This window comes from Geomonas paludis (assembly GCF_014193585.1).
GTDB lineage: Bacteria > Desulfobacterota > Desulfuromonadia > Geobacterales > Geobacteraceae > Geomonas > Geomonas paludis.
In genome coordinates this window covers 978,375-1,035,301 of sequence record NZ_BLXY01000001.1, presented here as the reverse complement: position 1 = coordinate 1,035,301, position 56,927 = coordinate 978,375, and the positions used below count along the sequence as shown (strand labels likewise).

52 protein-coding genes, 4 tRNA genes and 1 riboswitch (1 of these 57 only partly in view) are annotated in these 56,927 nt (G+C 62.9%); of the genes, 40 read left to right on the top strand and 16 right to left on the bottom strand.

The genetic code is table 11. From position 1 onward, the window contains the following. The 6 genes from H7687_RS04220 to H7687_RS04195 form a co-directional block, all read left to right on the top strand. Positions 1–296 carry the end of an ATP phosphoribosyltransferase regulatory subunit gene (locus H7687_RS04220; RefSeq protein ID WP_183345423.1) on the top strand. The gene continues 1,027 nt to the left of window position 1, outside the view, so 296 of the gene's 1,323 nt are visible here — the last part of the coding sequence; its start codon lies off the left edge, out of view; its stop codon occupies positions 294–296. Next, entirely contained in the window at positions 289–1,587 is a 1,299-nt protein-coding gene (locus H7687_RS04215; RefSeq protein ID WP_183345421.1) for an adenylosuccinate synthase, read from the top strand. The genes H7687_RS04220 and H7687_RS04215 overlap by 8 nt, the downstream gene beginning before the upstream one ends. Before the next feature lie 72 nt (positions 1,588–1,659). Further along, positions 1,660–1,735, top strand: a tRNA-Lys gene (locus H7687_RS04210). 3 nt (positions 1,736–1,738) lie between these two features. Continuing rightward, a tRNA-Glu gene (locus H7687_RS04205) sits at positions 1,739–1,816 on the top strand. Between the two features lie 52 nt (positions 1,817–1,868). After that, positions 1,869–1,944 (top strand) — tRNA-Lys (locus H7687_RS04200). A gap of 70 nt (positions 1,945–2,014) precedes the next feature. Continuing rightward, positions 2,015–2,089: transfer RNA gene (locus H7687_RS04195), tRNA-Glu, on the top strand. 78 nt (positions 2,090–2,167) lie between these two features. Here the strand turns inward: H7687_RS04195 and H7687_RS04190 are convergent. Next, positions 2,168–2,326, bottom strand: a complete 159-nt coding sequence (locus H7687_RS04190) for a hypothetical protein (RefSeq protein WP_183345419.1) — start codon at positions 2,324–2,326, stop codon at positions 2,168–2,170. A gap of 216 nt (positions 2,327–2,542) precedes the next feature. Between H7687_RS04190 and H7687_RS04185 the strand changes: the two genes are divergently transcribed. Continuing rightward, positions 2,543–3,736: an MFS transporter gene (locus tag H7687_RS04185; protein WP_246404572.1), complete on the top strand. Its 1,194-nt coding sequence runs from the start codon at positions 2,543–2,545 to the stop codon at positions 3,734–3,736. A gap of 7 nt (positions 3,737–3,743) precedes the next feature. Here the strand turns inward: H7687_RS04185 and H7687_RS04180 are convergent, their stop codons facing one another. After that, complete coding sequence (locus H7687_RS04180; RefSeq protein WP_183345415.1) at positions 3,744–3,938, bottom strand: 4Fe-4S binding protein; 195 nt, start codon at positions 3,936–3,938, stop codon at positions 3,744–3,746. A 181-nt stretch (positions 3,939–4,119) separates the two neighbouring features. Between H7687_RS04180 and elbB the strand changes: the two genes are divergently transcribed. Then, complete coding sequence (gene elbB / locus H7687_RS04175) at positions 4,120–4,776, top strand: isoprenoid biosynthesis glyoxalase ElbB (RefSeq protein WP_183345412.1); 657 nt, start codon at positions 4,120–4,122, stop codon at positions 4,774–4,776. Between the two features lie 151 nt (positions 4,777–4,927). Here the strand turns inward: elbB and H7687_RS04170 are convergent, their stop codons facing one another. After that, the gene (locus H7687_RS04170; protein ID WP_183345410.1) at positions 4,928–6,616 is read right to left on the bottom strand and encodes a radical SAM protein; all 1,689 of its coding nucleotides are present in this window, start codon (positions 6,614–6,616) and stop codon (positions 4,928–4,930) included. A gap of 227 nt (positions 6,617–6,843) precedes the next feature. On the opposite strand from H7687_RS04170, the gene H7687_RS04165 reads away from it, so the two are divergent. From H7687_RS04165 to H7687_RS04100, 15 genes are all read left to right on the top strand, one after another. Then, on the top strand, positions 6,844–7,101 hold the full coding sequence (locus H7687_RS04165; RefSeq protein ID WP_183345408.1) for an acyl carrier protein: 258 nt from the start codon (positions 6,844–6,846) through the stop codon (positions 7,099–7,101). Positions 7,102–7,125: 24 nt separating this feature from the next. Next, positions 7,126–7,776: a GNAT family N-acetyltransferase gene (locus H7687_RS04160; protein WP_183345406.1), complete on the top strand. Its 651-nt coding sequence runs from the start codon at positions 7,126–7,128 to the stop codon at positions 7,774–7,776. Positions 7,777–7,797: 21 nt separating this feature from the next. Continuing rightward, positions 7,798–8,784 carry an agmatinase family protein gene (locus H7687_RS04155; RefSeq protein ID WP_183345404.1) on the top strand — a complete coding sequence of 329 codons (987 nt, stop codon included), beginning with the start codon at positions 7,798–7,800 and terminating at the stop codon, positions 8,782–8,784. Positions 8,785–8,802: 18 nt separating this feature from the next. Then, complete coding sequence (locus H7687_RS04150; RefSeq protein WP_183345402.1) at positions 8,803–9,459, top strand: hypothetical protein; 657 nt, start codon at positions 8,803–8,805, stop codon at positions 9,457–9,459. A gap of 20 nt (positions 9,460–9,479) precedes the next feature. After that, positions 9,480–10,628, top strand: coding sequence for an acyl-CoA dehydrogenase family protein (locus tag H7687_RS04145; RefSeq protein ID WP_183345400.1), 1,149 nt, complete (start codon positions 9,480–9,482; stop codon positions 10,626–10,628). A gap of 18 nt (positions 10,629–10,646) precedes the next feature. Further along, a complete protein-coding gene (locus H7687_RS04140) occupies positions 10,647–12,218 on the top strand; it encodes an amino acid adenylation domain-containing protein (RefSeq protein WP_183345398.1) in 1,572 nt (523 codons plus the stop codon). Between the two features lie 138 nt (positions 12,219–12,356). Continuing rightward, the gene (locus H7687_RS04135; RefSeq protein WP_183345396.1) at positions 12,357–12,908 is read left to right on the top strand and encodes a hypoxanthine-guanine phosphoribosyltransferase; all 552 of its coding nucleotides are present in this window, start codon (positions 12,357–12,359) and stop codon (positions 12,906–12,908) included. Between the two features lies 1 nt (position 12,909). Beyond that, the gene (locus H7687_RS04130; protein ID WP_183345394.1) at positions 12,910–14,220 is read left to right on the top strand and encodes an NCS2 family permease; all 1,311 of its coding nucleotides are present in this window, start codon (positions 12,910–12,912) and stop codon (positions 14,218–14,220) included. Positions 14,221–14,600: 380 nt separating this feature from the next. Next, on the top strand, positions 14,601–15,791 hold the full coding sequence (locus H7687_RS21905; protein WP_246404570.1) for a nitrate- and nitrite sensing domain-containing protein: 1,191 nt from the start codon (positions 14,601–14,603) through the stop codon (positions 15,789–15,791). A 6-nt stretch (positions 15,792–15,797) separates the two neighbouring features. Continuing rightward, positions 15,798–16,589 carry a methyl-accepting chemotaxis protein gene (locus tag H7687_RS21900; RefSeq protein WP_246404568.1) on the top strand — a complete coding sequence of 264 codons (792 nt, stop codon included), beginning with the start codon at positions 15,798–15,800 and terminating at the stop codon, positions 16,587–16,589. A gap of 291 nt (positions 16,590–16,880) precedes the next feature. Beyond that, positions 16,881–17,351, top strand: coding sequence for a DUF3015 family protein (locus tag H7687_RS04120; protein WP_183345392.1), 471 nt, complete (start codon positions 16,881–16,883; stop codon positions 17,349–17,351). Positions 17,352–17,489: 138 nt separating this feature from the next. After that, positions 17,490–19,391 (top strand): Lnb N-terminal periplasmic domain-containing protein, encoded by a 1,902-nt coding sequence (locus tag H7687_RS04115; RefSeq protein ID WP_246404565.1) that lies wholly within the window; start codon positions 17,490–17,492, stop codon positions 19,389–19,391. Positions 19,392–19,509: 118 nt separating this feature from the next. Then, a riboswitch (cyclic di-GMP riboswitch) is annotated at positions 19,510–19,586 on the top strand. 278 nt (positions 19,587–19,864) lie between these two features. Further along, a complete protein-coding gene (locus tag H7687_RS04110) occupies positions 19,865–21,463 on the top strand; it encodes a hybrid sensor histidine kinase/response regulator (protein ID WP_183345389.1) in 1,599 nt (532 codons plus the stop codon). Positions 21,464–21,673: 210 nt separating this feature from the next. After that, the gene (locus H7687_RS04105; RefSeq protein WP_183345387.1) at positions 21,674–22,519 is read left to right on the top strand and encodes a ChaN family lipoprotein; all 846 of its coding nucleotides are present in this window, start codon (positions 21,674–21,676) and stop codon (positions 22,517–22,519) included. 338 nt (positions 22,520–22,857) lie between these two features. Next, positions 22,858–23,925, top strand: coding sequence for a hypothetical protein (locus H7687_RS04100; protein ID WP_183345385.1), 1,068 nt, complete (start codon positions 22,858–22,860; stop codon positions 23,923–23,925). 64 nt (positions 23,926–23,989) lie between these two features. Here the strand turns inward: H7687_RS04100 and H7687_RS04095 are convergent, their stop codons facing one another. The 3 genes from H7687_RS04095 to H7687_RS04085 all read right to left on the bottom strand — a co-directional run bounded on the left by H7687_RS04095 (position 23,990) and on the right by H7687_RS04085 (position 27,849). Next, positions 23,990–24,598 carry a DUF922 domain-containing protein gene (locus H7687_RS04095; protein WP_183345383.1) on the bottom strand — a complete coding sequence of 203 codons (609 nt, stop codon included), beginning with the start codon at positions 24,596–24,598 and terminating at the stop codon, positions 23,990–23,992. 80 nt (positions 24,599–24,678) lie between these two features. Then, positions 24,679–25,977, bottom strand: coding sequence for an MFS transporter (locus H7687_RS04090; protein WP_183345381.1), 1,299 nt, complete (start codon positions 25,975–25,977; stop codon positions 24,679–24,681). Between the two features lie 114 nt (positions 25,978–26,091). After that, a complete protein-coding gene (locus H7687_RS04085) occupies positions 26,092–27,849 on the bottom strand; it encodes a flavocytochrome c (protein ID WP_246404562.1) in 1,758 nt (585 codons plus the stop codon). Positions 27,850–28,338: 489 nt separating this feature from the next. Here H7687_RS04085 and H7687_RS04080 point away from each other — a divergent pair, with 489 nt between their 5' ends. Further along, positions 28,339–28,713: a cupin domain-containing protein gene (locus H7687_RS04080; RefSeq protein ID WP_183345378.1), complete on the top strand. Its 375-nt coding sequence runs from the start codon at positions 28,339–28,341 to the stop codon at positions 28,711–28,713. 120 nt (positions 28,714–28,833) lie between these two features. Next, positions 28,834–29,613 carry a 4,5-DOPA-extradiol-dioxygenase gene (gene ygiD / locus H7687_RS04075; RefSeq protein WP_183345376.1) on the top strand — a complete coding sequence of 260 codons (780 nt, stop codon included), beginning with the start codon at positions 28,834–28,836 and terminating at the stop codon, positions 29,611–29,613. A gap of 105 nt (positions 29,614–29,718) precedes the next feature. Here the strand turns inward: ygiD and H7687_RS04070 are convergent, their stop codons facing one another. Continuing rightward, entirely contained in the window at positions 29,719–30,456 is a 738-nt protein-coding gene (locus H7687_RS04070; RefSeq protein ID WP_183345375.1) for a sulfite exporter TauE/SafE family protein, read from the bottom strand. Positions 30,457–30,753: 297 nt separating this feature from the next. On the opposite strand from H7687_RS04070, the gene H7687_RS04065 reads away from it, so the two are divergent. Then, the gene (locus H7687_RS04065; RefSeq protein WP_183345373.1) at positions 30,754–34,359 is read left to right on the top strand and encodes a DUF748 domain-containing protein; all 3,606 of its coding nucleotides are present in this window, start codon (positions 30,754–30,756) and stop codon (positions 34,357–34,359) included. 27 nt (positions 34,360–34,386) lie between these two features. Here H7687_RS04065 and H7687_RS04060 read toward each other — a convergent pair whose 3' ends face one another. Genes H7687_RS04060 through H7687_RS04050 form a run of 3 tightly spaced genes read right to left on the bottom strand, consistent with a single transcriptional unit; the run spans position 34,387 to position 36,108 of the window. Next, the gene (locus H7687_RS04060; protein ID WP_183345371.1) at positions 34,387–34,551 is read right to left on the bottom strand and encodes a hypothetical protein; all 165 of its coding nucleotides are present in this window, start codon (positions 34,549–34,551) and stop codon (positions 34,387–34,389) included. A gap of 57 nt (positions 34,552–34,608) precedes the next feature. Next, positions 34,609–35,028 carry a low affinity iron permease family protein gene (locus H7687_RS04055; protein ID WP_198424606.1) on the bottom strand — a complete coding sequence of 140 codons (420 nt, stop codon included), beginning with the start codon at positions 35,026–35,028 and terminating at the stop codon, positions 34,609–34,611. A 57-nt stretch (positions 35,029–35,085) separates the two neighbouring features. After that, positions 35,086–36,108, bottom strand: a complete 1,023-nt coding sequence (locus H7687_RS04050; protein ID WP_183345369.1) for a hypothetical protein — start codon at positions 36,106–36,108, stop codon at positions 35,086–35,088. Between the two features lie 213 nt (positions 36,109–36,321). Here H7687_RS04050 and H7687_RS04045 point away from each other — a divergent pair, with 213 nt between their 5' ends. From H7687_RS04045 to H7687_RS04025, 6 genes are all read left to right on the top strand, one after another. Continuing rightward, positions 36,322–37,488, top strand: coding sequence for a PQQ-dependent sugar dehydrogenase (locus H7687_RS04045; protein WP_183345367.1), 1,167 nt, complete (start codon positions 36,322–36,324; stop codon positions 37,486–37,488). A 42-nt stretch (positions 37,489–37,530) separates the two neighbouring features. Then, positions 37,531–37,827: a toxin-antitoxin system TumE family protein gene (locus H7687_RS21895; protein ID WP_308469775.1), complete on the top strand. Its 297-nt coding sequence runs from the start codon at positions 37,531–37,533 to the stop codon at positions 37,825–37,827. After that, entirely contained in the window at positions 37,824–38,195 is a 372-nt protein-coding gene (locus H7687_RS04040; RefSeq protein ID WP_183345365.1) for an HVO_A0114 family putative DNA-binding protein, read from the top strand. The genes H7687_RS21895 and H7687_RS04040 overlap by 4 nt, the downstream gene beginning before the upstream one ends. Positions 38,196–38,209: 14 nt before the next feature. Next, a complete protein-coding gene (locus H7687_RS04035; RefSeq protein WP_183345363.1) occupies positions 38,210–39,100 on the top strand; it encodes a LysR family transcriptional regulator in 891 nt (296 codons plus the stop codon). Positions 39,101–39,182: 82 nt separating this feature from the next. Continuing rightward, positions 39,183–40,103, top strand: a complete 921-nt coding sequence (locus tag H7687_RS04030) for an AEC family transporter (protein WP_183345361.1) — start codon at positions 39,183–39,185, stop codon at positions 40,101–40,103. 266 nt (positions 40,104–40,369) lie between these two features. After that, positions 40,370–41,470 carry a response regulator gene (locus H7687_RS04025; RefSeq protein ID WP_183345359.1) on the top strand — a complete coding sequence of 367 codons (1,101 nt, stop codon included), beginning with the start codon at positions 40,370–40,372 and terminating at the stop codon, positions 41,468–41,470. Positions 41,471–41,544: 74 nt separating this feature from the next. On the opposite strand, the gene H7687_RS04020 is transcribed toward H7687_RS04025, so the two are convergent. Beyond that, entirely contained in the window at positions 41,545–44,559 is a 3,015-nt protein-coding gene (locus H7687_RS04020; protein ID WP_183345357.1) for a response regulator, read from the bottom strand. A gap of 212 nt (positions 44,560–44,771) precedes the next feature. Here H7687_RS04020 and H7687_RS04015 point away from each other — a divergent pair, with 212 nt between their 5' ends. Continuing rightward, on the top strand, positions 44,772–45,392 hold the full coding sequence (locus H7687_RS04015) for a class I SAM-dependent methyltransferase (RefSeq protein WP_183345355.1): 621 nt from the start codon (positions 44,772–44,774) through the stop codon (positions 45,390–45,392). 2 nt (positions 45,393–45,394) lie between these two features. Here H7687_RS04015 and H7687_RS04010 read toward each other — a convergent pair whose 3' ends face one another. The 5 genes from H7687_RS04010 to H7687_RS03990 all read right to left on the bottom strand — a co-directional run bounded on the left by H7687_RS04010 (position 45,395) and on the right by H7687_RS03990 (position 51,212). Further along, on the bottom strand, positions 45,395–46,177 hold the full coding sequence (locus H7687_RS04010) for a sugar phosphate isomerase/epimerase family protein (RefSeq protein WP_183345352.1): 783 nt from the start codon (positions 46,175–46,177) through the stop codon (positions 45,395–45,397). Next, positions 46,174–46,875 carry a nucleotidyltransferase gene (locus tag H7687_RS04005; RefSeq protein ID WP_246404558.1) on the bottom strand — a complete coding sequence of 234 codons (702 nt, stop codon included), beginning with the start codon at positions 46,873–46,875 and terminating at the stop codon, positions 46,174–46,176. The genes H7687_RS04010 and H7687_RS04005 overlap by 4 nt, the downstream gene beginning before the upstream one ends. 139 nt (positions 46,876–47,014) lie before the next feature. Next, on the bottom strand, positions 47,015–49,702 hold the full coding sequence (locus H7687_RS22155) for a hybrid sensor histidine kinase/response regulator (protein WP_183345348.1): 2,688 nt from the start codon (positions 49,700–49,702) through the stop codon (positions 47,015–47,017). Between the two features lie 116 nt (positions 49,703–49,818). Beyond that, positions 49,819–50,568, bottom strand: a complete 750-nt coding sequence (locus tag H7687_RS03995; protein ID WP_183345346.1) for a DUF2459 domain-containing protein — start codon at positions 50,566–50,568, stop codon at positions 49,819–49,821. A 404-nt stretch (positions 50,569–50,972) separates the two neighbouring features. Beyond that, positions 50,973–51,212: a hypothetical protein gene (locus tag H7687_RS03990; protein ID WP_183345345.1), complete on the bottom strand. Its 240-nt coding sequence runs from the start codon at positions 51,210–51,212 to the stop codon at positions 50,973–50,975. 307 nt (positions 51,213–51,519) lie between these two features. On the opposite strand from H7687_RS03990, the gene H7687_RS03985 reads away from it, so the two are divergent. From H7687_RS03985 to H7687_RS03955, 7 genes are all read left to right on the top strand, one after another. After that, a complete protein-coding gene (locus H7687_RS03985; protein WP_183345343.1) occupies positions 51,520–52,044 on the top strand; it encodes a TlpA family protein disulfide reductase in 525 nt (174 codons plus the stop codon). Positions 52,045–52,113: 69 nt separating this feature from the next. Then, entirely contained in the window at positions 52,114–52,623 is a 510-nt protein-coding gene (locus H7687_RS03980; RefSeq protein ID WP_183345341.1) for a nitrous oxide reductase accessory protein NosL, read from the top strand. Beyond that, positions 52,620–53,111 carry a nitrous oxide reductase accessory protein NosL gene (locus tag H7687_RS03975; protein ID WP_308469773.1) on the top strand — a complete coding sequence of 164 codons (492 nt, stop codon included), beginning with the start codon at positions 52,620–52,622 and terminating at the stop codon, positions 53,109–53,111. Before H7687_RS03980 ends, H7687_RS03975 begins: the two co-directional genes overlap by 4 nt. 297 nt (positions 53,112–53,408) lie before the next feature. Continuing rightward, complete coding sequence (locus H7687_RS03970; protein ID WP_183345337.1) at positions 53,409–54,542, top strand: ABC transporter permease; 1,134 nt, start codon at positions 53,409–53,411, stop codon at positions 54,540–54,542. Between the two features lie 10 nt (positions 54,543–54,552). Further along, positions 54,553–55,239: an ABC transporter ATP-binding protein gene (locus H7687_RS03965; protein ID WP_183345335.1), complete on the top strand. Its 687-nt coding sequence runs from the start codon at positions 54,553–54,555 to the stop codon at positions 55,237–55,239. After that, positions 55,236–56,234 carry a hypothetical protein gene (locus H7687_RS03960; protein ID WP_183345333.1) on the top strand — a complete coding sequence of 333 codons (999 nt, stop codon included), beginning with the start codon at positions 55,236–55,238 and terminating at the stop codon, positions 56,232–56,234. The genes H7687_RS03965 and H7687_RS03960 overlap by 4 nt, the downstream gene beginning before the upstream one ends. A 97-nt stretch (positions 56,235–56,331) precedes the next feature. After that, a complete protein-coding gene (locus H7687_RS03955; protein ID WP_183345331.1) occupies positions 56,332–56,796 on the top strand; it encodes a MamS/MamX family magnetosome protein in 465 nt (154 codons plus the stop codon). Positions 56,797–56,927 lie beyond the last annotated feature (131 nt).

The window sequence follows — 56,927 nt, the reverse complement described above, 5'->3', positions numbered from 1 at the left end:
TGGTCTTCAACAAGAAAGACGAGCGCCGCGAGGCGCTGGAAGTGGCGCAGAAGCTGAGAAGCCTCGGCTTCACCTGCGCCAGGGATATCATCAAGCGCGACTTCGAGAGCTCGCTTGAGTACGCGAAGAAGATGGACATCCGGATGCTTCTGGTGATCGGTGCCGAAGAGTGTGCGGCCGACCAGCTTTACCTGGTCAGGGTCGCCGACCGTCGCGCCATAGCCGTGAGCAAGCAGGAGTTGTTCGATAAAGGTCTCGATTTGAAATTCGATCTGCAAGGGGAGAATCATGGCTAACGTCGTTGTAATTGGTGCCCAGTGGGGCGATGAGGGCAAAGGCAAGGTCGTCGACATCTATACGGAATACGCCGACGACGTGGTACGTTACCAGGGCGGCAACAACGCAGGCCACACGCTGGTGGTCGGGGACGAGAAGGTGATCCTGCACCTGATCCCGTCCGGCATCCTGCACGAGGGGAAGCGCTGCGTGATCGGCAACGGCGTCGTGCTCGACCCGGAAGTCTTCATCATGGAGATCACCCGTCTCAAGAACAACGGGTACCTGAAGGATGACAGCATGCTGCTGCTCTCCGAGGCGCTGCACATCATCATGCCGTACCACAAGCGCATCGACATCGCCCGCGAGCGCAACTCCGGCGCCAAGAAGATCGGCACCACCGGCCGCGGCATCGGGCCCGCCTACGAGGACAAGATCGGCCGCCGCGGCATCCGCCTCATGGACCTGCTGGACGAGAAGGCCTTCACCCGCAAGGTGAAAGAGGTGCTGGACGAGAAGAACCTGATCCTCACCCAGCTGCTGGGCGATCAGCCCTTCACCTTCGAGGAGATCTACAACGAGTACATGGTTTACGCCGAGACGCTGAGGAAGTACGCGGCGGACACCTCGCTCCTTCTGCACAAGGAGATCAAGGCGGGCAAGAGCCTCCTCTTCGAAGGGGCCCAGGGGACCCTGCTCGACGTCGACCACGGCACCTACCCGTACGTCACCTCCTCCTCCACCTGCTCCGGCGGCGCCTGCACCGGCAGCGGCGTCTCCCCCAGGGAGATCCACGAGGTGATCGGCATCTCCAAGGCTTACGCGACCCGCGTCGGCAGCGGGCCGTTCCCGACCGAGCTTCTGGACGAGACCGGCGAGGCGCTGCGCCAGGCGGGCCGCGAGTTCGGCTCCACCACCGGCCGTCCGCGCCGCTGCGGCTGGTTCGACGCCCTGGTGGCCCGCTACGCCGTACGCGTCAACGGCCTCTCCGGCATCGCCATCACCAAGCTCGACGTCCTCACCGGCCTGGACACCATCAAGGTCTGCACCGGCTACAAGTACAACGACCAGGTACTGGACGAGATCCCGGCCAGCCTCGAGGTGATGGAACAGTGCACCCCGATCTACGAGGAACTCCCCGGCTGGACCGAGGACATCACCGGCGCCAAGAGCATCGCGGAACTCCCGAAGAACGCCCAGGACTACGTGAAGCGCGTCGAGGCCCTCTCCGGCGCCCCGGTGGTGCTGGTTTCCGTCGGCCCGCGCCGCGACGAAACCATCGTGCTCAGGAACCCGTTCGAGCGCGGCTAATTTTTTAATAAAAAGTGTTGACTGCCAGAAATCGATTTGCTATAAGGTTGTTCTTGCTTCGCTGCACTGTTTGAGCCGCTAGCTCAGTTGGTAGAGCACCTGACTTTTAATCAGGTGGTCGTTGGTTCGATCCCAACGCGGCTCACCACCCGTCCCCATCGTCTAGCCCGGCCCAGGACACCGCCCTTTCACGGCGGCGACGCCGGTTCAAATCCGGCTGGGGACGCCACTCAAACAGCACTGAAAGGGACAGGCACCTACGGAGCCAGTCCCTCTTAAGCGAGCCGCTAGCTCAGTTGGTAGAGCACCTGACTTTTAATCAGGTGGTCGTTGGTTCGATCCCAACGCGGCTCACCACCCTTTTTCTGTCACATGACTGGGCCTTGTGACAGTACCCCAACCCTGACGGGACGGGAAGCAACAATTCGGTCCCATCGTCTAGTGGTTAGGACACCGGCCTTTCACGTCGGTAACAGGGGTTCAAGTCCCCTTGGGATCACCATCAACGGAAAAGGCCGCTTCCCTCGGGGAGGCGGCCTTTTCTCATTCCTGCCGGCACATCGTTCTTCAGGTGCCGAACTCAATCATCCTTCTTTCCCGGCCAGACCTTCATGCAGTACGGACACTCCTGCACCTCGTACGGCACCGTGTCACGCAGCTGCTCCTGCTCGTAAGACGCTGTGCACCCCTTGGCAACCGGATAGGTGTGGATGATATTGTGCTTGATGAAGTAAAGCATGACCTTCCCCCTTTGTCTGCAACAGGATTTCCGGTGCATCCGCAACCAATTGAAGAGTAGGGTAAAGAACCCTGTTGTCAACAGCGGTGAAGTCATTTACAACAGTGGTGCTGAACGAGATATTGTCACGCGCCAGGCGCACTGCCACACTGCCAGTAAGAACCGGACCCGCTCGCTATGACATCCACCGTTGAGGCAGGAAATTTCCAGCAATCAGTGCTGAGACACCGACCGTTCCGGCTTTTCTGGCTGGCGCGGGTCTGCTCTTCCATTGCGCTGCAGATGCAGGCAGTCGCCGTGGGGTGGCAGATCTACGCCCTTACCGGCTCCGTCTTTTACCTGGGGCTGGTCGGCCTGGCACAGTTCCTCCCCATGTTCCTGCTGACGCTGGCGGTGGGGCACGTCGCCGACCGCTACGACAGAAGGCGCATCGCCGGCACCTGCCAGGTATTGGAAGGCCTCGCGCTGGCGCTGCTTGCGCTGGGTTCCCACGGAGGCTGGCTCGGCAAGGACGCCATCCTGGTCATCGTTTTCGTCGCCGGGGCGCTGCGCGCCTTCGAGGGTCCGACCATGCTGGCCCTGGTGCCGTGGCTGGTGCCGCAGGAGCTGATTCCCCGTGCCTCGGCCTGGTCCGCCTCGGCCAACCAGACCGCCAGCATCGCGGGCCCGGCTTTGGGGGGACTTCTCTACGCCCTCGGCCCCACCACGGTCTACACCAGCGCCGCCCTGCTCTTCTTCGCCGCGAGCCTGCTCCTGTCACGGATCCGCCTGGACCGCGCACCGGTGCCGCGCGAACCGGCCACGGTGCGCTCCCTCTTCGCGGGGATCGCCTTCATCAGGAGCCGCCAGGAAATCCTGGGCGCCATCTCGCTCGACCTCTTCGCGGTGCTCTTAGGTGGCGCCACCGCCCTCCTGCCTGTCTTCGCCCGGGACATCCTGCATACCGGCCCGTTGGGCCTGGGGCTGTTGCGCGCCGCTCCCGCCATGGGTGCCCTCGGGGTATCCCTGTTCCTCGCCCGCCGCCCGCTGCGGCACCGGGTCGGGCGCACCATGTTCCTGAGCGTGTTCCTATTTGGCGTCGCCACCGTGGTCTTCGGGTTATCCACCTCGTTCCCGCTCTCCATGGCCGCCCTGATGGCGTTGGGTGCGGCGGACATCGTCAGCGTCGTGATCCGCGCATCGCTGGTGCAGATCGAGACGCCGGACGAGATGCGCGGCAGGGTAAGCGCCGTCAACTCGATGTTCATCGGCACCTCCAACCAGTTGGGGGAGTTCGAGTCCGGGGTCACCGCGGCGCTCTTCGGCACCGTGCCGGCGGTGCTGATCGGCGGCGTCGGCACCATGGTGGTCGTGTTGTTGTGGATGAAGCTCTTTCCGAGGCTGCTGCAGGTGGACAAGCTGGGGGAATGAAAAGAATTCAGGAGATGGCGCGTACCGGGCAGGCGGGAAGACAGGCAAGGCAGCCGTCGCACGCTTTCGGCTTGACCAGCAGGGCGTGCTTGCGGTAGCCGGCCACTTCCAGGGTGAGATGCCGGCCGGGGCAGGCGGCGACGCAGCGACCGCAGCCGGTGCAGCGTGGGACGTCTATTTCGGGTTTTCTAGTCTCTGTCATAAGTTGATCGGCTACTGTCACAGACGTGCCGTTGACAGCTCCGCGGTTGGTGAAGGCGGCGAAGCTGTGACATTCTGACGCAATAGTTCTTTCAGCAGCCGCCAGAACCACTTGCACAGTGCCAACATCGCGCATAGAATATCGCAATCGACCACTAAACTACAAGACAGGAGGCATCTGCATGAAGAAGATAGGCGTAATACTTTCCGGCTGTGGCGTGCGTGACGGAAGCGAAATTCACGAGGCGGTGCTGACCCTGCTCGCCATCGACAACAGCGGCGCCAAGGCAGTCTGCTTTGCCCCCGATATCGAGTTGGACGAGGTGAACCACCTTACCATGCAGGACACCGGGGCCAAGAGGAAGGTGCTGGTCGAGGCGGCGCGCATCGCACGCGGCGACATCGCCGACGTGAAAAGCGCCAAGGTGGAAGAGTTGGACGCCATCGTGCTCCCGGGCGGTTTCGGGGCGGCCAAGAACCTGTGCAGCTTCGCCTTCGAGGGCTCCAAGGGGAGCGTGCAGCCGGACGTGCTCAAGCTGATCCGGGACATGGCGGCGGCGAAAAAGCCCATCTGCGCCATCTGCATCGCCCCGGCGGTGGTCGCCCTCGCCCTGGGCAAAGACCTCGCCCCCAAGCTCACCATCGGCAACGACCCGGGCACCGCCCAGGCCATCGACGCCACCGGGAGCAATCACGTCGAATGCCCGGCCACGGAATGCGTGGTGGACCGCGACAACCTGATCGTGTCGACCCCGGCCTACATGCTGGCCGGCGGCATCGCCGAGGCTGGCAAGGGGATCGAAAAGGCCATCAAGGCCACCCTGGAACTGATCAAGTAGCGCAGCACCGTTACCCCCTCCCCCCGGAGGGGGGAGGTCGGGAGGGGGGCACCCAACAGCAGCCCCCTCCCTGTCCCTCCCCCTCCGGGGGCGGGGACGCAAGGTGCTACTTCTCTTGCTATCCTATCTGCCCTTATCTGCCCGACTCGCCTTACTCTCCATTCAACTCAGCCGTCCCGCCCAACGCCTTCCGGTACTCCCGCAGCAGCCTGGCGGTATCCCCGCCGTCGATGAAGTCCCAGGGGAGCATTTCCTCCAGCGCGATCTCCCGGCACACCAACGCCTCGGCGTCGAATCCCTGCTCCCGCAGCGCTTCCTTCCAGTTGCCCAGCCGGTCGGCGGCCACCAGCAGCCCCGCCAGCCTGCGGTCGCCGCGCGACAAAAGCGCCTGCTGGAAGGCCTCGCGCGGGCTCTCCATCTGCAGCTTCAGGTTGGACAACCGCCCCAACTCCTTCTGCAGGAACTTCCATTTCTTCTCCAACGACTTGACCGGTTCCATGGCGCACCACTGGAAGGGCGTGAACGGCTTGGGGATGAAGGGGTTCACCGAAAGCTGGATCTCGCCCAGGCGCCGGTTTTCTTTGGCGGCAGCGACGACCCGCTCCCGGATCTTCTTCACAAGCGCAACCAGTTCCCCCAGGTCCTCGCCCGTCTCGGTGGGAAGCCCGATGATGAAGTACAGCTTCAGGTTCAGGATGTCGTGGCTCACCAGCATGTCACAGGCGGCCAGGATCTGCTCCTCGTTGATCCCCTTCTTGACCAGGTCGCGCAACCGCTGCGAGCCCCCCTCCGGCGCCAGCGCCACCGACTTCTGGCCACTGGCCTTCAAGGCCTCGATCATGCGCCCGTCCAGGTGGTCGATGCGGAAGGAGGAAACCGAGAACTTGCCTCCGGCGGCGACGATGTCGCAGCAGAGCTCGCCGATCCCGGCGTAGTCGGAAACGGCCGCGGCCACCAGCCCGACCTTCCTGCCCTGGGCCACCCCCTTGAGCACCTCCTGGCGCACCAGTTCCGGCGACCGGCTCCGGTAGGGAAGATAGATGAACCCGGCGGCGCAGAAGCGGCAGGCACGCGGGCAGCCGCGGGAGATCTCGACCAGGTGCATCCCGGAGAACTCGGTGGCGTCGGTGTGGATCTCGGTGACGGTCGGGCGGCTGTCGGGATCTGGGTCCCAGACGCGGCGCACTTTTACCGGCGCGCCGGGAGCGGGGTGGAAAGCCACCTGGCGCACCCCGTCATACTGCGGCTGATAGAGCGAGGGAACGTAGATGCCGGGGAGTTGCGCCGCTTCGAGGAGCAGTTCCTCGCGCGACGGCGCCCCCCGCTTCAGCAACTCCAGCAGAGGGGGAAGGGTGGGCTCGGCCTCGCCGATGCAGACCAGGTCCAGAAACGGGGCGACCGGCTCGGGGTTCAGAAAGAGCGCCGCTCCGCCGGCCAGGACCAGCGGCTGCAACGGCGAGCGCTTGGCGGCGTACGGCTCGATGCCTGCCAACCTGAAGATGGCGGGAAGGTTCAGGTAGTCGCTTTCAAAGGAGATGGAAAAGGCAATCAGGTCGAACGAGGAAAGGGGGCGCTGCCCCTCCAGCGACAGCAGCGTGCCCCGGGTCCTTTGCAGTTCTTCCAGTTCGTCCCGGTCCGGCAGATAAGCGCGGTCGCAGCTGATCTCCGCCTGCGCGTTCACCATGGCATGGACCGCCTGGAAGCCGAGGTTGCTCATGGCGGAGTGATAGCGGTTGGGATAGACCAGGCAGCAGGAGAGCCGTCCGCCGCTCTTGCCGCGACCGGGGCCGCTTTCACCCGCCAGCAGGGTCCGTTTTCTTTCGATGATCTTCCACGACATTGCGCCAAGGTAGCATCTTTGGCCGCCCCAGTGGAACAAAAAAGACCACCCTTGACAGCCAAACGGGCAACTGTACACTAAGGTGCGTGCCAAAGATTACAGTTTTGTAATTATAATACGTCAATCACAAGTCACTGCGCCGGAGCCAACCCGGGACAGGGCCGAAGCAGGTGCGCTGCTGCGCCGATAGTGCCCGCGCTCTGCTCCCCATGATTGAGGAGGAAGAGATGACGGATTACACCGATACCATCAGGTCGTTCATAGAAAACGAGATGGCAGGTCCCGGCCCCAAAGTCACCCTATCCCCCTCCGACTCCCTCATAGACAAGGGGATCGTTGATTCTCTCGGGGTGCAGAGACTGATCGCCTACCTGGAAAAGGAATTCGGAGTGCAGATCGCGGACACCGAGATAGTGCCGGAGCATTTCGAGACCATATCGGCCGTGGCCCAGTTCATAAACTGGAAGCTGACGGCCAAGGAGTAGCCGAGCACAGGCGTTGGAGGGGTGATGCTTCAGTACTGCAAGATGCGACTGGTACAAGCCCGCGACATGGTGCTCATCTCCGGATGGCGCAGCCTGCTGGGGGAGATCTTCTACCTGAACCGGGTGGCGGTGCCGGTAGAGATACCGCTCGACGCTCTGCGTCCGGTCACCGACTTCACCCGCCCGGCCGACGAAGCCGTCGTGGAACTGAGCGGGGAACTCCTCGGGGAGCGGCGCATGGAATACCGGTTCCAGAGCAGGTACCTCAAGGCGCTCAGCTATCTGGGCAAGGGTTACCGCGGCTTCGGTCTGGTGAAGGGGAACACGGTGGTGGGAGACGTCTGGTGCGCCGACAAGCGGCAAGGCGCTGACTGCGGCAGCCACCCCGATGAACAATGGCTGGGCATCCAGTGCAGCCCAGGGGAGGCCTACACCTTCGACATGTTCGTGGACCCGGCGCACCGCGGGGGCAATGTCGCGGCCGCGCTGCAAAACGGCATGCTGCACCTGCTGAAAAAGAGGGGGGTAACCAAGGCCTACGGTTTCTTCTGGGCCGACAACGTGCCGGCGCTCTGGGTGCACCGGACCCTGCGCTGGCGTGAGCTGAAGCGGGTCAGGGCGACACGCCTGCTGCTGACGAGGAAGGTGCACGTAACCGGCCAGAGCGCAGGCTAAGGCCGCCGCAAAGGAGCCACCATGAACAGCAAAGAAATCCCCATGGTCCCCAATAGAAAAGCCTCCCTCCCCAAGGTGTACGGGGACACGCCCTCGTTCCTCGGCGTCCCGGTGCTCGATCCGCGCAATCTCCCGGGGGGGTGCGATGTCATCGTGGCGGGGGTCCCCTGGGAGGGGACGGTGACCTGGGGCTCCTTCAGCAGTTGCGAGCTCGCGCCGCGCAGCATCAGACATGCCTCGGCGCGCTACGGCGGGTTCCTCCCGGAATACGAGATCGACCTGTTCGACCACCTGCAGTTGGGGGACATGGGCGACGTCCCGGTCAACCCCAACGACCCCGGCGAGACCATGGCCAACGTGCATAAGGCGATGCTGGCGGTGTACCGCAGCCGCAGCATTCCCTTCGTGTTGGGTGGCGACCATTCCTTCACCCCCGAGATCGTGAAGGCGCTCGGGGAGTCGGGCCAGGGTGAGATCGGCATCATCCACTTCGACGCCCACCTGGACAACGCCAAGTCGTTCGGCGCCGACCTGTTCCCGCGCTGCGGCCCGTTGCACCGGATCGCGCAGCTCCCCAAGGTGCGCAAGGAGAGCATCGTGCACATGGGGATCAGGGGACCGAGAAACTCGCCGGCGCAGTACGAGTACGCCCGCAGCATGGGGGCGCGCATCTTCACCACCAAAGAGATCCGCGAGCGGGGCATGGTGGAGGTGACCCAGGAGGCGATTGCGATCGCCCACGAAAAGACCAGGCACGTCTTCGTCACCATCTGCAGCGACTGCATCGATGCCGGCTACAACCCGGGAGGGCCGGCCGATTTCAACGGGCTTTTGCCCACCGAACTGCTGCCGGCGCTGCAGACCATCGGGCGTTCGGGGATTGACGGACTGGACTTCGTCGAGGTCTACCCGGGGCAGGACCCGCACGGATACTCCTCGCACCTGGCCGCCTGGGCCATGATCTACGCCCTGTCCGGGGTGGCCCAGCGCAAGCGGGACCAGGGCTGAGCGCGACGAGGGGGCGAGATGCACCGGGACCTCCAGGACTTCTGGCATTTCTCCAGACCGTACCGCCTGTTCCAGCGCGTCGCCAGCCTGAGCCACGACCTGCTGGACCTGGACCACAACCTATCGCCGCAGGCCCGCCAGGCGCTGGAGCGGCTGAACCGGGACCGGGTCGCCAGCCATCTCGCCATAGCCGCCTTGGAGTTGCCGTCCTATGCGAGGTGTGACCGATGCCAAGGTGCCTGCTGTCGGGAACCTGCCGACAATTACTTCACCGCCATCGACTATTGGCTGCGTCGCCATACCGATAGCAGGGTCGTCGGGTACGCAGTCCGCCCCCCCGTACCCTTGGCTGGCTACCTGACAATGCGCCTGGGCGCGGCATGGCACCGCTTACAACCAGGGCGCCCCGGGGTGCCGGCGGCAAAGCCATCTGGGGACCGCTGCGTCCACCTCGGGCCGCGCGGTTGCCTGCTGCCCCATGTCGAGCGTCCCCTGAAGTGCCTGATCTACGCCTGCGACGGGCTGAAAAGATCCCTGGACGAGCAGGCCCGCAGCCGCTACGTGGCCGCGATAAAAGAACTGCAAAAGATTTCCATCGGCACATTCGAGGTACTTAAACAGGAAGCGGGGCGGCCTGCCCACTACGGGGTCGCCTCTCTCTTCTTCACCCTATAGAGTGAGCCGGAGAGGCCGACATGGACGCGAGCACCTTCAGCACCGAGCAGGAAAACTTCAAACAGATGGCGATCGACTTCGCCCGGCGCGACCTGAACCAGGGGGTCAAGGAGCGGGAGAAGCACGGGGAGTTCTCCGAAGAGGGTTGGCGCAAGTGCGCCGAGTTCGGCATCCCCGGCATCACCATGCCCGAGGAGTACGGAGGGCTGGGCCTGGACACCATGACCGCCGTCGCCACCATGGAGGGGCTCGGCTACGCCTGCCGCGACAGCGGCCTCATCTTCTCGCTCAACTCCCACATCTGGACCTGCGAATCCCCCATCAACCGCTTCGGCACGCCGGAACAAAGAAAGCGCTACCTCCCCCGCCTCATCTCCGGGGAAGCCAAAGGGGGGCACGCCATGACCGAGCCGGAGGCGGGGTCGGACGCCTTCAGCATGCGCTGCCGGGCCGAAAAGCGCGGCGACCGCTACCTGTTGAACGGCTCCAAGACCTTCATCACCAACGCGCCGATAGCCGACCTCCTGCTGGTCTTCGCCGTCACCGATCCCAGCAAGGGATTTGCCGGCGTCTCCGCCTTCATCGTCGACAAAGGAACCCCTGGGTTCACGGTGGGCCGCCCGCTCGACACCATGGGACTGAGGACCTGTCCTTTGGGTGAGGTCTTCCTGGAGGATTGCGAGGTCCCCGAGGAAAACCGGCTGGGCGCGCAGGGCGCCGGCGCGGCCATCTTCAACTCCGAGATGGAATGGGAGCGAAGCTGCCTGTTCGCCGCGCACCTGGGGGCCATGGACAAGATCCTCGAGGAGTGCGTGGAGTACGCCCGGCAGCGGCGCCAGTTCGGCCAGGCCATCGGCAAGTGCCAGTCGGTGTCGCACAAGATCGCCGACATGAAGCTGCGCATAGAGCTCTCCCGCCTCATGCTGCACCGGGTCGCCGGATTAAAGAGCGCCGGCCGCCGCGCGCCGCTGGAATCGGCCATGGCCAAGCTCTTCATCAGCGAGAGCTACGTGCAAAACGCCACTGACGCCCTGCAGATCCACGGTGCCTACGGCTACTGCACCGAATTCGACTTCGAGCGCAACCTGCGCGACGCCATTGCCGGGAAGATCTACTCCGGCACCTCCGAGATCCAACGCAACATAATCGCAACTTTTCTGGGACTTTAGGAACAGGGGGGGGACGCCATGTACCTGCTGCAGCAGCTTTTGACCCAAAGTGCGGCAAGGTTCCCGGAACGGCAGGCCGTGCTGTTCAAGGAGCGGGCGCTCTCCTACCAGGAACTGGAGCAAACGAGCAACGGGCTGGCGGCCCTTCTGATCAGCCACGGCGTCAGACGGGGCGACCGGGTCGGCATCCTGCTGAACAAGTCGATCGAGTGCGTCGTGGCAGTCTTCGCCATTCTCAAGGCCGGTGCGGTCTACGTGCCGCTCGACCCCGCCTCTCCCGCGCCGCGGCTCTGCTCCATCATCAACCATTGCGGCATACGGCTCGCCATCGCGTCGGTCGAACAGCTGGAGCGGATCATCCCGGAGGGGGGCGAAGGACTGAAGCTGGAGCAGGCGGTGGTGACGGCGCCGGGCGGGGCGATTTCCAAGGTGAAGCTGATCCCCTGGGAAAACCTGGAGCAAGAGTGCTGCCCGCCCCTCTCTCCCCAGGTCTGCGGTGCCTCGCCCGCCTACATCCTGCACACCTCAGGCTCCACCGGTTCACCGAAGGGCGTGGTGATCTCCCATCTCAACGCCCTCACCTTCGTCGACATGGCCACCGACTTCTTCGCCATAGGCGCCGGAGACCGCCTGGCGAACCATGCGCCGCTGCACTTCGACCTTTCCATCTTCGACATCTTTTGCGCCATCAAGGGCGGGGCCACCGTCGTGCTGGTGCCCGAGTCGCTGTCGGCCTTCCCGGTGCGCCTGGCCGAGTTCCTGGAGCGCGAGGAGATCACGGTATGGAACTCGGTGGCGTCGGTGCTGACCAAGCTGGCCGACCAGGGCGCCCTGGAGCGGCTCACGCTGCCGCGGCTGCGCCTGGTTCACTTCTCCGGTGACCTCATGCCGGTCAAGTACCTGAAGGTCCTCAAGCGCTTCATGCCTGCCGCCGCCTTCTACAACATCTACGGCCAGACCGAGGCCAACTCATCGCTCTTTTTCCGGCTGCCTGAGCAACTGCCGCAGGAAGCCTGGAAGATACCGATCGGCACCCCTTTCCCTAATTTCGAAGTCTTCGCCATGGACGAGGACGGAGAGGTGGTCACCGAGCCCGGGAGCGAGGGGGAATTGCACGTTCTGAGCGCGACGGTGGCGCTTGGGTACTGGAACGATCCCGTCCGCACCGCCGCCCACTTCACCCCCGACCCCCGCAACCCCGCCAGCCACGCCAGGGTCTACCGCACCGGCGACATGGTGCGGCTGGACGCCGACGGCAATTTCGTCTTCTCCGGGCGCAAGGACCACATGGTAAAGAGCAAGGGCTTCCGCATCGAACTGGACGAGATCGAGGTGGTCCTGAACAGCCATCCCGAGATCAGGCAGGCGGCGGTGATCGCCATCCCGGACGACCTCACCGGCAGCCGCATCGTAGCCTACGTCTCCCACGTCGAAGGCGCCGTGCTGGAGACTGCGGACCTGATCGGTCTGTGCGGCGCGCACCTTCCCAAGTACATGATTCCCGAACGAATCATCTGCTGCCCGACCCTCCCGGTCACCTCCAACAGCAAGATCGACCGCAAGGCCCTGGAGCGCGAATTCTCCCCTTGACCCCTCCGCAAGCCGGTCCACATCCCCCCCGCACCCGTATACGGGAAACCCCAACTAATGAAAGTTCAATTAGTTGTTTTTACAGCATAAATCTGCTATGGTTCGGCGGCTTTAAACAAAAGTTCCGAAGGAGCGGAAATGGTACTCAAAGACATGGAGGACATTCGCCAGAAGGCGGATTGTCTGAGGTCGGAGCAGGAAGTCGAGGAGGCGCTGTCACGCATGGCGCGGGAAATCGCTGAGCGCCTGGCGGGGACCGACCCGATCGCGTTCTGCATCATGAACGGCGGGCTGTTCGTGACCGGCAAACTGGTGGACAAGCTCCCCTTTGCCCTCGAACTGGATTACCTCCACGCGACGCGTTACGGCGCGGAGATGTTCGGCGGCAACCTGCTTTGGAAGGTGAAGCCGGAACGCTCCCTGAAGGGGCGCACGGTGCTGTTGATCGACGACATCCTCGATGAAGGGGTGACCTTGGCCGAAATCACCAAGTTCTGCCGGGAGGAGGGGGCCGCCGAGGTCTACACCGCCGTCCTGGTGGACAAGATCCATGACCGTAAGGCGCCCGGTGCCAAGGCCGACTTCGTCGGGCTCGAGGTCGAAGACCGCTTCCTGTTCGGCTGCGGCATGGACATAGCAGGATACTGGCGCAATCTGCCCGCACTCTACGCAATGAAGGAGCAAAACTAGCATGACCTCCCGTATAGCCACGTACTTCCAGTTCCAACGCTACGGCACCAGCATGAAGCGCGAGATCATCGCCGGGCTCACCACCTTCCTCACCATGGCGTACATCATCATCGTCAACCCGGCGATCCTTGAGAATGCCGGCATCCCGCGCGGCCCCTCCACCACCGCCACCATCATCGCCGCCGTGTTCGGCACCGTGCTGATGGCCTTCTTCGCCAACCGCCCCTTCGCCATCGCCCCCTACATGAGCGAGAACGCCTTCATTGCGTTCGTCGTGGTAAAGGTGATGGGTTACTCCTGGCAGACCGCGCTGGCAGCCGTCTTCTTCGCCGGGGTCATCTTCACCCTGCTCACCCTGTTCAAGGTCCGCAGCTGGCTCGCCGAGTCCATCCCGCTGTCGCTCAAATGCGCCTTCGCCACCGGCATCGGCCTGTTCCTCACCTTCATCGGCCTCAACGAGACCGGCATCGTCGTGCTGGGCGTCCCCGGCGCGCCGGTGAAGCTGGGCGATCTGTCCCAGCCTTCCGTGCTGCTGGCCGTTTTCGGCCTGCTCTTCACCGTGGTGCTCATCTCCCGCAAGGTGCTGGGCTCCATGATGATCGGCATCGTGGTCACCACCATCGCGTCGATCATCCTCAAGGTGACCCCGCTGCCGCAGTCCTTCGTGAGCATGCCGCCGGACATCACCCCGATCCTGTTCAAGCTCGACTTCGCCGGTGCCTTGAACCCCGGTTTCTTCCCGATCATCCTGACCATCTTCATCATGGCCTTCCTGGACACCGTGGGGACCCTGCTCGGTCTCTCCATGCGCGCCGACCTCTTGGATGACAACGGCAACCTCCCCGAGATCGAGAAGCCGATGCTGGCCGACGCTCTCGCCACCGTGGCCGCACCGCTTTTGGGCACCACCACCACCGGCGCCTACATCGAGTCCGCCGCAGGCATCGAGGAAGGGGGCCGCACCGGCTTCACCGCCCTGGTCACCGCCCTGTTCTTCCTGCTGGCGCTCTTCTTCGCGCCGCTGTTCACCATCGTGCCGGCCCATGCCTACGGCATCGCACTGATCGTGATCGGCTCCTACATGATCAGCCCGCTGGCGAAGATCGACTTCGACGACTTCACCGAACTGGTGCCCGCGTTCCTCACCGTGGTGCTGATGATCTTCACCTACAACATCGGCGTCGGGATGACCGCCGGCTTCATCGCCTATCCGCTCATGAAGGGCGCCACCGGCCGCATCAAGGAAATGAAAGGCGGCATGTGGGTGCTGGCGCTGCTCTCCCTCTCCTACTTCCTGTTCGGCGCGAAGTAACCCTTCGTCCACCTGCCGTTGTTCGGCGAGCCGCTGCCCCCGCAAGGGAGCAGCGGCTTTTTTGTGCCCCAAGCCCCCAGCGCAGCCCCGCAGCCCCGCAGCCCCGCAGCCCCACAGCCCCACAGCCCCACAGCCCACAGTTCAGCTGCCCAGCTGCCCAGCCAAGCCCAGCCGCCAGTCCGTCCTGCCTTTCCCACTCCCATCACTCCCATCGCCATTGCTCCCGCCTGCGGGAATTTCCCCTAAAGTTTGCCGCCCACCGCGCCGATAGCTGAAAGCGAATATCAAAGGCAGCAGGTCATGCTGTCATAAAGCGCCGCCAGTCGCGCCCAGGCGCTGGGTTAAGAGCTGGAGAATCTCGCGCAAAGGAAGGAACGACCATGTTCAGGAATCTGAGAATCCGCACCAAGCTGTCGCTGATGATCGCCGTCCCGGTCTTCGGGATGGTCATCTTCTCCATTTACAACGCAAACAAGGACTACACCGCCCTGCAGGGGCTGGTCCAAACCCAGAAGCTGACCGCCCTCGCGGTACAGGTAGGAGAACTGTCACACCAGATCCAGAAGGAACGTGGCTACACCTCCGGCTACCTCAACGCCAAGGGGACCAAATTCCGTGAGGAATTGGCCGGCCAGAGGGCCAAGGTCGACCGGGAAATTGAAGCGGTTGCCGGTTTCCTGAAGACGAACGAGGCATCGGTACTGTTGGTGAAACCAAGCCTCGACGCTGCGGAGAGCGCCATCGCCAAGCTCAAGGAGACCCGGACCGGAATCGACTCCCTCCAGGTCACCGGCGCCCAGGCCTACACCTTCTACACCGGCTTGATCAACTCCTACATGGACGTCGTGGCCGCAGTCGCAACCACCAGCGGCAAGCGCGAGGTGATGCGCCAGGCGACGGCCTATTACAGCTTCGTAAAGGCCAAGGAGGAGACCGGGAAGGAACGGGCGGCGCTGAACGCGGTGCTGGCGGCGGATGTCCTTGACCAGGAGAGACTGCAGCGAACCATGACCATCCTCGCGGCGCAACAGGACTACCTGGACATGTTCCGCAAGTTCGCTTCCCCGCAGGCGATAGCCGCCTACGAGGAAAAAGCTAAGGCGCCGGTCTTCGGCAAGGTCGAGGAGATCAGGGGCGCGGTGCTGTCGAAGGGACTGTCCGGCCACTTCGGCATCCCCGCGGAGAACTGGTTCCCCGTGATCACTGAGAAGATCGATAGCATGAAGCAGGTCGAGGATGTGCTGACCACGGAAATCCTGGCCACCGCCGGTCGACTGGCGCACGATGCCCGCCTTACCCTTATTCTGAGCCTGGTCCTCGCCGGCGTTGCCAGCCTCGGGACCTGCCTCCTCGGCGTCTTCATCTCCCTGGGCATCACCCGCCCGCTCTCCCGGATGCTCGGCATGCTCAAGGACATCGCCGAGGGGGAGGGGGATCTCACCAGGCGGCTCGAAGTCGGGCGCAAAGACGAACTGGGCGAGGTAAGCACCTGGTTCAACCGGTTCATCGACAACGTGCACGGCATCGTCTCCCAGCTCTCCCGCAACACCGGCCAGCTTTCCGTCTCCTGACAGCAGTTGAGCGCGACCGCGGTACAGATCGCCACCGCCGCCGAGGAGGTAGCCGCACAGTCCGGGACGGTGGCGACCGCCAGCGAGGAAATGAGCGCGACCTCCAACGACATCTCGAGCAACTGCTCCCAGGCCGCCGAATCCTCCAACCGTGCCAGCGAAACCGCCCGCGGCGGCGCCCAGGTGGTACAACAAACCCTGGTCGGCATGCAGAAGATCGCCGAGCGTGTGAAAGAATCGGCCCAGACCGTCCAGAACCTGGGCACCCGCTCAGACGAGATAGGAGCGATCGTCGGGACCATCGAGGACATCGCCGACCAGACCAACCTCCTCGCGCTCAACGCCGCGATTGAGGCGGCCCGGGCCGGCGAGCAGGGGCGTGGCTTCGCCGTGGTGGCGGACGAGGTGCGGGCCTTGGCGGAACGCACGACCCGGGCAACCAAGGAGATCGGCGCCATGATCAAGGCGATCCAGAGCGACACCAGCGGCGCCGTGGCAAGCATGAAGCACGGGGTGCAGGAGGTCGAATCCGGCATGGAAAGCTCGCGCCGCTCCGGTGCTGCGCTGGATGACATCATGAACGCCATCAACGAGCTCACCTCCCAGATCCACCAGATCGCGACTGCAGCGGAACAGCAGACCGCGGTCACCGGCGAGATTACGGCCAACATCGGCACGATAACCGACGTGGTCTCGGAGACGGCGGGCGGCGCCCACGAGACGGCCAAGGCGGCGACGCACATGTCCGGCCTCGCCTCAGAGCTGCAACAGATCGTGGGGCGCTTCAAACTGGCATAGCCAGTCACCACTGAAAGGCGGGAACCATCGTAGCGCACCGCCAGCTTGAGATAGAAAAATCGGGGCACGTTCCTGATCACATCCTGCAGTTAAAAACGACACGCGAGCCTCCTCTGCTAAAGGGGAGGCTCGCATTCGTTTGCGCTGTTTGCCGCCTCTCTCCGGAACTGACTTGTGCCTTTATTTCGCCGGCTTTGAAGTGGCAGCTCCATCTTTTTCAGCGTTTGAGTTGACAGTGACGAAGTGCCCCATATACTTGCGTTACAATTTCCTCACAAAAGGAGAACGACCATGAAAAAGCTGATGATGGCATTCGCACTCACTCTTTTGATCACCGGTTCCGCCTTTGCTGCCGGCCAGGCACACACCAACACCGGGTGCGGCCTCGGCACGATGCTGTGGCAGAACAAGGCCGACGGCTCGATCCTGTTCGAGATCCTGCAATCGACCACCAACGGCACCTCCGGCACCCAGACCTTCGGTATCACCTCCGGTACCTCCGAGTGCGTCAAGCCGGGCAAGATCGTGCAGAACGAGAAGCTGAACGAGTTCGTCCGTGCCAACATGGACAACCTGGCCAAGGAAATCGCCATGGGCAAAGGCGAGACCCTGGACACCTTCGTCGAGATGATGGGTGTTCCCTCCACCCAGAGCGACGCCTATAAGGCGAAGCTGCAGGCCAACTTCAACAAGATATTCACCTCCGACAAGATCGTCATGGCCGAGGTCATCGACAACGTCGTCACCGTAACCAGCAACTGATCCTAAAGGCACATACGCCACCCGGGGTGCACAGCGACAACTGTGCACCCTTTTTAGTCTCTGGAGCATGCCTCCGCTACCGTTACTTGTAAAAGCAGCCTGTCCCCTTTTCTTCTTTTCTTTAAAATGAACACTGGAATGAACATGACCCTGCTGCGCCGCATCCTCCCCATCCTACTGCTGCTCATTTCCGCCCCCCTCCCCGCGATGGCGGGCGACCTCCCCTACCGCGACCAACTCATCAGGGAAGCACGGGCCAAGCGCCTCTGGGAGCAGCGCCCCTGGCAGATCCTGCTGCATTACAAAAAGGCCCTGACCGGCGGCACGGTAAGCCGCATTTCCGACCCCAACTTTTTCCTCGCCCCCACCGGCAGGACCGACCCGGAGGCGGAACTCTCCGCCACACTGGCAGCATTCTTCCAGCCGGAGGCGCCGGACGGAGAACATCCCATCTGCCGCTTCCCCGCGCGCCTGGCGTGGCTCAGCGAGGAACTTACCATCGACCCGGCCCGTCTCCCGGCACCGCTGTGCTCGGAGCAGCAGGAACAGATCAGGACCATCGATGCGCGTTCGGCGGTGCTGGTTTTCCCGGTGGGGCACATCAACAGCCCCGCCTCCATGTTCGGCCACACCCTGATCAGGATCGACAGCTCCAGCAAGAGCAACCTCATCTCGTATGCGGTGAACTACGCGGCCGACGCCACCGACTCCAACGGCTTCCTCTACGCCTTCAAGGGACTCACCGGGCTGTACAAGGGGTACTACTCCCTGATGCCGTACTACCAGAAAGTTAAGGAATACAGCGACCTGGAGCACAGGGACATGTGGGAGTACCGTCTGAAGCTCTCCAGGGAGGAGGTGGAAAAGCTGCTGCTGCACGCCCTGGAACTGCAGCGCATCGCCTCCGATTACTACTTCCTGGACGAGAACTGCTCCTACAACCTGCTCTTTTTGATCGAAGCGGCCCGCCCCACGCTGCACCTCTCCGACCGCACCGGACTGCTGGTCCACCCAACCAACACCATCGAGATCGCACAGCAAAGCGGCATCCTGGAGCCGGCGGTCTATCGCCCCTCCCAGGGGGCGCGCATCGTCCAGGTCGCTTCGCTGCTCGACGACCAGGGACAGCAGGCCGCCCTGGAAGTGGCCCAGGACCGGCGCACCGCCGCGAGCGTCGCTGCAATGGCCATCACCGAGCAGGCAAAACGGGAGGTGCTGGATCTCGCCGCGGAGTTGGTGCAGTTGCGTCTGGCCCGCAAGGAACTGGAGCAGGATCCGTATTCGAAGCTCTACCTGAAGCTATTGGCCCAACGCAGCGCACTCGGTACCGGGAGCGAGGCCGCCTATGCCGTCACGCCCCCCGCCCCCCCCGACGCCGGGCACCACACCTCCAAGCTCGGCCTGGGAGGGGGCGTGCGCCGGGGGGACTGGTATGGCGCGATCCATCTGCAGCCGGAATTCCACAGCCTGCTCGACCCGGACCAGGGCTACCTGAAGGGTGCCCAGATCAAGTTCTTCGACACGCGGGTCGATTACGTGCCGGAAACCGGGCGCCCGCGGCTGCGCACCCTGCACCTCCTTGACATCCTTTCCACCGCTCCCCGGGACCGCTTCTTCAAACCGTTCTCCTGGAAGGTCGCGGCCGGTTGGGACACCGAGGTGATGCAGGACGGCAGGGATTCCCTCATCTTCAGGCTGAACAGCGGCGGGGGCGCCGCCCGCAGGTCCCCCTTGGGCGGCATCATGTACGGCTTCGCGGAGATCGACGTCGATGGTGGCAGGCACCTGCGCGGAACGGTGGCTGCGGCGCCCGGCATCAGCCTTGGTTGGCTGGAACAGGTCACGGAGTCGTGGAAGGTAAATTTGGAAGGATCGGCCTTTTGCTACGTCGTCGGAGATGAGCGCATCTCTGTCAAGGCGACGCTGGCACAGAACTTCCGGTTGGCACAGCAACAGAGCCTGAGCCTTAGCATGACTGTCGGGGATGTCTCAGGGCACACCATTTCTGAACACAACCTGCTGTGGAACTTCTATTTCTGACAAAAGTGATCTTTTAGTGATTGAACTCACCAGGATAGTGATGGTACGTGCTGTCATTCCATTGACTTGACATGAGGCGAAGAGCATAATGGACAAAAATTAAATACATCAACAAGATACACGATAATACTCAACCATCCGCGAGGATGGGGCGGAAAGCCTATTGGGTCTCTCCGAGACAGCCGGGTTGCCGAAATATCATTCGATATTCTGCCCCGGTTTTTTTGCGTCCAGTGCAGAGAATGGAATGCAACCGGGAGGAATAGATAGGCCATGCACCGCTTGCTCCTTGGTTCCGTCACGGCTTCCCCCCCGCTCACTGCAAGGCGCCACATCACGGGAGCCCCCATGAAACCAGAGCTTGGCTGCGGCAGCCTTACTTTTCCCTGGCACCCCGGCATGCACCTGCAGTGCAGCTACCGGGAAGGCCGACCGCTCCCGCAACGTTTCGTTCCCGATTTGGGGGTGACGACATGCCAGTAGACGGCGATCTTACCACGCAGTTTCTTTACGAAGCTCTCAGCCGCGGCAAAAGGGAATGGGAACTCACCTTCGATGCCGTCCCCGACCTCATTTTCATCACCGACACCCAACACACCATCACCCGCGCCAACCGCGCCATGGCCGACCGGCTCGGCATGCGCCCGACCGAGATCCCGGGCCGCAAATGCTACGAACTGTTCCACGAGATCGGTGAGGCTCCCGGCACCTGTCCCTTCTTGAAACTGCTGCAGGACGGCGAGGCCCCCCACGTCGAGATGGAGGAAAGGCACTTGGGCGGCTTCTTCGAGATCTCCGTCTCCCCCTTGTACAACGAGCTGGGCGAAGTCGCTGCCTGCGTGCACGTCGCCCGGGACGTGACCGAACGGAAGAAGGCCGAAGAATACCGGCTGGCCCTGGAGCAGCAACTGCAACAGACCCAGAGACTGGAAAGCCTCGGTGTCCTCTCCGGCGGCATCGCCCATGACTTCAACAACATCCTGACCATCATCCTCGGTCATTGCGCCATGGCCCGCACCGCCACCCCCAAAGAGATACAGAAGCACCTGGAGCAGATCGAACAAGCCGGGAACCGTGCGGCCGACCTGTGCCGCCAGATGCTCAACTACGCGGGCAAAAGCCCCCTGGTGCAGACCGAGATCGACCTCAGCGTCCAGGTGCGCGAAGTGGTGAGCATGCTCCAGCCTGCCTTCAAGAAGAAGGTCGCCTTCAAGTACCTGATCGAGCCGAGCCTCCCCCTGATCAAGGGGGACCAGGCACAGGTGCAGCAGATCATCATGAACCTCGTGGTCAACGCGGTGGAAGCGATCGGGGACCGGAGGGGGACCGTCGGCATCTCCCTCGCCGAGCACACTATTGCGCCCGACGAAGGGAGCTGCGACGCCTTCGGCAACACCATCGCCCCGGGATCCTACCTCTGTCTCGAGGTCAGCGACGACGGTTGCGGCATGAGCGAGGAAACGCGGCAGCGTGTCTTCGACCCTTTCTTCAGCACCAAGTTCACCGGGCGCGGCCTCGGGATGTCGGCCACGATCGGAATCATCAGAAGCCACAACGGGGCTCTGCAGCTTTCCAGCACGCTCGGGGAGGGTTCCAGCTTCAGGATCTTCTTCCCGACGTGCCCCGCCCCGTCCCCCCGCCGGGACGCAGGCCCTGCCGTGGAACCACCACGGCAATCACAGGAACGACTGAAAGGGACCGTCCTGCTGGTTGACGACGAACCGGAACTGCGCCAGGTCGGCACGGTGCTCTTGAACGGGCTGGGCCTGAGCGTCATCACGGCCTGCAACGGTCGCGAGGCATTGGACATCTACCGCGAACGCTCCCGGGACATCGACCTGGTGTTGATGGACCTGACCATGCCCGAGATGGACGGGGTGGAGGCCTACCAGGAACTGCGCCGGGAGGCCCCTGCACTTCCCATCCTCTTCTGCAGCGGCTACGGTAAGAAAGAGGTGTCACCCTTCATCGACAGCGATCCCAACGCGGCATTCCTCGCCAAGCCTTACAACAGGGAACAGATGCGTTACATGCTCAGAAAGCTGCGCGACTGCGCAGTCAGCGGATCGTAGCCCCTTCCCGCCGCGGCCGGCCTGCCAATCCACGGCCTGCGCCCAAAAACACTCCTGCCTGCTTGTCGCCAGCCTTCCACCCGATACAATTAGCCACTGTTAATCCGACAACACCTTCCCTCCCCCATAGGGGTCCGTTCCTGTCCCGCCACGGCGGGCGCGGCCTGTGCCGCCGGTATGAATGCGGCAGAGCTGCGCAAGGAGGCGATCATGTCCGGGTGCTTCAGGGCGCTTCTCATCGCGGTGCTGATCTCGGTTTGCTGCTCCCAGGCGCAAGGCCACACCGTAGTCACCCGCCTCAGCGACGGCCAGACCATCTCCTTGCCCCAACTGGCCGCCGCGGCTGGCGCAAGCCAGGTCACCCTGATCGGGGAATCGCACGAGGAGTCCTACCATCACGAGCTGCAACTCGACCTGCTGCGTTTGCTGGATGCCGGGAAGCGACCGCTCGCCATCGGGCTGGAGATGATGCAGAGCGACTCGCAGCAGGCACTGGACGACTGGGTGGCGGGTAACCTCGGGGAGCCGGAGATGCAGCAGGTCTTCGAGAGGAACTGGACCGACTGGCAGATGTACCGTGACATCTTCCTGTTCGCCAGGGACAAACACATCCCCATGGTGGCCCTCAACGTGCCTCTCGCTATCGTACGCAAGGTCTCCCGGGACGGGTTCGCCGCCCTGACTCCGGAGGAGAGAAAGGGGCTGCCGGCGGGGACCAGCTGCGACCTGGCCAATCCGCAGGTCGCGTTCCTGAAGAAGACCTTCCGAATGGCGCCGCACCACCAGCAAAACGGCAGGAAGTTCGACTTCTTCTGCGAGGCGCAGACGGTACGCAACAGCGGCATGGCCCTTAATATCATCCGCTATCGCGAGAAGGAGCCCGGACGCACCCTGGTGGTGCTGACCGGCGTCTGGCATGCCGTCAAGTACGCCATTCCCGACCAGTTGCAGCGTCTGGGCAGCGGAGTGGCCTCGGTCGTCATCCTACCTCAGACTCCCTACCTGAACAGCAGCAACTCCACCACCAGCGAGGCCGATTACCTCGTCGAACTCTAATCCCGATCCCATCCTCGGTGCGTGCCGGCACATCCTGCCGGCCGCGCGTCGTCTCATGAGTCCCTACGTCCCGTCCGCCTCTTTTTTATGCACCCCCCGCCGACTGCCATTTAGGCACAGCTTCACCATCCGCCATAAAAACCCAAACAAAATAGGCACTTACAGCAAAAACGCCCAGGCGGCAACATTGGCTTTTTTTAATCGGATATGGTAAGTTGAGATCAGCAGCAGAGGTTTGTATACAACCCAGAGGTGGCACCGCGAGGACCATCAAGGCCCATATGCAAATGAGGCAGGCGGTGCCTACCGGTCCGTGGACCGGTAACGGAGGTTCAATTATGAGAACAGTGAGAAGGTTGCTATTCACCACCATCGCCGTGGTGGGCATGATGGGCATGACCACAGGCACAAGCTATGCTGCCGGCACAGGATCCCAGTGCAACAAGAAGATGACTCACAAATCCGGGACTACGCATAAAGCCGGCATGACCCACAAAAAAACCTCCCACAGGAGCGGGACGGTCTCCGGCTCCTCCGGCGGAGGCATTGTACAGGGCTACAGCAGTACCACCCTCCCCAGCGGAACAGGAGCAAGGACCACGGTTCGGCAGGACTTCACCGTCGAGCGACTGGGACCTGAATCCGGTAGCAGCATGGGGACCGGTGCAGGCGGAACGGTAGGCGGCAGCACCGGAGGTAGCTACGACCAGAGAGGCACCGGCGGCACTTATAACCAGGGCGGTTCCTATAACCAGGGTGGTAGCGGCAGCTACTACGGCACCGGCACTGGCAGCGGCATGGGTGGCACCATGGACCGCGGCACCTATAACCAGGGTACCAGAGGCACAGGCGGAGGTGGGACACTGAACCCGGGCGCCGGCAGCAGCTACTTCGAACAGGGTACAGGGAGCAGCACGGGCCACACCCTTGACCGTGGTCCGAGTGGGATCATGAACCAGGGTACCGGCGGATCCATGAACCAGGGCACCGGCGGCAGTTACTATGACCAGGGGACCAGGGGCACCAGCGGCACGGGCGCGGGCGGCACCCTGAACCAGGGGACCGGCGGCAGCTACTATGACCAGGGAACCAGGGGCAGCGGCGGCACCATGGACCGCGGCACCGGCGGAACGATGAACCAGGGCACCGGCGGCAGCTACTACAACCAGGGGACCGGTGGCACAACCGGTACAGGTTCCATGGGAACCGGTAACATGGGCACCGGCACCACCGGTACGGGCACCATGGGTACCGGCGGCATGGGTACGGGCGGCACCGGCACCATGGGTACTGGCGGTATGGGTACTGGTACGGGTGGCACCACCGGCACCGGCACCGGCGGAACGGGTACCGGCACCGGCACCGGCATGGGTACCGGCACCGGGACCGGCGGTAGTGGCAGGTAACACGGAGGAAGAATAAGGCGGGTAAGGTAGGACAGGGGTTACGGGCGGTGCCTGTAGCCCCTTTTTAGTGTGAGCCGGCCAGCAGGACGGCACCCTGGGTTTCACCGTGCCGGGTGTCGTGGTCGTACTCTATCTGGATCTCTTTCAACCTCTTGAACTTCTCCTCGGTACGCCTGGTAATCTCGGCAGCCAACTCCTCCTCACTGCCGAAACTGGGGAGGGTGCCGAACATCTCGTTGACCTCCGAGGCGGCCTTCACCGCCAAGTCCTTGTGACCGAATTCGTGTCCCTGCAGATGGGTCAGGTACTCGTTCCAGGTCCCGACCAGTTCCGGGGCACAGGTGGCGAGATTCAGACGGGGCATGTTGTACAGGATGTCCACGCGGGTGGCGGCGGACTTGACCGAATAACGGCCATTCTGGCAGCTGACTTCGTACTTGTAGTGGATGTCCCAGTTGGTCATGGCGGAGTACACTTTACCGTCGTTCCACTTGGTTCCATTGAGCCTGATGTCACGGATGAGATCGTCCAGCGTTTTGCCACTTATGTCATAAAAGCGGTAGCCTTCTCTCACCTTCAGTTCACAGGAAGCCGTATCGGAAGCAAACAAGGGGGCGGAACAGGCCAGAAAGAGCAGGGCAATCCCTGCGCCGGCAATGAGGCGGTGCATCATCTAGATACGGACTCCTGAATATGGGATGGCAAAGGTGAAGTAACCATACCCTATCAGGCACTAGCCACGGGTGACCCAGGTCACAAAGTGTGATGAATCGGGCCTTTACCTGCATCATCCCCTTCATTGCCGGACAGCGTTCCGCTCCAGAGTGTATCGCAGGTGACAAAGACAGCTGCCCTGCGGCGGGACCTGAGCTGCAGCAAGGAAAGACCGGCAACGCAGAGCGCAGAGGTGAGGGTGAGTGCGGAGCAAGCGCCGAGCCTGGCGGCGATGCCGCCCATGAGGGCGTTGCCCACCGGCGCCATCCCCAGCAGAAAGAGGGTGTAGACGCCCATCACCCTGCCGCGCAGCCGATCCGGGCAGGCCCGCTGCAGGGAGCGGTTGGCACGGGCCAGGAAGACCACCAAAGCCGCGCCGGCAACAGCCAGGGCGGCCAGGGCCAAGGGGTAATCGGTCGAACGGGAGAAGAGCAGCAGCGCCAAGGCGAAGAGCACCCCCCAACCGGCGCCGTCGGAGTCCGGGTGGGGCAGGTGGTCGAGGCAGGCAAGTGCAAGGGCGGCCAGTAGCGAACCGCTGCCAAGACAGGCGGACATGAAGCCCAGGCCACGCGGACCACTCTGGAACAGCTCCGCGAAGACCGGCAGCAGCGGAACGAAGGGAATGGCGAAGATGCTCACTAGCAGCACCGACAGGAGCAGTTGACGGACGTCCTTTTTGCCCAGCACAAAGCAAAGCCCCTCGCGCAACTCGCTCGCCGGGAGCACCTGCGAGCGCAGGGGATGATCCGCCTCACGGCCGAGGCGCACCAGGATCAGGGAGGCCATGCCGACCAGGTAACTTGCGGCGTTGAGGAAAAAGCAGGGGGCGACGCCGAAGGCGGCGATGATGCAGCCGGCGGCGGCAGGCCCGAAGAGACGGGTGGCGTTAAAGGAAACGGCGTTGACGGCCACCGCCTGCCCCAGGCGGTCCCGGGGCACCAGTTCGGCCAGCAGCGCCTGGCGCGCCGGGAGTTCGAAGGCGTTCAGCACCCCCTGGCATGAGGCGAGGAACATGATGGCCGGCGTGGTGGCCTCGCCGCGCAGGGCAAGGATGCCCAGGAACAGGGGTGGGATCATTGAGCCTCCCTGGGTGATCACCAGGAGGGCGCGCTTGTCGAAGCGGTCGGCGGCAACCCCGCCCGGCACGCTGAACAAAAGCACCGGGAGAGAAACCATGATGGCGGCAAGGGCCAGTTGCGTCGGTGACTTGGTCAGCGACCAGACCAGCCACCCCTGGGCCACCGACTGCATCACGCTCCCCAGCCAGGAAATCCCCTGCCCGGCCGAAAAGATACGGTAATTGTGGTCACGCATCAGCGTAAAGCTGGAGTTGAACATCCCCGCCTCGTGTCTGTCCCCGATAGCTCTCGCAGAACCCGGGCCCGAAGAATGGGGAGGCGCCGGTGAGGGCGCCTCCCCCGGTTGATCCGGCCGTGGTACGGCAGCTGGTGCCTAGGGACGGGTGTTCTTGACCAGCCTGGCCGCGTTTTCCCCGGCAATCCGGCCGAAGGTGATGGTCTGCGAAATGGAGTTGCCACCGAGCCGGTTCTTGCCGTGCACGCCGCCGGTCCCCTCGCCCGCCGCGAAGAGGCCGGCGATGGTCCTGCCGTCCTTGGCGACCACTTCGCTGCCGGTGGTGATCTTCAGCCCGCCCATGGTGTAGTGCACGCCCGGCTTCACCTCGATGGCATAGTACTTGGCGGTACGCAGGGGGCGCGGCAGGTCGGGTCGCTTGAACTCGGCGTCGTTCTTGTCGTCGACCCCCTTGTTGTAGGAGGCGACGGTCGCTTCCAGGGTCTCGGCCGGGACCTTGATGGCAGCGGCGAGATCCTTAAGGGTCGCCCCTTGCTGCACCAGGTTCAGGTGGAAGTAGCCGTCGATCTGCTTCAGGCTCTTGCGCACGCCGTCGTCAAAGACCAGGTACGCCGTCTGCCCCTTCTGGGCCAGGATGGCGGCGGAGGCCTTGTCGCGGGTGGTCAACTCGTTCACGAAGCGCTTCCCATCATGGTTCACCAGGATGGCGCCGTTGCCCCGCACCGCCTCGGTGATCAGGGTACGGCTACCGGCAGCGACGGTCGGGTGGATCTGGATCTCCTTCATGTCTTTCACGTCGCCCCCCACGGCGGTGCCCAGGTCGATGCCGTCACCGGTGGCGCCGGGCTGGTTGGAGGTGGTCATCCCCTTGTACTCGGGGCGGTAGTAGGCGACCCGCTCCGGGTTGGCCGAGAAGCCACCGGCCGCGATGATGACCGCCTTGGCGTTGATGGTGTACTCGCCGCTGTGCTTGCCTGCCACACGCACCCCGGTCACCCGCCCCTTCTTGTCCTCGAGGATCTTGACGACCTTGCTGTTGACGCGGATGTCGATGTTGCGCTGGGCCGCGTTTTTGCGCAGCACCTCGGTGATGTGGGCACCCACGGCGGCGCCCCCCTTGGGACGGTGGGTCCTGTTGACGCTGGCTCCCCCCATGCGGCCCACGTCGCTCAGGTCGGCGCCCAGGCCGGTAAGCCAGGCGACCGAGCCGGCGGAATTTTTGGCCAGCACCATGGCCAGGGCCGGGTCGTTCAGGTTGCCGCCGCCGGTCATGGTGTCCTTGTACATGAGGTCGACCGAGTCGGCGATCCCCTTCTCCTTCTGGAAGGTGGTCTCGGCCGCGTTCATGCCGCCGGCCGCGAGCATGCTGTTGCCCCCGGTGATGGGCTGTTTCTCGATGATAACCACCTTGGCGCCGGCGTCATGGGCGGTAATGGCGGCGGTGAAGCCGGCAGCACCGGCACCGATCACCACGACGTCCACCTTCTCGGCGCGTTTCTTGGCCTTGGCCACGGGAGCGGCCATGGTCGGGGTGGCGCCTCCGCCGGCGATCTTCATGTCGAACGGATGGCAGCTCAGGCAGTAGGCCCAGGATGCGGTGTGGCCGTGGTGGCAGGCGGTACAGTTGATGTCACCCAGGTGCGACTTGTGCGGGTTCACCTCCTCCTGGGATTTCTTCCCCATCTCCGCCAGGGTGCCGTGGCAGCCGACGCAGTTCTTGTTGACGCCCTTCTCGCTGTCGTCGACGCTGATCTTCTTGCTGCTGCCGTGGCAGTCGGCGCAGGTCGCCTTCCCCTCGTGCAGTTTCGCCAGCGGCTCCGAGCCGCCTGCCCACAGGACCGTGGCGGACACCAGCACCAGCAATGCCGCCAGCACAATGCCTATCCTCGAACTCATCATCTTTCTCCTTTCTTGTTGTCACGGGTGGTTACCCGCGTTTTTTACTCTGCGAAGGGCCGCAGGGGGCTGCCCGGCGACCTGCTTCGTTGAGCACGAGTGATGCCAATACCGGTGCAACAGGCCAAGGTGTGGAATTAATGATAACTTTAGCCGCCGGGTGTCAGATAACAAGCAAACCGAACGATAACCTGGGGTTATGGAGGCACCCTCGCTCATTAACAAAGAGGCTGTTATTCCGGCAGGTTAGCCGCACCATAACCTCTGGTTATCGGTATAACCTGGGCTATACCCCTTGTTGTCACAGCGGGTTAGGTGAACATCTGAGCTCTTTGGAAGGAAGAGATTCGAAAAGCATTACGGGAGTTGTATCGACAGGATGAACTCCGGCCCGGGCGGGGACCACAACGATGCCGGCAAGAATTGACCGCGGGACAGTGGCGGCATTACAATGAGTTATGAGCAACAGCGCGTTCAGAGGAGTCAGCTATGAGAGTCATATCGGGTGACAAAGCAGAGGTAAGAAACTTCGCGACTCCCTACGAAGTGAGGGAGTTTCCCAATGGCAGGGTAGAACTTATCATGATTGGCGGGGCTATGGTGGGTAAAGCGACCTTCCTTCCCGGCTGGCGCTGGTCGACGTCGGTGCAGCCGTTGGTGCACACCAAAAGCTGTGAAGCACCGCACTTCCAGTACCACGTCTCGGGAAGGCTGCACGTGGTGATGGATGACGGCAGCGAGTTCGATTGCGGCCCGGGGGACGTCTCCCTTTTACCGATGGGACACGATGCCTGGGTAGTCGGAGATGAACCGGCCGTGGTAGTGGATTTCCAGGGGATGATCGATTACGCCAAGGCGGCCTGAGCGGCGCCGACGAAGGTAGATGGGGCGCCGCCGACAGGCGCCCCATTTCTGTGCGGCGGTTGCACCCGGGGCGCGGGGGCGGTATAACTGTCGGATATCTCACAAGGAAAGGAGCCTGACATGCCGTCAAGAATGCCCGCCCTCTTTTTGGGACACGGCAACCCGATGAATGCGTTGGCCAGCAACGACTACACCCAAGGGTGGCGCAGCCTGGGGCGCAACATGCCGCGCCCGGAGGCCATCGTCTGCGTTTCCGCCCACTGGTACCGCCCCGGCACCGCGGTCACCGTCAACGAGAGCCCCCGCACCATTCACGACTTCGGCGGGTTCCCGCCGGAGCTCTACCGGATGCAGTATCCCGCCCCCGGCGCCCCGGAGCTCGCCCGGCAACTGCAGCGCATGCTCACGCCCCTGGCGGTGCAGGGAGACGACAGCTGGGGGCTCGACCACGGCACCTGGGCCGTGTTGTGCCACCTCTATCCGGACGCCGACATTCCGGTGCTGCAGTTGGGCATCGACGAGACGCAGCCGGCGCAGTTCCACTACGACCTGGGCGAAAAGCTCGCCCCGCTGCGCGAGGAGGGGATCCTCATCGTGGGGAGCGGCAACCTGGTGCACAACCTGCACACCTATGCCTGGGGGAAGCACCTCCCGGAGCCTTACGACTGGGCGGTGCGTTTCGAGGCGAGGGCGAGGGAGTTGATGCTGGCAGGGGACCACGCGCCACTGGTGGCGTACGAGACGCTGGGGGAGGACGCCAGGCTCTCCATCCCCACGCCGGACCATTACCTGCCGCTCCTGTACGTACTGGCGACCAGGCAGGTGGGGGAGCAGGTCACCTTCCCGGTGCAGGGCGTCGACGGCGGCTCCATCTCCATGCTGGCGGTACAGGTGGGCTAGCCCCACCGACTCCCCACCGACTCCCCACCGACTCCCCACCGACTCCCCACCGACTCCCCACCGACTCCCCACCGACTCCCCACCGACCGCCCACCGACCGCCCACTTACAGCCCAAGCACCAGCTTGAGCCCAAGGACACCGCCGAGCAGCACGAAGAGTCCGCGCACCCAGTCGTGCCCCTTGTGCCGCCCGATGCGGGACCCCAGATATGCGCCTGCCACCGAGCCGAGCGTCGACGGGAGCATCAGGCGGGCGTCGGCCAATCCGGCCGAACTGTAGATGGCAACGGCGAAACAGTTCCAAAAGAAAGCGATCTGGTAATAGCAGCCCAGGGAGACGACCAGGGTCTGGCCGCGTCCCTTGGCAAGGAGCAGCGAGGTGAAGAGCCCGTTGCCGGAGCCGAAGAAGGATTCGTAGACGCCCAGCGGAAAGGCGAGCAGCGCGGTGACGGCACGGGACAGCGCAGGCTCGCTCTCCTCACGCCCCAAGGAAGGATTCAGCGCCACCACGACCACCAGTGACAGGATGATGGCGCCGATGACGCGCTGAAGCAGGCGGGGGTCGACGCCCCGCACGATCAACGTTCCGGCGTAGGCGCCGGCCAGGCCGCATACGATCATGGCACGGACGAGGGTCCAGTCGACCCGGCGCCCCTTGAGGTAGTTGCGGGCGGCCAGCAGCGTCCAGGCCGCCCCGTTCAACTGGTTGGAAGCGATCGCCACCGGCAGCGGAAACCCGAGTCCCAGCCATACCGGCGTGGTGAGCATGGCGGACCCCGCGCCGCTCATGGCACTGAGCAGCGAGGCAAGAAAAGCAACCGGCAGTACTATCAGGAACTCCATGCTGCCCCCCACGTCTCTCGCCCCTTACCCAAAACTTCCGCCCCCCTGGCCTTTGACACTCTCAGCACAGCACACGAATGTGAGATCTTAACCGGCACGATGCAGATTGCCCAGCCTTTTATTTGTCTCCAGTTAGTTTGAAAAGACCTCTTCTGGCAAGCGTTTTTACTTATGCCTGCTTCGCTTCGTGCGCAACCTTGAGTTGCGGCTGTACAGTGTGCCACGGCCGCGTGCGCTTTGTCACAAACGTGTTAACTTATAGTAAATGGAAATCCAAGGCAGTAAACGAGGTTCCCCTTGCCAAAGCTCAACAAATATTGCCTCATAACTGTGGCAGTACTTGCCGCGCTCATTGTTTTTATTGCAGCGGTTCTGCCAATCATCATAAAAAACAAGGCTGTTGCTGCCATCGAAGATGCCACGGGACGCACGACACGCATCGGCTCAGTCAGCCTCAACCCCTTCACCCTGCACGTTGCCGTGAGGGACTTCGCCGTTGCCGAAAAAACCGGGCCGCCGCTGGTCGCCTTCCGCGCGCTAGATGCCTCACTCTCGCCGGCATCCATCTTCAAGAGGGCGCTGATCGTCTCCGAGATCACCCTCGACACCCCGACCATCAACCTGGTGCGCACCGCCCCCAACCGCTTCAACTTCAGCGACATCGTCGAGCGGCAACCCAAGGAGAAGGAGAGCGAGAAAAAGGCCCCGCTGCGCTTCTCCCTGAACAACATCCGCCTGAAGAGCGGATCCATCGACTTCGACGACCGTATCGTCGGCGGCGGGAGGAAACACAGCGTCCGCAGCCTCGACATCGCGCTGCCGTTCATCAGCAACAGCCCCTACCTGGCGGAGAAATACATCGACCCGCGTATCTCCGCCGTGGTCAACGGCGCCCCCTTCAGCTTTGCCGGAAAGCTGAAGCCCCTCAGCAAGTCGCTGGAAACCTCGGTGCACATCGGGCTGCAACAACTGAGCCTGCCCCACTACGTGGCCTACTACCCGGTCAAGCCCCCTGCCGATCTCACCTCCGGCACGTTGACCGCGAACCTCGATCTCGCCTACCGCATCTCCGCCGACCGGAAGCCGGAGTTGACCCTGAAAGGATTGACCAGGCTGGATGCGGTCGCGGTCGATCTCCCCGGCGGGAAACCGTTGCTCCGCCTCCCCTCGCTGCAGGTGAAGGCGGCCCGACTTGAGGCTCTGGCTGGAAACTTCCAGTTTCAGTCCATCACCGCCGACGGCCTGGAGCTTTTCGTCGAGCGCAACCAGCGGGGGGAGTGGATGTACTCCCGGCTCATCACCCCGGCGAAGAACGCGGAGGAGGCGAAGAAGACGAACGAGGCGGACCAGAAGACCGCCCTCCAGGTTTCCTCCTTCTCCTGCAGCAAAGCGACCGTCCACTTCCGCGACGATCTCCCCAAAGGGGGCTTCACGACCACCATCGCGGACATCGAGCTCTTGGCCAGCAACGTCAGCACCGCGCCGGGAGCTGCGGCGAGCTACCAGCTCTCGCTAAAACCGGACCAGGGGGCGACGCTGAAGACGGAAGGGAAATTCTCCTCCACTCCGCTTACCGTCACCTCGACCATACAGCTCGCGGGGCTGAAGCTCCAGCGCGCCTGGCCGTACCTGGACCGGTACCTGACCGCACCGGTGCAAGGCACCCTGGGCCTCGCCACCGAAATCGGCTACAGCGAGCCCGCCGGCCTTACGGTGCAGAAAGGGAGCCTTTCCGTCGCAGGTCTTGGCGCCCGCTACGGCAACAAGGAAGGATTCGACCTCGCCTCCTTCCAGGTAAAGGACGCCGCCTTCCGCCAAAGCGACAACCGCCTGGAAATCGGAGACATCCGCCTGTCCCGAGGGAACATGTCGCTGTCCAAGGAGGCCGACGGCAAGTTGTCGCTCCTTTCGCTGTTCGCCGGCCAATCGGCTGCCCAGGCACCCGCAGCAGCCCGCCCGCCGCGCGGCAGGGCCTCGCCCTCGACGGCAGGCGCACCGCGCAAGGAGATGTCGTACCTGCTGAGGCAGATCCAGCTGGAAAAGCTCAACTTCGCCTTCACCGACAAGACCTTCGAAGAGCCGCCGCGTTACACCCTGCGCAACACGAACCTGACCCTCTCCAACCTGCAGGGTCCGAAGTTCGCCCCGGCGCCCCTGCGCTTCGCCGCCACCTACGGCAAGGGTGCTACCCTCAAGCTGAACGGCACGGTCACCCCCGCTCCCTTCCGCTACCGGGGGAGCGTCGGCATCGCGCGGCTCCCCATCGCCGATTTCGAGCCCTACTTCCCCGACACCTTCAACTTCTCGGTGCTCGCAGGCTCGCTGGACACGACCGTGAGCCTCGACCTCGCCCTGAAGGACGGCAAGGCCAAGGGGAGTTTCCGGGGCAACGCCGGGGTGCGCGACTTCCACAGCATCGACGCCGTCGGTGACCAGGACCTCCTGAAATGGGAGAGCCTGCAGTTCGACGAGTTCCAAGGCAACTTCGACCCCTTCGCGCTCAGCGTCCGCGAAGTGGCACTGAACGACGTCTACTCCCGCATCATCATCAGAAGGGACGGGACGCTGAACCTCCAGGACCTGGTGAAGAAGGAGCCAGTCCCCCTTCCGGCAACCGTCCAGGCCTCCGCCCCGGCCGTGGCGAAACCTGCGCCCGCCGCCGCAACGGTTGCCGCAGCGCAGGCGCCGGCTCCCCAGCGCCAGGTCTCCGTCGGCAGCGTCACCATCCAGAACGGGACCCTCGCCTTCACGGACAACCACCTGCCCCAGACCTTCAACAGCACCTTCTACAACCTGGGCGGACGGGTCAGCGGGCTGACCTCCGAAGAATCGAAGTTCGCGGACGTCGACCTGCGCGGCAACCTGGAAAACCACTCGCCGATGCAGATCACCGGAAGGCTCAACCCGCTGCGGGACGACCTCTTCGTCGACCTCAAGGTGTCCTTCCGCGATATCGAGCTCTCCCCGGTGACGCCGTATTCCGGCACCTACCTCGGCTACGCCATCGACAAGGGGAAGCTGTTCCTCGATCTCAAGTACCTCATCGAGAGAAAGCAGCTCACCTCCGAGAACAAGGTGTTCATCGACCAGTTCACCTTCGGCAAGAAAGTGGAGAGCAGCCAGGCGACCAGCCTCCCGGTCCGACTCGCCGTCGCCCTCCTCAAAGACCGCAAGGGGGAGATCCATCTCGACCTCCCGGTGACCGGCCGCACCGACGACCCGCAGTTCAGCATCTGGGGCCTGATCGGCCAGGTGCTGAAGAACCTGCTGGTCAAGGCGGCCACCTCCCCCTTCGCCCTGCTCTCGTCGCTTGGCGGCAGCGGACAGGATTTCAGCGTCATCACTTTCCCCCCCGGCTCCAGCGACTTGCCGGCAGACGAGGAAAAGAAGCTGACCCAACTGGCCAAGGTGCTGGCGGACCGCCCGGGGCTCAAGGTGGAGATCAAGGGATTCGTGGATAAAGGAAAAGATCCGGAGGGGTATCGGCAGGAGCTGCTGACGCGCAAGGTTAAGAACGAGAAGTTCCTGCACCTGGTCAAGGAGCAGCAGACCAAGGAAGGCGACAGCGGCGCGAACGTCCAGCTCTCTGCGGAAGAATATTCGAAGTTTCTGAAGGCGGTCTACAAGAAGGAGAAGTTTCCCAAGCCGCGCAACGCCCTGGGGATGGTGAAGGACCTCCCCGACAACGAGATGAAGAAACTGATCGTCGCCAACACCGTGGTCGGGGAGAACGAGCTGCAATCGCTGGCGCGGGAGCGTAGCGCCAACGTGATCAACTACCTGGTCACCAAGGGGGGGCTGCCGCCGGAAAAGCTGTTCCAGGCCAGTGACAACATCTACCAGGCGCCGGAAAAAGAATCCGCTACCCGCAGCCGCGTCGAGTTCAACGCCATCGCGAGATAAGCAGAGGCTGCATCACCGCCCAGGTAGCTACCGTTTCTTTTTCTTCTTCCGGGTAACCCTCTTGCCGTGGTCACCATGATCGTGCTGCGGCTCGACGGTCGGCTGCTGGCCGCTTTTCATGAACATGAACGGAATGATGACCACGGCGAAGAACGCCAGGATCGCCGCCAGGGCAATTAGTGGTGTCGACATAGTGTCCCTCCTTCAAAACATGTAAATGCTCCATCCGCCGCCGGTGAGTCGTATCCCTTACACGGCGGGGGGGCTGGCCTGCCTTTGTTTTCTTCCCTTGCGCAAGTTGGCGCGCGCTTCCTCAGCCAGTTTCAGATAGCTCTCCCGGATCGACTCGAGATCTTTCTCGTCCAGTTCCTCCATGTTGAGCAGTGCGTTGTTCGCCCCCTCCAGCGACCGGATGATCTCGTCCAACTTGAGCTGAGTGGCCGCGGAATCGCGGTTCTGGGTGTTCTGAATCACGAAGACCATCAAAAAGGTGATGATGGTGGTGCTGGTATTGATGACCAGCTGCCAGGTATCGCTGAACTTGAACAAGGGCCCGGTGACGGCCCATACCGCGATGATGGCGAGGGCGAAGATGAAGGAGGACGGGTGTCCCGAGCTATGGGAGGCCCAGGTGGCGAAGCGGCTGAAACGGGACATGTGTTGTTCCATGACTCCTCCTGTCCATCGGTCTGCCGGGGACCGGCAAGCCTCTCTCCCGGCGCCCGGTTATTTGCCCTTTGCCTTGCCTGCCGGCAGTGGTTTGGCCGGAGCGCCGCTCTCCCTGGCGGCCTCGCCGCTCCTGAAATTGCCGCTCGCCTCCTGGTCGCGGCGGACGATGGCCGCCACCTCTGCATCGCTCAGTTCCGGGTCCCTGCGGGCGTCGACAACCACCCACAACCCGTCGCGCTGCTCGCAGGTGATCAGGAAGGCCCAGTGCCGGGACTGGTCATCGGAAAGGATGATGTGCTGGACGGGGAGCCCGTCACTGACATTGGGGTCGAGGGAAAGATCCTTTTGGTGCACCCGGAAAAACTGGGAGGCGGCGCCCCCCTTGCCGAACAGCTGGTCCCGAAGCGCCATTGCGCGCTCCCTGCTGTAACGGATGCGGGTGGTGCGGTACAGGTCGGTCAAAGGGCCGCCGTTGGCCAGCGCCAGGATGTACTGGTTGGCGGCGCTCCCCGGGCCGTAAGCGGACCCGATCCGGCTCTGGGGGAGTTCGGCAACGAAGGAGATCCGGTGCGCGACCGGCGTGGTGCTCTCGGTGCTGATCCGGATCAACCCGCGCCGGGCCTTACGGATGCGGGCGAGGTCGGTTATGGAGATCATCGACGTCTCAATCAGTTGCGCCCCATGTTGCGGTGCGACGCTTTTGCGGGACCAGGGCCCCACTGCGGCGGCGTCCTTTCCGGGGAGCTCGACGGCATCCTCGATCAGCAGCGGACCGGTCGAACCGATGCGGATGTAGCCGGGGCCATCTTCGGCCGCCACAACGTACCAGTTCTTGGTCCCCGCCACGATGACACCATCCACCGGCGCGCCCCCGACCTTCAAGGCCCGGGCGGTCCCGAGCGAGTTGTTGGCGCTGGTGACGGCAAGCGGCTGCCCGGTCGCAGCGGCAGGAGTTACCGCTTCGTCCGCCTCAACCGTTATCCCCGGCTCCAGCCACCATGCTGTCACCGCACCTGCGGCTGGAGTCAGGAAGAGCGAGAACATGACCGACATGACAACGTTGACCATCCACCTTTTCATAATCCCCCCTGTCATCACACGCTTGTCACACCGCCTTCGGCAGGCGCAGCATATCACGCACCGTTAATTACTATCAATGTAAATATGTTGCCCCTTCTCCTGCCATTCCCGCCCTCATCCCGGCAGCTGCTGGCTGCGTGGACATCGCCCCCACGCCCGATATACTTGGCGCGTCCCGCTGCCGCATGTTCACACCCTGCCCGGGAGGTATCCATGACCAGCAGAAGAGTTTCGCTGCCACTGTCTGCCGCACTCTGTGCCATTGCCGCTTGCATCGGCTTTTTTAGCAGTGCCGGCAAGGCTCATGCCGCGCCCGCGGAAAGCGCCGGCTTTCCTGACAAGCTGACGCTGACGCCGGTAGTCAAGGGGCTCAAGCAGCCCACCGCAATCGTCAGCGCAAGAGACGGCAGCAAACGGCTTTTCGTGCTCGAGCAGGCAGGCAGGATCAGGATCATTCGCAACGGCGTACTCGATCCGGCCCCGTTCCTCGACATCACCGCGCTGGTGAAGTCCGGGGGTGAGCGGGGACTGCTCGGCCTCGCCTTCCCCCCCGACTTCGCCTCCCGCAAAACCTTCTACGTCGACTACACCAACAGGACCGACATCGGCAACACGGTCATCGCCAGCTTCAAGGTGGGTGAGCACCCGGACCGCGCCGATCCGGCCAGCCGCAAGGAACTGCTCACCATCGTCCAGCCCTACGCCAACCACAACGGCGGCCAGCTCGCCTTCGGACCGGACGGAATGCTCTACATCGGCATGGGTGACGGCGGCAGCGGCGGCGACCCGCACGGCAACGGGCAGCGTCTCGACACCCTGCTCGGCAAGATCCTGCGCATCGACGTGACCTCGGACGCGTCTTCCTACCGGCTGCCCAAAAACCCATTCGGCAACGAGATCTGGGCCTATGGCCTGCGCAACCCCTGGCGCTTTTCCTTCGATCGCGGCACCGGCGACCTCTACATCGCCGACGTCGGCCAGGACGAGGTGGAAGAGATCGACTTCCAGCCCGCCGGTTCCGGGGCCGGCGCCAACTACGGCTGGAACATCATGGAAGGGGACCGCTGCTTCAAAAAGCCCGACTGCAAGAAATCCGGTCTCACCCTCCCCGCCGCGGCCTACCGCCACGACAAAGGCGACTGCTCGGTCACCGGCGGTTACGTCTACCGGGGCAAGGCAGAGGCGTTGCGCGGCACCTACCTGTACGGGGATTTCTGCAGCGGCCGCATCCGGGGGTTGCGCAGGGTCGGCGGCAAGTGGCAGACCAAGCTCCTGATCGATACTCCCTATGCCATCTCCACCTTCGGCGAGGACGACGACGGCGAACTCTACCTCGCCGACTACGGCAGCGGCACCATCTACCGGATTTCCTTACCATGATCGCATACGAATATATTGCGCATCAGCAATACACCATATAGAATGCCTATGGGTGCGACGCTGGTCTACGCCAAAAAGGAGGTCTACAATTCGGGGTTGGTCGTGGAAGCGGTGATTTGGCAGCTCCCACAGCCGACGGCGGAGCGACCACACGGCTTAAAGTACCGTTTGTACTGCGGCCACAGCGGCAAATGCATCGTCCGTTACGACAATGAGACTGGCAAAGGCGACCACGTGCACTACGGGAGACATGAGAAGGGTTATTGCTTCTCCTCGCTCCAGCGCCTAATTCAGGACTTTTATAACGACGTAGAAAGGCTGGCAGGAGACCTTTTATGACCAAAGCAATCATCGGCATAGCGAATTTCAAAGATACACACAACGAATTGCTGGATATTGCCGCACGCCTCGACAGCGGGGAACGACTTCCCGACGCGGATTACCAGCTCAACTTCGCAACGGCGTCGCAACTCTTCAGTGAAATAACTCCGAAGAGGCTGGAACTTCTTGACGCTCTGAAGCGAACCGGCCCTCAATCGGTCTACCGTCTGGCCAAGACGCTGCGACGGAACTACAGCAATGTCCACAGTTCAGTGGTTGGCCTGCTGGGACTCGGGTTGATCGCTAAAGATGCCAACGACAAGGTTTATGTCCCTTGGGATGATGTGGAGATACACGTATCTCTCTCAAGATCGATTGCAGCATAGTTCCGGAGCCCCTGATGTCCCTACGCAGCCTGCGCATCCTGACCGCCATCGCCAGCAAAGGAAGTTTTGCCGCGGCGGCGGAACAGCTCTGCCTGACCCAATCCGCCATCAGCCTGCAGATGAAGAACCTGGAAGAAGAACTGGGCGTGCCGCTCTTCGAACGCACCGGCCGGGGCACCAAGCTGAACCTGAACGGGAAGCTGGTGGTGGAACGGGCCCGCGAGATCTTGGAGCTCTACGACGGCATCAAGACCGAGCTGTCGCCATCAGCGGCGATCCGGGGGGTGCTGACGCTGGGCGCAGTCCCCACGGTGATCACCGGGCCGCTCCCCCCCGTCCTGGGACGCCTGCGCAAGGACCACCAGGAGATGCAGGTGCGGCTGGTCTCCAGCCTGTCGGCGGAACTGGTGCGGCAGGTTCAGGAGGGGGACCTCGACGCGGCCCTCACCACCGAGCCTCCCTTTGCCGTCCCGGCGCAGTACCAGTGGCGCCCCTACGACGAGGAACCCTTCTTCGTGGTAGCGCCCAAGGGGAGTGGAACCGCCACCGTTGCCGATCTCTTCCAGGCCTACCCCTTCGTGCGCTTCGACAAGACTGCCTGGGCGGGAGCGTTGGTGGACGGGCAGCTGCTGGCGCAGGGGATCCGCCCGCGCGAGGTGATGGAGTTCGATTCGCTGGAGGCTGCGCTGAGCCTGGTGGAAGAGGGACTGGGCATCGCGGTCATGCCGCTGAACCGGCGCCGGCTCCAGGAGGCGCAAAGGCATTTCACGCTGACGCCGTTTGGCTCTCCCCAGTTGGTCAGGAGGGTCGGCATGTACCAGAAGCGCCGTCATCCGCGTCTCGCGCTGACGCAGCTGGTGCTGGACGAACTCTGCCGCGAGTGCGGCTACTTAAAAAATACTTGAGTGTGGCGCAAGTATTATGAACTTTTTGCTAAAGTGACACCGTGCTACCCTGCTTCCACTGCCACAGAGAAGGAGAGTAGCCTTGAGTACCATAGTAAACGCCCTCACCCCCGTGCTGTCGCTGATCCTGGCGGGCTTCCTGATCAGGCGCAGCGAGTTCCTGTCCCCTTCCTTCTGGCCCTCGGCCGAGCGTCTCACCTACTTCCTGCTCATGCCCGCGGCCCTCATCCACAGCCTGGCGGGAAAGAAAATCGGCTCGCTCCCCTGGTTCGGCATCCTCGTCACCGTCGAATGGGTCGTCGCCGCCAGTGCGCTCCTGGTCATCCTGTGGGGCGCGGCCAACCGACGCATGGGAGGCGGCGTCTTCACCTCGCTGTTCCAGGGGGGGGTCCGCTTCAACACCTTCGTGGCGCTGGCGCTGGCCGAAAGCCTGTTCGGCAAGGAGGGGCTGTTCCTGGCGGCCCTGGGGGCGGGTTTCATGATCGTCCTCATCAACGTGCTCTGCGTCTCCGCCTTCTCCTTGACCGTCGGCAGCGGCGGCGGGCTCGACCTCAGGCGCCTGGGCGCCGACCTCGCGCGCAACCCGCTCATCATCGGCTGTCTGCTGGGGATCGGCATCAACGCTTCGGGGTGGCAGCTCCCCGCCGCCATCGACGGCACGCTCGCCCTGGCCGGCAAAGCCGCTTTCCCGGTGGGGCTCATGGCGGTGGGGGCGGCCTACCGGGCCGGCGACCTGGCCCGCCACTGGCAACCTACGCTGGTCAGTTGCGGCATCCAGTTTCTCTGCAAACCGGTGCTGGCGTGGTGGGTCGCCGCGGCAACCGGCCTGTCCGGCGCCGCGGCCGGGGTGGTGCTGCTCCTGTTCAGCGTCCCTACTGCGCCCACAGCCTACATCCTCTCCCGCCAGATGGGCGGCGACCACGACAGCATGGCCTCCATCATCACCGCGCAAACCTGTCTTTCCTTCTTCACCCTCCCGGTCACCCTATGGGTGCTACTCTGAACAGGTAACAAGCGCCCGCCAAGGACCGAGGTCGTCCGCTCCGGGAACCGCTGCCAGCTCCCTCCTTGCCACCTTTTCACTTAATGATGCGTCGCAAAGGCGGTGCCGAGGCATCATTTCGACGCTCTGGCCCTGGCTTGATGAGCCTTGCCGTTATCAGGCGCCGCCCCTTACTTAAGTCGAATGGAAATGATCCGATACGGTGGGTGGGTGGAAAAATTGCTTCATTATCCGGCGCACAGCATCCTGAACGGTAGGAGAAGCAGATGTTCGAAAATGTGAAGGTGATCCTGGCCGACGACGACCCCCTCAACCTCGACATGCTCGAAACGATGCTGCAGCAGTTCGAGTGTACCCTCATCAAGGCAGGCAACGGCCAGGAGGTGATCGATGCCATCTCCGCCCACCCCCAGGTGGACCTGGTGGTCATGGACCTCAACATGCCGGTGTTGCATGGCTACGACGTGTTGCGTCGGATCAAGCAGGACGTGCATTGGCACGACATACCGGTGGTCGTGGTAACCGCGGACAGCAAGGAGGTGGCCAACGTGCTGGAGCTGGGGGCCAACGACTTCCTGGGCAAGCCGTTCAACCTGTGCGAGACGCGCCACCGGGTCATGAACCAGATCCGCAACAAGAGGCTGGCCGATTTCGCCAAGGATACCAACGCGGTGCTGGAGGTGGAAGTGGCCAAAAGGACCGCCGCCCTGCAGCAGGCGCTGGCCAAGGCGATACAGACGGAGTACGAGATTTCACTGCGCCTGGGGCGGGCGGCCGAGTTCAGGGACCAGGAGACGGGATCGCACCTGAAGTGCATCAGCCAGCTTTCCAAGCGGCTGGGGCAGTTGGCAGGCATCCCCGGCGACCAGTGCGACATCCTCTACTTCGCTTCGCTGCTGCACGACGTGGGTAAGATCGGCATCCCCGACTCGATACTGCTCAAGCCGGGCAAACTGGCGCCGGAAGAGTTCGCGACCATGAAGGAGCATACCGTGATCGGCGGAAAGATCATGTCCGGGGCCCGGGACTACCCGGTGATCGAGGCGGGGCGGGTCATCGCGCTGCAACACCACGAAAAATGGGACGGCACCGGCTACCCGTACGGGCTCAAGGGTGACGAGATCCACATCTTCGCCCGGGTGGTCTCCATCGTGGACGTCTTCGATGCCCTGCTCACCGAGAGGGTCTACAAGAGGGCCTTCAGCATCGAGGAAAGCATGGGGATCATGATGGACGAGACCGGCAAGGCCTTCGATCCGCAGCTGCTCGAACTGTTCTTCAAGCACGTTGAAGAGTTTCACGCACTCCAGCAGACCATCCACGCCGATACGCTCCCCATCACCAGCATCACGGAAATGATCCGTTAGCCTGCGCCGTGCGCGACGGGCCGGCCCCGGGGCGGGTGCGCCGCTGCCGTCCCGCGCCGGCGCAGAGGCGCCGCTTACCGTCGCCGCGTCGTGGTCCGGACGCGCTGCAGCTTCTGCCCCAGGTCCGCGAGGCGGTAGGGTTTCTGGATGAACCCGGCCAAGCCCCTGCCGGTGAACCTCTCGGTGATCTCCTGCTCGCTGTAGCCGCTGGAGAGGATCACCTGCACCTGGGGGTCCAGCGCGCGCAACAGCTGCAGGGCCTGCTCGCCGTCCATGTGCGGCATGGTCAGGTCGAGGATCACGCAGTCCACCTCGTCCCCGCGCTGCTGGAAAATCTCGACGGCGGCCGAACCATCTTCGGCGGTCAGCACGCTGTAGCCAAGGCTCTCCAGCATCTCCCGCCCCAGGCTGCGGATCGCCTCCTCGTCGTCGACCAGCAGCACGGTACCCGAGCCGCACGCGGCGACGCCGGTGTGCTGCTGTCGCGCGGGGGGGCGAAGCTCCGTCGCCTGGTACGCCGGGAGGTATACCCTGAAGACCGACCCCTGCCCCGGTTCGCTGTGCACCTCGATGGTACCCCGGTGCCCCCGGACGATCCCCAAAACGGCGGCCATGCCCAGGCCCCGTCCGGTGAACTTGGTGGTGAAGAAGGGATCGAAGATCTTGTCCAGGGTATCCCGGTCCATGCCGCAGCCGTCGTCCGCCACCTCGACGTAGACGTAGAGTCCCTCCTGGAGCCGGTCCGTGAGCCACAGCCGGGACAGCGCCGCTGCGTCCAGTGTGCTGGTCCCGGTCCGGACCAAGATCACCCCGCTGCGGTCGCCGATCGCCTCGGAGGCGTTGATGACCAGGTTCATGATCACCTGGCGGATCTGCGTCGCGTCCACCTCCAGCAGGGGGAGGTCGCCGGCGAGCTCCAGGCGCATCTCCGCCTTCTTGGAAATGGAGACCTCCAGCATGTGGCTCATCTCCGTGATGATGGCGTTGACGTCCAGCACCTCGATGACGAAGCTCCCCTTGCCGGAGTAGGCGAGCATCTGCTGGGCCAGGTCCGCCGCGCGCTGCGAGGACTTCTCTATGTTGTGCAGGTTGGTGCGCACCGGCGATTCCTGCGGCAGCCTGAGCAGCGCCAGTTCGGCGTTGCCCATGATCGCCATCAGGATGTTGTTGAAGTCGTGGGCGATCCCCCCCGCCAGCACGCCCAGGCTCTCCAGCTTCTGGACGTGCAGGATCTGGGCTTCCATCTGCGTTTTCTCCTGCGCCAGGCGCCGTTCATCGGTGACGTCGCGCCCCACCACCAGCAGGTGCTTCTTGTCCTTCATGAGCAGTCGGGACAGGCTGTAGGACATGGCGACCTGCCTGCCGAAGCTGGTCGTGAGATCGACATCGCGCACCCGGGCCACGCCGTCCTCCAGCACCTTTTCGGCGACCACCAGCAGGCCGCTTTCCTGCCATGAGCGCAGGGTGCGGAAATTCTGTTCCTGCATCGCCTCCACCTGTCCCCCGGCGATCTCCGCCGTGGCCTGGTTCAGCAGGATGCACTGCCCCGAATCACCGTCGAAGATGCGGATCCCCATGGGGGAGTAGCGCATCAGCGATTCGAACAGCAGCAGGTTCTCGCGCCGCTCCTCCTCGCTCTTTCTGTGCTCGGTGATGTCCCTGGTAATCCCCAGCAGCGATACGATTTCGCCGTGATCGTTGCGGAAGGGCACCGCATGGGTGTCCAGCCAGATCCGCCTCCCCTTGAGCCCGGTCGCCTCGAAAACGAGGTTGCCGACCGCGCCGCGGAAGACGTTGCGGGTCAGCTCGATGAAGGCGTCGCGGTATTCAGGGGTGACCAGGGCATACATGCACTCCCCCTGCACCTGGGCCAGCGAATCCGCCTCGATCATGGCAAGGCCGGCATGGTTCATCATCTCCAGGCGCCCCTCCCGGTCGAGCAGTTTCACGCACTCCGGCTCGGTCTGGATGATGGTGTTCAAAAAGGCCTCGCTGCGGGCCAGGGCGTCCTCCCTGGCGCGCAACTGCTCCGCCATGGCGTCGAAAGTCCGCGCCAGGCTTCCCAGCTCCCCCCCCACCACCAGGGCGGAGACCCTGACCTGGGCATCCCCTCCGGCCAGCCGTTCCGAGGCATCCTCCAGAGCCCTGATGCGGTCTCCGATGCAGCGCTTCCCGATCAGGATGGCGCAGCCGCAGGCCAGGAGCAGGACCGAGGAAAGCAGCAGCATGCTGCGGGTCAGCGCCCGGTTGGCGTCCCGGGTGGCGACCTCTATCGGGATCCCGGCGGTGACGTACATGTAGGGGGTGGCTTCCCCCGGCAGCCGCAGCTTGCGGTAGGAGATGATCCTGCGGTCCCCCTGGAGCCCGGCGCGGATCTCGGTGCCGATTTCAGGTCCCTGCTGAATTCTGTGAAACGCCTCTGCAGGGTAGGACTTGCCGACGTAGCGCGCGTGGTCGATGCCCCGGGCCAGGATGATCCCCTCGTGGTCCAGGATCACGAAGCTGAACCCGCTGGGGAGGCTCATCTGCTGCAGCAGGTGCTGGTAGTTGCCGATGTTGATGCTGACCCCGATCACCCCGACGCTCCGCCCGTCCTGGTCCTTGAGCGGGTAGCCGAGGTTGAAGATGGGCTTGGTGATGATCCGGCTCACGATGTACTCGCCCGAGGAGAGCCTGCCGCTGGTCATCGCGCTCTTGAAAAAGCGCCTGGTGCTGAGGTTGAGGGGCTGGCTGACCGGTACCGCGCTTGCCCACATCATCCCCCGGCGGTCCGAGATGGTGATGTTGGCGTACATCGGGTTCAGCTTGAGCAACTCCCTCAGGATTTGTTCCACCCTGGCCTTGTCCCGCTCCTTCACCTCGGGAAGCTGTGCCAGCGAGGCCACCAGCTGCTCGGCTGCCACCACCAGGTTGCGCTGCTCGGTGGCGATCCTCTCGCTCAGCTGCAGGGTCTCCTGCCGCGCCTGGTCGAGCATGGTGTTGCGGAACTCGATGCCGGAATACAAAATGACGCCGGCCGCGGGCAAGGCGACCACGAAGATGATGAGCAGCAGCAGAAACCGGATCGATAACAAGGACGGGCGGAACATCATACCTCGCTTGGTTCAATGAAACGCGACATTGACAAAATGCTCCCAAAGGTTCTATGTATCTTAGCAGAAATTAAAGTCACTCTAAATGTGACAATGCGAAAAACAGGGTGCCATATGTCATTACTTCTCTGCTCTGGTACAGTCCACGGCATCGTACTGCCGCTAACGCCGACATGCAGTGTCATGTTGACATCGTGCGAGGTAGCGTCGTGAACGTCTACCGCGAGTGGTGTCTGCCTCATCTCACCAACTGCGTCTGCGGGCTGAGGGCGCTGGCGCGGCAACGGGCGCTGATCGTGCCGCTGGCGCGAGGGCGGGTGCTGGAGGTGGGAATGGGGACGGCCCTGAACCTCCCCTTTTACGACAGGGAGAAGGTGAGCTGCATCTGGGGGTTGGAGCCGTCACCGGGGATGCGCAAGGCGGCGGAGAAAAACGTGCGCCGCAGCGGTCTGCAGGTGCGCTGGCTCGACCTGCCGGCCGCGACCATCCCGCTGGCCGACGAAAGCGTGGACACCGTGCTGTTGACCTTCACCGTGTGCAGCATAAACGACTGGAGTGGGGCGTTGGCGGAGATGCGGCGCGTGCTGGCGCCGCAGGGAAGGCTGTTGTTCTGCGAGCACGGCGCCGCGCCCGATGCCGGCGTGCTCCGCTGGCAGGAGCGGATCACGCCGTGGTGGAAACACGTAGCGGGGGGATGTCACCTCGACCGCCCCATCCCGCGGCTGATCGCATCGTCAGGGTTCAGGGTGGCGGCGCTCGATGCGGGATACGCGGCGGGGGTGCCCAGGCTGGCCGGATATACCTATCGCGGCTGCGCGGAAAAGGGGTGAGGTCACGGGCGCGCCTCGTCCCACATGGCGCGCAGCCGGTCGGCGCTGTACTTGAGGAAAGCCGGGTCGGGGGTGAAGACTTCCAGCGTGATGGTGCCGTCATAGCCGGCACGCTTCAGGGTGGCGAGATGCCTGGCTACGTCGATGGTCCCCGCGCCGAGCGGGAGGTGGAGGTCGGCGTCCCCCCCCTTGTTGTCGTGCAGGTGGACGTGCAGCAGGCGGGAGCCGAAACGCTCGATGATCTCGTCGGCGCTGCTCGTTTTCAGCATCAGTTCGGTATGGCCGATGTCCAGGTGCAGCCCCAGTTCCGGCAGCGGGTCGAGCAGTTCCGCCAGTTGCGCCGCGGTGTTGAAGTTGCGCGGCAGGTTCTCGACCATGACCCGCACCCCGGTCCCCTGCGCCGCCGCCATCACGTCGGCCAGGCTCTTCAGGTTCTGCCCGATGACGAAGTCCCGGTCGTGCATCGGCGCATGGGCGTCCGGGTGTATGTTCATGACGCAGGCCCCCAGCTGGGAGAACACCCGGACCGAGTGCGTCAGCGCCTCGACCGCCGCACGCCGCACATCCTCGAAGGGGTGGGCGATGGGGAGATAGTAGGCGGTATGCCCTACGATCCCCATGCCGGTCTCGGTGAGTGCGCGGGCCACCTCCTGCACGTCGCACTGCCACCATCCCGCCTCGGGGGGCTCCAGGGTCAAGTCGATGAAGTCCAGCCCCATCTCGGCAAAGCGGCGGATTTCCTGGGCGGGATTCTGGCGCGGGTGGTTCATGGCTCCGATCTTCATGGCAGTCCTCCCGGAAAAAGGTGCTCACCCTTCATCAGGGCCACCCGGTCGCGGTCTATCTCCGGTGCGTCGGACCAGGGGGGTACCAGCCCCAGGGGGGCCCAGATCGACTCGGGGAACCTGCAGACGTGGCCGGGGCAGAGCCAGCGCAGCACCCCCACCACGCCCCCCAGGAGCAGCCGGTCCTCGTCCAGATCGGCCAGCAGACGGTCCCACTCCATTTCGGCACCGCGGGCGTAGAGCAGGCTGATGATGTCCGGCCAGTCGGCGCGGTCGTTCCTGAGGATGTACAGCTTGGACCAGATCAGTTCTTCCACGGGGAGCAGACGGAAGGAGCTCCCCCGGACCTTCAGCTCCCACCCCCGGGTCACCCACGTCTCGTCCACGGAGGTCCTTCCGTTCAGCATCTTCCAGAGGAAATCGAGGATGTAGCCGTCACGGAAACTGCGATAGCTCCAGGTGGGGTCATAGGGGACGGCGGTGTACTCGGTGAAGCGGAGCTCCCGGCTGATGGCCATCACCTCCGCGCTGTGCTGCTCCATGATGTAGATGTCCATGTCCTTGGTGTTGCGGACACAGTCCGAGTAGGCGGAAACAGCGAGCCCGCCGCCGACGGCGAAGGGGATGCCGCGCCTGGTGGTCTCCGCGATGAACTCGGCATAGACCGCCCATTGTGCCGGCGGCACCAGGGCTGTCATGATTTCGGAAGCCTTTTCCGGACCCGCTGGTGCTCGCACCCTCCCCCCCCGGCTACATTGGCGCGTTATAATCGACCAGGGATTTATACCATCCTTCGCGCGTTAATGCACCTCCCGTCGTTGCGTTACCGGCCTCCCCTCACTCGGCTTTGGCAAGGCAACTCCGCAACACCTCCCGCAGGGCCGACAGTTTGTACGGTTTCTGAATGAAGCCGGCCACTCCCTTACCCGCAAATTTCCGGGTGACTTCGTACTCGCTGAAGCCGCTGGACATGATCACCCGCGCTTGCGGATCGATGCGGCGCAGCTCCCGGAAACACTGCTCCCCGTCCATCTGCGGCATGGTGAGGTCGAGAACGACCACCGCCAGATCCTGCCTGGCCGCGTAGATCTGCACCGCCTCGCAGCCGTCCGCCGCGGTCAGCACCTCGAATCCCAGTTCGCGCAGCATGTCGGCGCCGATGCGGCGCACCGTCTCTTCGTCGTCCACCAGCAGTGCCGTGCCGCTGCCGTGCCAGGCCTCCCCCTGCTCCCTGCGGGACTCCTGGTCGTCGGCCTCTTCGATGGGCAGTCCGCTCGCCGGCAGCAGCACCTTGAAATTGCTCCCCCGTCCCGGCTCGCTGTAGACCTTGATGGCGCCCTGGTGGCCGCGGATGATCCCCAGCACCGCCGCCATGCCCAGGCCGCGGCCGGTGAACTTGGTGGTGAAAAAGGGATCGAAGATGCGCGCGATGGTCTCGCCGTCCATACCGCAGCCGGTGTCCGAGACCTCCAGGAAGACGTAGAGCCCCTCCGGCGCGGGGTCGGTGAGCCAGGTGTCGAGCAGGTACTCCCTGCTGCACTCCATGGTCCCGGTGCGAACCGAGATCTCCCCGGTGGCGTCGCCGATCGCCTCGGAGGCGTTGATGACCAGGTTCATGACGATCTGGCGTACCTGGGTGGCGTCCACCTCCACCAGCGGCAGCGGCCGGCACAGGTCGTAGTGCAGGGTGACCTTTTTGGAGATGGAGACCTCCAGCATGTGCCCCATCTCTTCCACCAGGCGGTTCAGATCGGTCGGCTCGACGACGAAGGTCCCCTTGCCGGAGTAGGCGAGCATCTGCCGGGCCAGGTCCGCCGCCCTGAGCGCCGCCTGCTCGATCCTTTTCACGTTCTCCAGGGCGGCCGCCTCGCGGGGGATGCGCATCAGGGCCAGCTCGGCGTTGCCGATGATGGCGGTGAGGATGTTGTTGAAATCGTGGGCGATGCCGCCGGCAAGTACTCCCAGGCTCTCCAGTTTCTGGGCATGCAGCAGCTGCTGCTCCATCTTTTGCCGCTCCGCCTCCGCCTGCTTGGCGCCGGTGATGTCCTCCACCACCTCGATGAAGCCGGAAGGAATCCCGGCGAGGCCGACCAACGGCACCGCGTGGATGCGCACCGAGATGCGGCTTCCGTCGGCTCGGATCCCTTCCGTCTCGACGACGGCGACAGTACCGGTCTCCATGGCGATGACGCCGGGACAGTGAGGACACCTCTCCTCCCGCCCCTCGAACTCCCGATAGCAGTGGCGCCCCTGGTACCATTCCGGCGGACGCCCCAGCAACTCGGCCTGGGAGCGGTTGATGGTCCTGATCCGGTTTTCGTTGTCGATGAGCGATATCCCCAGCGGGACGTTTTCCACCAGGGTCTTGTACAGGTTCTCGCTGGCGAGCTGCCTCGACTCCGCCCTGCGGCGACCGATGATGGCGTTGGCCAGCAGCACTGAGATGGTCGCGAACAAAAGCAGCAAGCCCAGTATCATCCAGAAGGCCTGCTTGTTGATGGAGTAGGCGTTCTGGGGCCGGTTGATCACCGTGCTCCCTTTGGGGAGGGTTTTAGTGCTGATGGAGAACCGCTCCAACTGCTGGTAGTCGAAGATCAGCTTGTTGGCCTGGTGGGTCTGCACCGCGATCGCCCCCGGCCTTTCCCCGTTGAGCACCCGCAACGCCAGTTCGGCCCCCAGTTCTCCCTGGGCCCTGTTGCTGACCAGTTCGCCGCCGACGATCCCCTTGCCGATAAAGAAGGACCAGAAGGAATAGATCGGCCCCGATGTCGCTGCCCGGATGCGCTTGATGCTGTCATCGGGAAGCAGTGCGAAGCCGCTTTTGTCTTTCACAAAGCTGTAGATGAAGACCAGGCGGCCGGGAGGCAGCGCCCGCAGCTTGACCGTCAACTCCTCGATGGGGATGTCGTCCCAGAAAGTGAAACGGGCCCGGGCCTGGTACGCCGGTTCGAGCCCCTTCAGTTCCCTGCGCACGCTCTTGCCGGTCTCGTTTTGGGGACTGCCGACAAAGACGATCTCCTGCGCCGCTGGATGGAATAAGAGCGCGATGTCGATGGTCTTGCCGAAGGAAGGGTGTTCGGTGACGCCGGTGATGTTGCTGTCGCCGGCAATCATGTCGGGGGTGAAGTCGTTGATGCCGCAGAAAACCACGGGGAGGCCGGCGAATAAATCGCGCCGGTGCCGCTCAACGAAAGTGAGGGCATCGTTGTCGACGGCCAGTACCAGGTCAAAGCGCTTTCCGGCTAGCTTGTGGGCGAAAACGGCGTCGAGAACGTCGGTGAGGTAAACGGGGTCGGAGTACTGCTTGGCATCGAGGTATTCGAACTGCAGTTGGACCTGGTCCGAGTATTTTTTGAATACCGCCAGCATCCCCTCGGTCTCTTCGGCGGTGACCCTGAAGTGCGGGTCGTACGAATGCAGTACCAGGACTTTTTTGGCAACCGAGGCATCGGCTGGGAGTGACAGGAACAAATGGGATAACAGGCAAAGGCACAAGGTGAGGCACGACAGGATACGTTTCGCCATTATGTGCTCCGGTGCCAGAAGGAGAAAAGGAAGGCTTTCTTATATTTAGACACTGTAATACTACCAGATATGACAGACGGTCACGGATGCGGAAAATCGTAATTCCTTGTGCCAGACTACCTAGTGTCTGCCGGCTCTGCCCGTCTGGGTGTAGGCTGCCCCCCGGGAGCCTCGCCGTTTTCCTTCCCATACGGTCGCAGCCTCAGATACTCCTTGCGCGCTTTTTTTGCCTGCCGCATCACGCCCGCTGAGCGCAGCGTGAAGACCGTGTCCATGGGCACGCCCCCGCTTGCCAGCACCTTGGCCGTCCAGGTGTTGCAGGTATGGGTGATGAGGTAGTCCCCCTCCGCCTTGAAGAAACGGTACTCACCGTGGGCGCCACCCTTCAACGGGTAGGGGCGCTGCGCCGGGTCGAGCTTGAAACTGGCGCGCAGGCTGTCCTTCAGGTGCTTCAGCCCCGTTTCTGACAACTTGAGCTCCACCAGGTCGGTGCCGCGGAACTCTTCAGCCGGGGTAGCCGGCATGGAGAAGACGTGCATGACGCTGGGATTTCTCCAGAACACCGCCTTCAGAAAGATCGGCACGGTCACCTTGTCCGCCTGGTAGAAATCGGCCTCTCCCCAGCCGAATTCGTAGTACCGCCCCGGGCGCAGGAACTCCTTGACGAAGCCCAACTCCTCGCCGAGCTCTTCCACCGGCAGCGCGATCCCCGCGTGCCAACCGTGGGCTATGACATAGATCGATCGCTCCTCCGCTTTGGTTGCCGGCAGGTACTTCCATTTGTCCCCGGCCGCGCAACCGCTCAGCGGCAACACCAGCAGCACCAGCCATATTATCGCCCCCCATCGACACGCTGGCTTCATCATGTGAACCTCCCTGATGCCGAGAGGTTCATCTTACCAAGGTGTTTCAAAGCGTCAACAGGGCCGGTTGCCATTGTCATTCTTCCCGCACCAGGGGCGTCACTATGAGGACGTGTTACTAAAATATATTTGACATTCAACCCTTTGAATGTATATTGGGCCACCTGGAGAACAGACAGAGGCGGCCCTGAATCACCCTCTTGTTGTGGAACAGATATGCCGACAATATGCCGAAAAGAGAGAACGTCTCCTTGATCGCAACGGCTGTGAGACATAACGCCAAGCCCTATGTGCGGCGATTGATAGCAGCAGCCCTGTCAGTGATCTACCTGCTCATCGCCTGTGGCCCGCTCGCGACTGCCGTCGTGCACGCCAATAAAGCGGTGTTTGCCTTTGCCCGTGAGTGTTCAGGCGACTGTTCCATCTGCGGATGCTCCCCCGAGAGCAGAGCGGCGCACACCTGCTGCTGCAGTCAAAAGCGGCAGCAACAGGCGCAAGAAGAAGCCACCCCGGACTGCTGCAAAAAAAAGCCGGTCAGCAAAAGAACATTCATAGCTTCCTGTGGCTGCCCCTGCGGTGATGTCGATGCGGTCGCCCTGTCGGACCTTTCCTGCTATGACGTCCTCCCCTATTACTTCACCGGTCATTCGGCCATTTTCCAGGCGGAACTCCGCCTTACGAACCACCCCGCACATCTTTACTCACGATTTACCGACCCGCCCGAGCCCCCTCCGCGACAAGCATAAGCCCGCTTACGCCTGAAACCTCGACAATGCCACCAAGTCTGCCCCAGCCTCTCTGCCGAAAATGCGGACAGCTGCGCCACGGGCACCGGTGCGCCATTCTCTACACGCGCCCGAGATAAGATCCTGGATGTACCGGCTCGCTCCGCGACTCCTCCGGGACCCGGTCCAGATGCCGGCGTCAGAGTCATAATTCCGCAGGAGGCCCCTGATGAGAATCTTGATTTTAGTGGCGGCGTGCCTCGCCTTTTTTACCGGATGCGAGAGTAACGTCGACACCAAAATAGGAGCACGTGCGCCAGCCATTGCCGGCGTCGACATCAATGCCGAGCCGGTGAATCTCCACCGGCTCAAGGGCAAGGTCGTTGTCGTCTATTTCTGGACGAATTCCTGCTGCGGCGAGAACGTGAAGCAACTGGAGCCCCTTTACCGACGGTACTCCCACGACAAGTTCGCCATGGTCGCTATCGGCGAGCTCTGTTCAAAAGAAGACGTTGCCGCGTACGCCAGGAAAAACGCCATCACCTTCACAATGCTGGCAGACGAAGGAGCCGGCATGTTGAAGCAGTACCAGGTACTCGGCTTCCCGACAGTTTTCATCCTGGACGGGAACGGGATCATCAGGGAGAAAGTTCTGGGAGCAATCCAGGCAGATACGCTGCAAAAACTCATCGACCGGCAGTTCAACATGCCAAATGCTGTCCCCGCCGGTCCTGAAAAGGACGATCCGCGGTGATGCGGATACTGCTTACCGGCCTTGCGGCCGGCAACTTCAATCAACCTGCGAACTACATGGAGGATAGTCATGAAAACGCTGTGTTTCGTTTTAATCCTGGTGCTGAATTTCATCGCTGCAGCTTTTGCGGCGGGGGGCGACATAGAGAGGCATCCGTCCTGTACCTACTGTGGCATGGATAGGGGCAAATTCGCCCACAGCAGGGTACTGATCGAATACGACGACGGCACCTCGTTCGGCGCTTGCAGCCTCCACTGTGCAGCGCTGGACCTGGCTAACAAGATCGACAAGGCACCAAAGACGATAACAGTCGGGGACTATCAGACCAAGGCACTGATCGATGCGGAAAAAGCGGTGTGGGTCCTTGGCGGGAAGAAAGCGGGTGTCATGACCGGTAACGCCAAGTGGGCGTTCGCTGGAAAAGGGGCTGCGGAGGGGTTCACCAAGGAAAACGGCGGCGCCATGGCTACCTTCGATGAGGCAATGAAAGCGGCCTACGAAGACATGTACCGCGACACCAAGCAAATCCGCGAAAGGCGCAAGATGAGAAGGTCGCAGATGCCTAAAGGTGGGCAATGATGGCCGGCCAACTTCGGTCAGGGCTGGCTTTGCTTATCGCCCTCATCATTGTCGGAGCTGCGCTTGCTTCAGCCGGCAGTCTTCAGCCCCACACAGTCGGCCCCAAAGACAAATGCCCCGTCTGCGGCATGTTCGTTGCCAAATTTCCCGGCTTCGCCGCAGAGATCCGGTTTGGAGACGGGAGCTCCGTCCATTTCGATGGAGCCAAGGACATGTTCAAGTACTATCTCTACCTGTCCCGCTACGCACCCGGCCGTAAAACGGCCGACATCGGAGCAGTCTTTGTCACCGACTACTATGACCTCACCAAGGTCAACGGCCTCTCTGCCTATTACGTCATGGGCAGCGATGTCTACGGCCCCATGGGACGAGAGTTGATTCCCTTCGGCAGTGAGTCCAAGGCGCGTGACTTCCGCAACGACCACCGGGGAACGAGGATAATCCGCCTCCGCGACGTCACACCGACGCTGCTGAACCAGCTCGACTGATGGCACCGCGACGCTCCACCATGTTCCTGGGAACGCTTGCCGCCCTGTTGCTGGGACTGGCTGGGATGCTCCTGCACGCCCGGGCCGAGGAACAGGTAGCACGGCAAGCGCTTGCCCGCAATGCGGCCCGGGTGAGGCAACTCCGGCTCACCGATCTCTGTCTTTGCACCGAAGCCAGCTACACCCGTCATCCGACCCTGACGGATTTCGCAACGCCCTTCCAGGACGCGCCCATGTCATGGGAGCATTTCCCTACCGGCGCGGTGATCCAACCTCCTCCCCACCTGGTGACACGACATGGCACACATGATTGAACGACACCGGCATATCATCGATTTCACCCTGGCCACGCTCTTGCGCCGTAAAGGGAAAAACGGGGGACTACTGCTGGTTTACACCCTGATCATCTTCGTCCTCGCCTCGGTTTTGTTCTTCACCGAGGCGATCAGGCGCGAGGCGATGCTGGTGCTTCAGGAGTCTCCCGAGATAATCGTTCAGCGCACCCAGGCCGGGCGCTACCAGACCGTTCCCATGTCCTGGTGCGCGGGAATCGGCAGCATCAACGGAGTAGGTTCGGCGCAGCCACGTTTATGGGGCTACCACTACGACCGAACGCGGCTTGCCAACTACACCTTCATGGTGCCGGCACAGGACCCTCCGGGGGCCGGCCACGTCGACCTCGGCGGTGCAGTGGCCCGCATGCTGGGCGCCGCGACCGGGGACACCGTAGCCTTTCAGGGACACGATGGCGCGCCCCGGGCCTTCACGGTCAGGAAGGTCCTGGAACAGGAGTCGCAACTGTTGACGGCAGATTTGGTACTGATTTCGGAACAGGATTACCGCCTTTTCTCGGGGGTCCCTGCAGACCAGGCCACCGACCTCGTCCTGCAGGTGCGCAACCCTCGGGAGTACGCGACCATCGTGGAGAAGATCACGAGGATGCATCACGACGCCCGTCCGATCCTGCGCAGCGAGATCCTGCGGACCTATGATGCCGTCTTTAGCTGGCGTTCCGGCCTGATGCTCGTCATCTTCAGCGCCGCGACACTGGCGTTTCTGATCTTTGCCTGGGACAAGGCGACCGGGCTTTCGGCCGAAGAACGCGCAGAGATCGGCATCCTGAAGGCGGTGGGCTGGGACACGTCCGATATCCTCCTGCTGAAATTCTGGGAGGGGACCGCCATCTCGCTTACCGCCTTCCTGGCTGGCACCATCCTCGCTTACCTGCACGTCTTCCACACCTCTGCGTCCCTTTTTGCACCGGTCCTCAAGGGATGGTCCACCCTGTACCCTTCCTTCCGCCTGCCCCCCTTGCTCGATTTTCAGCAGGTGGTCACGCTGTTCATCCTAACCGTCGTTCCCTACACCATCACTACCATCGTCCCCTCCTGGAGGGCGGCAACCATCGATCCCGACGCGGTCATGCGCTAAGGAGGCCCGTGTGATTTCGATACACAACATCAGCAAGGTCTTCAACGCCGGACGCCCCAATGAGGTCACCGCTGTAGGCGGTGTTTCGCTTGATGTGCGCATGGAGCAGACCACCATCCTCAAGGGACCAAGCGGCTCCGGGAAAACTACCCTGCTCGGACTGATCGGATGCATGGCCCGACCAAGTGCAGGCCGGATATTCCTCAAGCAGCGGGAGATCACCAGCCTGCCGGAGCGCTTCCTGACCGACATCCGCCGAACCACCTTCGGCTTCATCTTCCAGCAGTGCAACCTTATCAAGGGAATTACGGCCCTGGAAAACGTCATGCTCCCGGCCTATCCCACCGGAGAGAAATTTTCCACGCTGCGGGGCAGGGCACAGGCAACATTGGCCATGCTCGGCGTCGAAAAACGTGCGGAGGCAAAGATCGAATGGCTATCGGGCGGGGAAGCCCAGCGGGTGGCGGTTGCCCGCGCCCTCATCAACAATCCGGCGGTCATCATCGCCGATGAACCGACCGCGCACTTGGACACCAAGCTGTCGCTTGAGTTCATCGGCATCATGAGGGAACTCAAGTCCCGGGGGACCACTATCATCATTGCCAGCCACGATCCCATCATCTGCGAATCATGGCTTGCCGAGCAGGTGGTGGAATTGCGCGACGGCCGTATCGTTGCCGGGGCAACGATGTCATGATTCTCCACCCGGGCATCCTGGCGCTACTCGTCTCCTCGCTGCTGATGGGGCTGATAACCCTCTATGCGTGCGGATACGGCATCCTCATCCTGCGCCGATGGGACATCACCAGCGGCAGCGAGTTGCAGCTTGCCTTGGAACGCCGCACCTACCTGATCTCGACCGTGGTCCGCTACCTCCTGGCCTTCCAGTTGGTATCCCTGTTCCTCTATTTGCGCGTGGCGGACAGCATCTATCACCTGTTCACGGGGGCCATGTGCGCGGCCGGCACCCTGTCCGCCCATTGGTTGGGCTACCCCACCCTCCTGTTGAAACTGACGACATTCTTCCTGGCGGGAATCTGGCTGATCCTTAACCACGCTGACGAGCAGGGGTACGACTACCCGCTGATCAGGCCCAAGTACTTCCTGCTGTTGCTGATGGCACCACTGACCACAGCCGAAACAGTGGCCCAAGCGGTTTTTTTCACGGTACTGCGACCCGATGTCATCACTTCGTGCTGCGGCAGCCTCTTCAACAACAATGCGTCCGGCATTGGCCCCGGGATGGCCTCGCCCCCTCCGCTTCCGATGCTGGCGCTGTTCTATACCAGTAGCATCGTCACCGTTATGACGGGTCTTCGGTTTTATCGGAGAAAAAAGGGGGCATATCTCTTTGCGGGCTTGAGCGCACTCCACTTTGCAATTACCCTTGTTGCTGTCGTCTCAGTCATCTCTCTCTACATCTACGAACTGCCAGCGCACCACTGCCCGTTCTGCCTGCTGCAAGGGGAATATGACTATGCCGGCTATCCGCTTTATCTTGTCATCCTGGCAGCAGCGGTCTCCGGTGTTGGCGTAGGCGTTTTACATCCCTTCCGTCACCGGGGCAGCCTGGGTGAGACCCTGCCCGCCCTGCAAAATAAACTTGCGGCAACTGCGCTGGCTGCGCTGCTCATATTCAGCGGTGCAGCGACCTGCAAGATCCTTTACTCCAGCCTAAGTCTGCGAGGTTGAAAGAGAGTGCAACCGCTATGATCACGATATTAGTCCTCACCTCGCAGCCGTTGCCGGCTCCGGGGCATCCGTAAAACCTTAACAATGGAGGCAGGTCATGCAGAGAGTACAAAGAGCGGCAGTTCTTGTGGCACTGGTCATGGCGGTTGGCTCGACAGCGGCTCTGGCTGCACCGCGTGGGTGCGGCGGTGCCGGGTGCGGTAGTGCGGGCTGGGGTATGAAAGGTGAGTACCAGAGGATGTATAATCCCGCAACAGTCGAGTCGTTGCGCGGCGAGGTCCAGTCGATCGGCCGGATGACACCGCGCAAAGGGATGGGAGCAGGAATACATCTGCAACTCAAAACAGAGCAAGAAACTGTATCGGTTCACCTGGGACCGGCCTGGTATCTAGACCGGCAGGATACCAGGATCGAGAAGGGTGACGTGCTGGAGATAAAGGGGTCCAAGATTACCATGTCAGGAAAGCCCGTCATCATAGCCCAGGAGGTTAAGAAAGGAGACGCCGTCCTGAGACTGCGCGATGACAATGGCGTCCCTGTCTGGGCTGGATGGCGGAGGTAGCCCGTTTGTCATGGTGTGTTTTCCGATTTTAGGATGACGTTTTCTGATTTTGCCATCGCGTTTTCTGATTTCCGAAGACGTTTCATGATTTCTTCATGGTGTTTTCACATTTCAGGAGTGCGTTTTGCGAT

Excerpts from the sequence above, each read along its gene's own strand:
- H7687_RS04140 (WP_183345398.1), top strand. The coding sequence starts at position 10,647 with ATGTACCTGCTGCAGCAGCTTTTGACCCAAAGTGCGGCAAGGTTCCCG.
- H7687_RS04105 (WP_183345387.1), top strand. The coding sequence starts at position 21,674 with ATGTCCGGGTGCTTCAGGGCGCTTCTCATCGCGGTGCTGATCTCGGTT.
- H7687_RS04100 (WP_183345385.1), top strand. The coding sequence starts at position 22,858 with ATGAGAACAGTGAGAAGGTTGCTATTCACCACCATCGCCGTGGTGGGC.
- H7687_RS04040 (WP_183345365.1), top strand. The coding sequence starts at position 37,824 with ATGACCAAAGCAATCATCGGCATAGCGAATTTCAAAGATACACACAAC.
- ygiD (WP_183345376.1), top strand. The coding sequence starts at position 28,834 with ATGCCGTCAAGAATGCCCGCCCTCTTTTTGGGACACGGCAACCCGATG.
- H7687_RS04165 (WP_183345408.1), top strand. The coding sequence starts at position 6,844 with ATGACGGATTACACCGATACCATCAGGTCGTTCATAGAAAACGAGATG.
- H7687_RS21895 (WP_308469775.1), top strand. The coding sequence starts at position 37,531 with ATGCCTATGGGTGCGACGCTGGTCTACGCCAAAAAGGAGGTCTACAAT.
- H7687_RS04145 (WP_183345400.1), top strand. The coding sequence starts at position 9,480 with ATGGACGCGAGCACCTTCAGCACCGAGCAGGAAAACTTCAAACAGATG.
- H7687_RS04025 (WP_183345359.1), top strand. The coding sequence starts at position 40,370 with ATGTTCGAAAATGTGAAGGTGATCCTGGCCGACGACGACCCCCTCAAC.
- H7687_RS04045 (WP_183345367.1), top strand. The coding sequence starts at position 36,322 with ATGACCAGCAGAAGAGTTTCGCTGCCACTGTCTGCCGCACTCTGTGCC.
- H7687_RS21905 (WP_246404570.1), top strand. The coding sequence starts at position 14,601 with ATGTTCAGGAATCTGAGAATCCGCACCAAGCTGTCGCTGATGATCGCC.
- H7687_RS03955 (WP_183345331.1), top strand. The coding sequence starts at position 56,332 with ATGCAGAGAGTACAAAGAGCGGCAGTTCTTGTGGCACTGGTCATGGCG.
- H7687_RS03975 (WP_308469773.1), top strand. The coding sequence starts at position 52,620 with ATGATGGCCGGCCAACTTCGGTCAGGGCTGGCTTTGCTTATCGCCCTC.
- H7687_RS04055 (WP_198424606.1), bottom strand. The coding sequence starts at position 35,028 with ATGGAACAACACATGTCCCGTTTCAGCCGCTTCGCCACCTGGGCCTCC.
- H7687_RS04135 (WP_183345396.1), top strand. The coding sequence starts at position 12,357 with ATGGTACTCAAAGACATGGAGGACATTCGCCAGAAGGCGGATTGTCTG.
- H7687_RS22155 (WP_183345348.1), bottom strand. The coding sequence starts at position 49,702 with ATGGCGAAACGTATCCTGTCGTGCCTCACCTTGTGCCTTTGCCTGTTA.
- H7687_RS04170 (WP_183345410.1), bottom strand. The coding sequence starts at position 6,616 with ATGTCGTGGAAGATCATCGAAAGAAAACGGACCCTGCTGGCGGGTGAA.
- H7687_RS04095 (WP_183345383.1), bottom strand. The coding sequence starts at position 24,598 with ATGATGCACCGCCTCATTGCCGGCGCAGGGATTGCCCTGCTCTTTCTG.
- H7687_RS04035 (WP_183345363.1), top strand. The coding sequence starts at position 38,210 with ATGTCCCTACGCAGCCTGCGCATCCTGACCGCCATCGCCAGCAAAGGA.
- H7687_RS04080 (WP_183345378.1), top strand. The coding sequence starts at position 28,339 with ATGAGAGTCATATCGGGTGACAAAGCAGAGGTAAGAAACTTCGCGACT.
- H7687_RS04020 (WP_183345357.1), bottom strand. The coding sequence starts at position 44,559 with ATGTTCCGCCCGTCCTTGTTATCGATCCGGTTTCTGCTGCTGCTCATC.
- elbB (WP_183345412.1), top strand. The coding sequence starts at position 4,120 with ATGAAGAAGATAGGCGTAATACTTTCCGGCTGTGGCGTGCGTGACGGA.
- H7687_RS04190 (WP_183345419.1), bottom strand. The coding sequence starts at position 2,326 with ATGCTTTACTTCATCAAGCACAATATCATCCACACCTATCCGGTTGCC.
- H7687_RS03995 (WP_183345346.1), bottom strand. The coding sequence starts at position 50,568 with ATGATGAAGCCAGCGTGTCGATGGGGGGCGATAATATGGCTGGTGCTG.
- H7687_RS03985 (WP_183345343.1), top strand. The coding sequence starts at position 51,520 with ATGAGAATCTTGATTTTAGTGGCGGCGTGCCTCGCCTTTTTTACCGGA.
- H7687_RS04005 (WP_246404558.1), bottom strand. The coding sequence starts at position 46,875 with ATGACAGCCCTGGTGCCGCCGGCACAATGGGCGGTCTATGCCGAGTTC.
- H7687_RS04155 (WP_183345404.1), top strand. The coding sequence starts at position 7,798 with ATGAACAGCAAAGAAATCCCCATGGTCCCCAATAGAAAAGCCTCCCTC.
- H7687_RS04060 (WP_183345371.1), bottom strand. The coding sequence starts at position 34,551 with ATGTCGACACCACTAATTGCCCTGGCGGCGATCCTGGCGTTCTTCGCC.
- H7687_RS03990 (WP_183345345.1), bottom strand. The coding sequence starts at position 51,212 with ATGACCGGTGAAGTAATAGGGGAGGACGTCATAGCAGGAAAGGTCCGA.
- H7687_RS03970 (WP_183345337.1), top strand. The coding sequence starts at position 53,409 with ATGGCACACATGATTGAACGACACCGGCATATCATCGATTTCACCCTG.
- H7687_RS04010 (WP_183345352.1), bottom strand. The coding sequence starts at position 46,177 with ATGAAGATCGGAGCCATGAACCACCCGCGCCAGAATCCCGCCCAGGAA.
- H7687_RS04160 (WP_183345406.1), top strand. The coding sequence starts at position 7,126 with ATGCTTCAGTACTGCAAGATGCGACTGGTACAAGCCCGCGACATGGTG.
- H7687_RS04150 (WP_183345402.1), top strand. The coding sequence starts at position 8,803 with ATGCACCGGGACCTCCAGGACTTCTGGCATTTCTCCAGACCGTACCGC.
- H7687_RS04070 (WP_183345375.1), bottom strand. The coding sequence starts at position 30,456 with ATGGAGTTCCTGATAGTACTGCCGGTTGCTTTTCTTGCCTCGCTGCTC.
- H7687_RS04115 (WP_246404565.1), top strand. The coding sequence starts at position 17,490 with ATGAACATGACCCTGCTGCGCCGCATCCTCCCCATCCTACTGCTGCTC.
- H7687_RS03960 (WP_183345333.1), top strand. The coding sequence starts at position 55,236 with ATGATTCTCCACCCGGGCATCCTGGCGCTACTCGTCTCCTCGCTGCTG.
- H7687_RS04130 (WP_183345394.1), top strand. The coding sequence starts at position 12,910 with ATGACCTCCCGTATAGCCACGTACTTCCAGTTCCAACGCTACGGCACC.
- H7687_RS04180 (WP_183345415.1), bottom strand. The coding sequence starts at position 3,938 with ATGACAGAGACTAGAAAACCCGAAATAGACGTCCCACGCTGCACCGGC.
- H7687_RS04090 (WP_183345381.1), bottom strand. The coding sequence starts at position 25,977 with ATGTTCAACTCCAGCTTTACGCTGATGCGTGACCACAATTACCGTATC.
- H7687_RS04120 (WP_183345392.1), top strand. The coding sequence starts at position 16,881 with ATGAAAAAGCTGATGATGGCATTCGCACTCACTCTTTTGATCACCGGT.
- H7687_RS03980 (WP_183345341.1), top strand. The coding sequence starts at position 52,114 with ATGAAAACGCTGTGTTTCGTTTTAATCCTGGTGCTGAATTTCATCGCT.
- H7687_RS04050 (WP_183345369.1), bottom strand. The coding sequence starts at position 36,108 with ATGAAAAGGTGGATGGTCAACGTTGTCATGTCGGTCATGTTCTCGCTC.
- H7687_RS04215 (WP_183345421.1), top strand. The coding sequence starts at position 289 with ATGGCTAACGTCGTTGTAATTGGTGCCCAGTGGGGCGATGAGGGCAAA.
- H7687_RS04085 (WP_246404562.1), bottom strand. The coding sequence starts at position 27,849 with ATGAGTTCGAGGATAGGCATTGTGCTGGCGGCATTGCTGGTGCTGGTG.
- H7687_RS04110 (WP_183345389.1), top strand. The coding sequence starts at position 19,865 with ATGCCAGTAGACGGCGATCTTACCACGCAGTTTCTTTACGAAGCTCTC.